51 protein-coding genes, 1 tRNA gene, 1 pseudogene and 2 riboswitches (2 of these 55 only partly in view) are annotated in these 55,268 nt (G+C 62.7%); of the genes and pseudogenes, 31 read left to right on the top strand and 22 right to left on the bottom strand.

Features of this window, described 5'->3' with window-relative positions; all coding sequences use genetic code 11:
• Window positions 1–325 carry the final stretch of an RNA polymerase factor sigma-32 gene (locus ACSQ8R_RS18325; protein ID WP_436254691.1) on the top strand. It extends 539 nt beyond the left edge of the window, so only the last 325 of its 864 coding nucleotides appear in the window; the start codon falls outside the window, past its left edge; its stop codon occupies window positions 323–325.
• 15 nt (window positions 326–340) lie between these two features.
• Here the strand turns inward: ACSQ8R_RS18325 and ACSQ8R_RS18320 are convergent, their stop codons facing one another.
• Window positions 341–1,855 carry a M48 family metalloprotease gene (locus tag ACSQ8R_RS18320; protein WP_436254690.1) on the bottom strand — a complete coding sequence of 505 codons (1,515 nt, stop codon included), beginning with the start codon at window positions 1,853–1,855 and terminating at the stop codon, window positions 341–343.
• Window positions 1,856–2,177: 322 nt separating this feature from the next.
• Here ACSQ8R_RS18320 and ACSQ8R_RS18315 point away from each other — a divergent pair, with 322 nt between their 5' ends.
• Both ACSQ8R_RS18315 and ACSQ8R_RS18310 read left to right on the top strand, forming a co-directional pair.
• Window positions 2,178–2,690, top strand: a complete 513-nt coding sequence (locus tag ACSQ8R_RS18315) for a winged helix-turn-helix transcriptional regulator (protein WP_436254689.1) — start codon at window positions 2,178–2,180, stop codon at window positions 2,688–2,690.
• Window positions 2,687–4,102, top strand: coding sequence for an MATE family efflux transporter (locus ACSQ8R_RS18310; protein ID WP_436254688.1), 1,416 nt, complete (start codon window positions 2,687–2,689; stop codon window positions 4,100–4,102). The genes ACSQ8R_RS18315 and ACSQ8R_RS18310 overlap by 4 nt, the downstream gene beginning before the upstream one ends.
• On the opposite strand, the gene ACSQ8R_RS18305 is transcribed toward ACSQ8R_RS18310, so the two are convergent.
• The 6 genes from ACSQ8R_RS18305 to ACSQ8R_RS18280 form a co-directional block, all read right to left on the bottom strand.
• Window positions 4,103–4,810 carry a thiamine ABC transporter ATP-binding protein gene (locus tag ACSQ8R_RS18305; RefSeq protein ID WP_436254687.1) on the bottom strand — a complete coding sequence of 236 codons (708 nt, stop codon included), beginning with the start codon at window positions 4,808–4,810 and terminating at the stop codon, window positions 4,103–4,105.
• A complete protein-coding gene (gene thiP, locus ACSQ8R_RS18300; RefSeq protein ID WP_436254686.1) occupies window positions 4,803–6,422 on the bottom strand; it encodes a thiamine/thiamine pyrophosphate ABC transporter permease ThiP in 1,620 nt (539 codons plus the stop codon). Before thiP ends, ACSQ8R_RS18305 begins: the two co-directional genes overlap by 8 nt.
• 4 nt (window positions 6,423–6,426) lie before the next feature.
• The gene (gene thiB / locus ACSQ8R_RS18295) at window positions 6,427–7,437 is read right to left on the bottom strand and encodes a thiamine ABC transporter substrate binding subunit (RefSeq protein ID WP_436254685.1); all 1,011 of its coding nucleotides are present in this window, start codon (window positions 7,435–7,437) and stop codon (window positions 6,427–6,429) included.
• Between the two features lie 39 nt (window positions 7,438–7,476).
• A riboswitch (TPP riboswitch) is annotated at window positions 7,477–7,584 on the bottom strand.
• A gap of 81 nt (window positions 7,585–7,665) precedes the next feature.
• Window positions 7,666–8,115, bottom strand: a complete 450-nt coding sequence (locus tag ACSQ8R_RS18290; protein ID WP_436254684.1) for a response regulator — start codon at window positions 8,113–8,115, stop codon at window positions 7,666–7,668.
• A gap of 159 nt (window positions 8,116–8,274) precedes the next feature.
• Entirely contained in the window at window positions 8,275–10,095 is a 1,821-nt protein-coding gene (locus ACSQ8R_RS18285) for an ABC-F family ATP-binding cassette domain-containing protein (RefSeq protein ID WP_436254683.1), read from the bottom strand.
• A gap of 2 nt (window positions 10,096–10,097) precedes the next feature.
• Window positions 10,098–10,757 (bottom strand): thiamine diphosphokinase, encoded by a 660-nt coding sequence (locus ACSQ8R_RS18280; protein ID WP_436254682.1) that lies wholly within the window; start codon window positions 10,755–10,757, stop codon window positions 10,098–10,100.
• Window positions 10,758–10,851: 94 nt separating this feature from the next.
• Here ACSQ8R_RS18280 and ACSQ8R_RS18275 point away from each other — a divergent pair, with 94 nt between their 5' ends.
• The 5 genes from ACSQ8R_RS18275 (at window position 10,852) to ACSQ8R_RS18255 (ending at window position 17,538) form a co-directional block, all read left to right on the top strand.
• Complete coding sequence (locus ACSQ8R_RS18275) at window positions 10,852–11,691, top strand: AAA family ATPase (protein ID WP_436254681.1); 840 nt, start codon at window positions 10,852–10,854, stop codon at window positions 11,689–11,691.
• Window positions 11,692–11,743: 52 nt separating this feature from the next.
• A riboswitch (SAM riboswitch) is annotated at window positions 11,744–11,821 on the top strand.
• A gap of 59 nt (window positions 11,822–11,880) precedes the next feature.
• Window positions 11,881–12,801: a homoserine O-acetyltransferase MetA gene (metA, locus tag ACSQ8R_RS18270; RefSeq protein WP_436254680.1), complete on the top strand. Its 921-nt coding sequence runs from the start codon at window positions 11,881–11,883 to the stop codon at window positions 12,799–12,801.
• 11 nt (window positions 12,802–12,812) lie between these two features.
• The gene (locus ACSQ8R_RS18265; protein ID WP_436254679.1) at window positions 12,813–13,994 is read left to right on the top strand and encodes a vWA domain-containing protein; all 1,182 of its coding nucleotides are present in this window, start codon (window positions 12,813–12,815) and stop codon (window positions 13,992–13,994) included.
• A gap of 96 nt (window positions 13,995–14,090) precedes the next feature.
• On the top strand, window positions 14,091–15,113 hold the full coding sequence (locus ACSQ8R_RS18260) for an aldose epimerase family protein (RefSeq protein ID WP_436254678.1): 1,023 nt from the start codon (window positions 14,091–14,093) through the stop codon (window positions 15,111–15,113).
• Between the two features lie 298 nt (window positions 15,114–15,411).
• Window positions 15,412–17,538 (top strand): methyl-accepting chemotaxis protein, encoded by a 2,127-nt coding sequence (locus ACSQ8R_RS18255; RefSeq protein ID WP_436254677.1) that lies wholly within the window; start codon window positions 15,412–15,414, stop codon window positions 17,536–17,538.
• A 64-nt stretch (window positions 17,539–17,602) separates the two neighbouring features.
• On the opposite strand, the gene ACSQ8R_RS18250 is transcribed toward ACSQ8R_RS18255, so the two are convergent.
• Complete coding sequence (locus tag ACSQ8R_RS18250; RefSeq protein WP_436254676.1) at window positions 17,603–19,408, bottom strand: PAS domain S-box protein; 1,806 nt, start codon at window positions 19,406–19,408, stop codon at window positions 17,603–17,605.
• A 279-nt stretch (window positions 19,409–19,687) separates the two neighbouring features.
• Between ACSQ8R_RS18250 and ACSQ8R_RS18245 the strand changes: the two genes are divergently transcribed.
• Window positions 19,688–20,878, top strand: coding sequence for an IS481 family transposase (locus ACSQ8R_RS18245; protein WP_436254675.1), 1,191 nt, complete (start codon window positions 19,688–19,690; stop codon window positions 20,876–20,878).
• A 43-nt stretch (window positions 20,879–20,921) separates the two neighbouring features.
• On the opposite strand, the gene ACSQ8R_RS18240 is transcribed toward ACSQ8R_RS18245, so the two are convergent.
• The 4 genes from ACSQ8R_RS18240 to ACSQ8R_RS18225 all read right to left on the bottom strand — a co-directional run bounded on the left by ACSQ8R_RS18240 (window position 20,922) and on the right by ACSQ8R_RS18225 (window position 24,471).
• A tRNA-Gly gene (locus ACSQ8R_RS18240) sits at window positions 20,922–20,996 on the bottom strand.
• 192 nt (window positions 20,997–21,188) lie between these two features.
• Window positions 21,189–21,842: an Isoquinoline 1-oxidoreductase subunit gene (locus tag ACSQ8R_RS18235; RefSeq protein ID WP_436254674.1), complete on the bottom strand. Its 654-nt coding sequence runs from the start codon at window positions 21,840–21,842 to the stop codon at window positions 21,189–21,191.
• Window positions 21,843–21,855: 13 nt separating this feature from the next.
• Window positions 21,856–24,009, bottom strand: a complete 2,154-nt coding sequence (locus tag ACSQ8R_RS18230; protein ID WP_436254673.1) for a molybdopterin cofactor-binding domain-containing protein — start codon at window positions 24,007–24,009, stop codon at window positions 21,856–21,858.
• Window positions 24,010–24,012: 3 nt separating this feature from the next.
• Entirely contained in the window at window positions 24,013–24,471 is a 459-nt protein-coding gene (locus tag ACSQ8R_RS18225) for a (2Fe-2S)-binding protein (protein ID WP_436254672.1), read from the bottom strand.
• 294 nt (window positions 24,472–24,765) lie between these two features.
• Between ACSQ8R_RS18225 and ACSQ8R_RS18220 the strand changes: the two genes are divergently transcribed.
• The 4 genes from ACSQ8R_RS18220 (at window position 24,766) to ACSQ8R_RS18205 (ending at window position 27,333) form a co-directional block, all read left to right on the top strand.
• Window positions 24,766–25,275: a prolyl-tRNA synthetase associated domain-containing protein gene (locus ACSQ8R_RS18220; RefSeq protein ID WP_436254671.1), complete on the top strand. Its 510-nt coding sequence runs from the start codon at window positions 24,766–24,768 to the stop codon at window positions 25,273–25,275.
• Between the two features lie 58 nt (window positions 25,276–25,333).
• The gene (gene trxA, locus ACSQ8R_RS18215) at window positions 25,334–26,308 is read left to right on the top strand and encodes a thioredoxin (protein WP_436254670.1); all 975 of its coding nucleotides are present in this window, start codon (window positions 25,334–25,336) and stop codon (window positions 26,306–26,308) included.
• Window positions 26,309–26,455: 147 nt separating this feature from the next.
• Window positions 26,456–27,133, top strand: coding sequence for an LON peptidase substrate-binding domain-containing protein (locus tag ACSQ8R_RS18210; protein WP_436254669.1), 678 nt, complete (start codon window positions 26,456–26,458; stop codon window positions 27,131–27,133).
• An 11-nt stretch (window positions 27,134–27,144) separates the two neighbouring features.
• The gene (locus ACSQ8R_RS18205) at window positions 27,145–27,333 is read left to right on the top strand and encodes a Trm112 family protein (RefSeq protein WP_436254668.1); all 189 of its coding nucleotides are present in this window, start codon (window positions 27,145–27,147) and stop codon (window positions 27,331–27,333) included.
• A gap of 209 nt (window positions 27,334–27,542) precedes the next feature.
• On the opposite strand, the pseudogene ACSQ8R_RS18200 reads toward ACSQ8R_RS18205, so the two are convergent.
• Window positions 27,543–28,760: pseudogene (locus ACSQ8R_RS18200) on the bottom strand (ubiquinone biosynthesis hydroxylase); the annotation flags it as partial.
• Window positions 28,761–28,844: 84 nt separating this feature from the next.
• Between ACSQ8R_RS18200 and tesB the strand changes: the two are divergent.
• The 6 genes from tesB (at window position 28,845) to ACSQ8R_RS18170 (ending at window position 36,335) form a co-directional block, all read left to right on the top strand.
• A complete protein-coding gene (gene tesB / locus ACSQ8R_RS18195; protein ID WP_436254667.1) occupies window positions 28,845–29,729 on the top strand; it encodes an acyl-CoA thioesterase II in 885 nt (294 codons plus the stop codon).
• Window positions 29,730–29,952: 223 nt separating this feature from the next.
• Entirely contained in the window at window positions 29,953–30,291 is a 339-nt protein-coding gene (locus ACSQ8R_RS18190; RefSeq protein ID WP_007773854.1) for a P-II family nitrogen regulator, read from the top strand.
• Window positions 30,292–30,319: 28 nt separating this feature from the next.
• A complete protein-coding gene (locus ACSQ8R_RS18185) occupies window positions 30,320–31,747 on the top strand; it encodes an ammonium transporter (protein WP_436254666.1) in 1,428 nt (475 codons plus the stop codon).
• 242 nt (window positions 31,748–31,989) lie between these two features.
• A complete protein-coding gene (locus tag ACSQ8R_RS18180; RefSeq protein WP_436254665.1) occupies window positions 31,990–34,689 on the top strand; it encodes a DNA translocase FtsK 4TM domain-containing protein in 2,700 nt (899 codons plus the stop codon).
• Between the two features lie 74 nt (window positions 34,690–34,763).
• A complete protein-coding gene (locus ACSQ8R_RS18175; protein ID WP_436254664.1) occupies window positions 34,764–35,420 on the top strand; it encodes an outer membrane lipoprotein carrier protein LolA in 657 nt (218 codons plus the stop codon).
• Between the two features lie 111 nt (window positions 35,421–35,531).
• The gene (locus ACSQ8R_RS18170) at window positions 35,532–36,335 is read left to right on the top strand and encodes an exodeoxyribonuclease III (protein ID WP_436254663.1); all 804 of its coding nucleotides are present in this window, start codon (window positions 35,532–35,534) and stop codon (window positions 36,333–36,335) included.
• Between the two features lie 182 nt (window positions 36,336–36,517).
• Here ACSQ8R_RS18170 and ACSQ8R_RS18165 read toward each other — a convergent pair whose 3' ends face one another.
• Both ACSQ8R_RS18165 and ACSQ8R_RS18160 read right to left on the bottom strand, forming a co-directional pair.
• Complete coding sequence (locus ACSQ8R_RS18165; RefSeq protein WP_436254662.1) at window positions 36,518–36,973, bottom strand: cyclic nucleotide-binding domain-containing protein; 456 nt, start codon at window positions 36,971–36,973, stop codon at window positions 36,518–36,520.
• Window positions 36,974–37,042: 69 nt separating this feature from the next.
• Window positions 37,043–37,726, bottom strand: coding sequence for a response regulator transcription factor (locus ACSQ8R_RS18160; protein WP_113285168.1), 684 nt, complete (start codon window positions 37,724–37,726; stop codon window positions 37,043–37,045).
• 244 nt (window positions 37,727–37,970) lie between these two features.
• Here ACSQ8R_RS18160 and ACSQ8R_RS18155 point away from each other — a divergent pair, with 244 nt between their 5' ends.
• Window positions 37,971–38,522: a L,D-transpeptidase family protein gene (locus tag ACSQ8R_RS18155; protein ID WP_436254661.1), complete on the top strand. Its 552-nt coding sequence runs from the start codon at window positions 37,971–37,973 to the stop codon at window positions 38,520–38,522.
• A 164-nt stretch (window positions 38,523–38,686) separates the two neighbouring features.
• On the opposite strand, the gene leuC is transcribed toward ACSQ8R_RS18155, so the two are convergent.
• Window positions 38,687–40,096 carry a 3-isopropylmalate dehydratase large subunit gene (gene leuC / locus ACSQ8R_RS18150; RefSeq protein ID WP_436254660.1) on the bottom strand — a complete coding sequence of 470 codons (1,410 nt, stop codon included), beginning with the start codon at window positions 40,094–40,096 and terminating at the stop codon, window positions 38,687–38,689.
• A 323-nt stretch (window positions 40,097–40,419) separates the two neighbouring features.
• Here leuC and ppk2 point away from each other — a divergent pair, with 323 nt between their 5' ends.
• Together ppk2 and ACSQ8R_RS18140 are read left to right on the top strand one after the other, a co-directional pair.
• Window positions 40,420–41,334: a polyphosphate kinase 2 gene (ppk2, locus tag ACSQ8R_RS18145; RefSeq protein ID WP_037081831.1), complete on the top strand. Its 915-nt coding sequence runs from the start codon at window positions 40,420–40,422 to the stop codon at window positions 41,332–41,334.
• A gap of 239 nt (window positions 41,335–41,573) precedes the next feature.
• Window positions 41,574–42,086, top strand: a complete 513-nt coding sequence (locus ACSQ8R_RS18140; protein ID WP_436254659.1) for a nuclear transport factor 2 family protein — start codon at window positions 41,574–41,576, stop codon at window positions 42,084–42,086.
• 64 nt (window positions 42,087–42,150) lie between these two features.
• Here the strand turns inward: ACSQ8R_RS18140 and rplS are convergent, their stop codons facing one another.
• Window positions 42,151–42,696 carry a 50S ribosomal protein L19 gene (gene rplS / locus ACSQ8R_RS18135; RefSeq protein WP_037081417.1) on the bottom strand — a complete coding sequence of 182 codons (546 nt, stop codon included), beginning with the start codon at window positions 42,694–42,696 and terminating at the stop codon, window positions 42,151–42,153.
• 264 nt (window positions 42,697–42,960) lie between these two features.
• Here rplS and ACSQ8R_RS18130 point away from each other — a divergent pair, with 264 nt between their 5' ends.
• On the top strand, window positions 42,961–43,707 hold the full coding sequence (locus ACSQ8R_RS18130; RefSeq protein ID WP_436254658.1) for a sulfite exporter TauE/SafE family protein: 747 nt from the start codon (window positions 42,961–42,963) through the stop codon (window positions 43,705–43,707).
• 176 nt (window positions 43,708–43,883) lie between these two features.
• On the opposite strand, the gene trmD is transcribed toward ACSQ8R_RS18130, so the two are convergent.
• From trmD to ffh, 5 genes are all read right to left on the bottom strand, one after another.
• A complete protein-coding gene (gene trmD, locus ACSQ8R_RS18125) occupies window positions 43,884–44,573 on the bottom strand; it encodes a tRNA (guanosine(37)-N1)-methyltransferase TrmD (protein ID WP_436254657.1) in 690 nt (229 codons plus the stop codon).
• Between the two features lie 5 nt (window positions 44,574–44,578).
• Window positions 44,579–45,145, bottom strand: a complete 567-nt coding sequence (rimM, locus tag ACSQ8R_RS18120) for a ribosome maturation factor RimM (RefSeq protein WP_210013197.1) — start codon at window positions 45,143–45,145, stop codon at window positions 44,579–44,581.
• Window positions 45,146–45,264: 119 nt separating this feature from the next.
• A complete protein-coding gene (gene rpsP, locus ACSQ8R_RS18115) occupies window positions 45,265–45,630 on the bottom strand; it encodes a 30S ribosomal protein S16 (protein ID WP_046631809.1) in 366 nt (121 codons plus the stop codon).
• Window positions 45,631–45,708: 78 nt separating this feature from the next.
• Window positions 45,709–46,023: a chorismate mutase gene (locus ACSQ8R_RS18110; RefSeq protein WP_436254656.1), complete on the bottom strand. Its 315-nt coding sequence runs from the start codon at window positions 46,021–46,023 to the stop codon at window positions 45,709–45,711.
• A 14-nt stretch (window positions 46,024–46,037) separates the two neighbouring features.
• Window positions 46,038–47,624 carry a signal recognition particle protein gene (gene ffh, locus ACSQ8R_RS18105; RefSeq protein WP_436254655.1) on the bottom strand — a complete coding sequence of 529 codons (1,587 nt, stop codon included), beginning with the start codon at window positions 47,622–47,624 and terminating at the stop codon, window positions 46,038–46,040.
• Window positions 47,625–47,921: 297 nt separating this feature from the next.
• Here ffh and ACSQ8R_RS18100 point away from each other — a divergent pair, with 297 nt between their 5' ends.
• The 8 genes from ACSQ8R_RS18100 to dapF form a co-directional block, all read left to right on the top strand.
• A complete protein-coding gene (locus ACSQ8R_RS18100; RefSeq protein WP_436254654.1) occupies window positions 47,922–48,164 on the top strand; it encodes a type II toxin-antitoxin system VapB family antitoxin in 243 nt (80 codons plus the stop codon).
• Window positions 48,164–48,601, top strand: coding sequence for a type II toxin-antitoxin system VapC family toxin (locus ACSQ8R_RS18095; protein ID WP_436254653.1), 438 nt, complete (start codon window positions 48,164–48,166; stop codon window positions 48,599–48,601). The genes ACSQ8R_RS18100 and ACSQ8R_RS18095 overlap by 1 nt, the downstream gene beginning before the upstream one ends.
• A 62-nt stretch (window positions 48,602–48,663) precedes the next feature.
• Window positions 48,664–49,746, top strand: a complete 1,083-nt coding sequence (locus ACSQ8R_RS18090; RefSeq protein ID WP_436254652.1) for an MBL fold metallo-hydrolase — start codon at window positions 48,664–48,666, stop codon at window positions 49,744–49,746.
• 240 nt (window positions 49,747–49,986) lie between these two features.
• Window positions 49,987–50,517, top strand: a complete 531-nt coding sequence (locus tag ACSQ8R_RS18085; protein WP_436254651.1) for an RNA polymerase sigma factor — start codon at window positions 49,987–49,989, stop codon at window positions 50,515–50,517.
• Window positions 50,510–51,439 (top strand): FecR family protein, encoded by a 930-nt coding sequence (locus tag ACSQ8R_RS18080; RefSeq protein WP_436254650.1) that lies wholly within the window; start codon window positions 50,510–50,512, stop codon window positions 51,437–51,439. Before ACSQ8R_RS18085 ends, ACSQ8R_RS18080 begins: the two co-directional genes overlap by 8 nt.
• A 137-nt stretch (window positions 51,440–51,576) precedes the next feature.
• Entirely contained in the window at window positions 51,577–54,147 is a 2,571-nt protein-coding gene (locus ACSQ8R_RS18075; protein ID WP_436254649.1) for a TonB-dependent receptor domain-containing protein, read from the top strand.
• Between the two features lie 21 nt (window positions 54,148–54,168).
• Window positions 54,169–54,759, top strand: a complete 591-nt coding sequence (locus tag ACSQ8R_RS18070; protein ID WP_436254648.1) for a biliverdin-producing heme oxygenase — start codon at window positions 54,169–54,171, stop codon at window positions 54,757–54,759.
• 158 nt (window positions 54,760–54,917) lie between these two features.
• A protein-coding gene (dapF, locus tag ACSQ8R_RS18065) for a diaminopimelate epimerase (RefSeq protein ID WP_436254647.1) crosses the window boundary here: on the top strand, window positions 54,918–55,268 show its 5' portion. The gene runs 567 nt beyond the window's last position; the window shows 351 of its 918 coding nt (coding positions 1–351); its start codon is at window positions 54,918–54,920; the stop codon falls past the right edge of the window.

Genomic DNA, 55,268 nt, shown 5'->3' with positions numbered 1-55,268 from the left:
GCCATCGATCGCCGGCGATGCGGATAGCGGCGAACGGCTCGACATGCTTGCCAGCGCCGAGCCGCTGCCGGACGAGCAGGTATCCGGAATGATCGACGGCGAGCGTCGCCTGAAATGGCTGCAGGGCGCGCTGACCAAACTCAACGACCGCGAAAAGAAGATCATTCGCGCCCGCCGTCTGACCGACGATGGTGCGACGCTTGAGGCGCTCGGCGCCGAACTCGGCATTTCCAAGGAGCGGGTGCGGCAGATCGAAAGCCGGGCGATCGAAAAGCTCAAGTCGGCGCTGGTTTCCGCCAATCCGCAGATGGCCGCCGCCTGCTGAGGCGACGGCCCGATCTCATTCGGAAATGATCTTGAACTTCTGGCCCGGGGAGATCGTCGCCCCGGCCGGCAGTGCATTGATCAGCTTGAAAAGATCGAGCTTGCGGTCCGTGCCCATCACGCGCGCCGATAGCGATGCGATGGTGTCGTCCTTGGTCGCCGTGACGATGCGGACTCTCAGCGGCTTCAGCGTCGCGATTTCCTGAGGTGTCATTCGGCGGAAGGTCGAACGTAGAATCTCGGCCGTCGTATCGAGCGCCGGACTGCCCTTCGGCACTGCCGTCAGGAAGCGGAAGATCTGATTATCGACGCGGATGACGGTCACATCGAAATCCCAGCGCTCGGCGGAAGCCCGTGCGGTTGCGGCGGGCATGCCGTTCACCTGGATCTCCCGTACCGTCTCCGGCTGCAGGCCCGCGACCCAGCCGCTCGTCAGATAGTTCGGCAGATTGTCGTTATCCCCCGCGGCAACGCCGTCGAAGCGGATCGCCGTTTCGCCAGGCCCGGTCGCCAGCACCGCTTCCACCTTGTTATCGATGCGGAAGTCCGGCGGCACGTCGAAACGGATGCCGAGGCCGCCATGCAGGAAGGTCTGGCCGCGGACATAGCCCTCCTGCGGGCTGTCGCCATAAAGCAGGCCATCGATGCCAGCGATGTAATAGTCGCGGCCCTTGTCGCCGACAGTGCCTTCCTGGCCGAAATTGCGGGCATGGCGGCGGGCGAGATCGACGCGTTGGGCGGAGTTCGGATGGCTCGACAGGAAGTCGAGGCTCTGGTCGTTATCCGGATCGACCGCCGAATAGCGGGCATAGGCCGCCATGGAATCCAGGAAGCGCGCCGCGGCATAGGGGTCGTAACCCGCTTCGCCGAGCATTCGCACGCCGATCACGTCGGCCTGCAGTTCCTGCTGGCGCGAGAATGCCGCCAGGCGAAGTTTGCCGCGGGCAAGCGCCTGCTTGCCGGCGAGATCGCTGGAGAGGACTTCGGCCACGACGCGGCTCGCAATCACCTCCGCCTCTTCGCGGCGCTGGCGCTCGATGCCGTGGTTGGCGGTGACGTGGCCCATTTCATGCGAAAGCACGGCCGCGACTTCCGATGCGTCGTTGGCGAGCGCCAGGAGGCCGCGTGTCACATAGAGATAGCCGCCCGGCAGCGCAAAAGCATTGATCGCCGGCGAATTCAAAATGGTGATGCGGAAGGACTGGTTGGGATTTTCCGAAACCGCCGTCAGCGCGCCGGCGATGCGGGCGACCAGCCGTTCGGTCTTGGCGTCGCGATATTCGCCGCCGTAGCTGGCGACGATACGCGGATGCTCGCGCGCGCCCATCTGTGCCCGGGGATCGTTCTTCTGCACCTCGTCGACGATCTGCGGCGAGTCGGACGGTGACACATTCGGCGTATAGGCCTGGTCGAAGATCGACTGACAGCCGGAAAGGATCGCACCGCTGAACAGCAGGGCGCCCAGGGCCCGCCGACCGGGCAGGGCACGGACAATCGTCCAGGCAGCCTGGATCGCTGTGTCGCGCCTCATCGTCCTCGTCTTCCGCACCATCATTCCCAAGGTCCGCCATCCAGCTTGGCAGAGGTCCTCTCGATCCAAACCGGCTCCTTCTCTATGTCGCTTAGCGATTTTCGCGTCGCATGCACAGATGCTCTTATTGAAATATGTCCTGCTGGCGCGTTTGCAATGAAAATCCCCGCTGCCTTTCCGCGATGCCATCGCGGCACGTCCAAATTGTGGCGGGCTTTCTGACAGTCCGGCCGCCTCCGTTGCGAAACGTGATCACGCGAATAGTTACTTGCAATTTGCTAGTAGCTTGTGTCACAAGACCGCCGTCGCCTGGAGCAATCCGATGAAACGAGCAGGTCCCACTGACACCGGATGTCCGGTGCTGCGCAGTCTCAAACATGTCGGCGAGGCCTGGAGCATCCTGATCCTGCGCGATGCGCTGGCGGGTGCCACCCGTTTCGACGAATTCCAGCGCAATCTCGGCATCGCTCCGAACATCCTGACCAGCCGGCTGAAGTCGCTCGTCGAATCCGGCCTGCTGGAAAAGCGGCGCTACTGCGAACGTCCTCCGCGCGACGAATATCACCTTACGCAGCGTGGCCGCGATTTCAGGCCCGTGGTGCAGGCGCTGCTTGCCTGGGGCAACCGGCACCTGGCGCCGGAAGGCGAGAGCGTGGTGATCGTCAACACGGAGACGGGCGAGCAGGCCGAGCCGGTGATGATCGACCGCCGCAGCGGCAAGCCGCTGAGCGACCCGATTTTCACCAACGCGGCGGGGCCTGCCGCGAGCGAACGCATGCGCCGACGCTATCCGACGATGAACCAGTTCCCGCAGCATGGAGAGGCCGATCGATGAGCGCCGTTACCACCGAAGCCGTCGAAGCGGCGGCACCCTTCGAAGACGCGGATGTGTCGCCGATCAACCCCCGAACCCGGCAGCTGCTGCAGGGTCCGATCCTGCCGATGCTGATCCGGCTTGCCTGGCCGAATATCCTGATCATGCTCGCCCAGGCCTCGACCGGCCTCATCGAAACCTGGTGGGTCTCGCATATGGGCACCGCCGCGCTTGCCGGCATGGCGCTCGTGTTTCCGGCCGTGATGCTGATGCAGATGATGTCGGCTGGCGGTTTCGGCGGGGCGATCTCGTCGGCTATCGCCCGTGCGCTCGGCAGCGGCCGGCATGACAATGCGGAACTGCTGGCCTGGCACGCCGTCGTCGTCAATGTCGTGCTCGGGCTGTTGTTCTCGGCCATCATGATCGCCTTCGGCCGGCCGATCTATCTCGCGCTCGGCGGCGAGGGACCGGAACTCGAAGCGGCACTCGTCTATTCGAATGTCGTTTTCGGCGGCATGATCTTCGTCTGGCTGATGAACGGGCTGGCAAGCGTCGTGCGTGGCACGGGCAATATGCTGTTCCCGGCGCTGGTCACCTGCGTGGGCGCGGTGCTGCTGGTGCCGGTGTCGCCGCTTCTGATCTTCGGTTTCGGTTCATTCCAGGGTCTTGGCATTGCCGGCGGCGGGCTGGCCCTGGTGCTCTACAGTTTCGGTGGCACCGCGGTTCTCGCCTGGTACATTCTCTCCGGCCGTAACCTGGTGCGTTTCGGCGTCGGCCCGCTCCGCTGGGCGATGTTCCGGGATATCGTCCGTCTCGGGGCGGCCGCGGCGATCAATTCGGTTCTCACCAACGTGACCATCGGCATCGCCACGGCGCTGGTGGCGACTAAGGCGGGGGTCTCGGCGGTTGCCGGTTTCGGCACCGGCGCGCGGCTCGAATATCTGCTGATCCCGGTGATCTTCGGCATCGGCGCGCCGATGGTGGCGCTGGTCGGCACCAATATGGGCGCCGGCCAGAAGGATCGCGCGATCCGCATCGCTTTCACCGGCGCTGCCATCGCCTTCGTCATCACCGAAACGATCGGCCTGATCGCGGCAATCTTCCCGGTTGCCTGGATCTCGCTGTTCAGCGAGGAACATGGCGCGATCGATGCGGGCGTCGCCTATCTGCAGATCGTCGGGCCGGTCTACGGTTTCTTCGGTGCGGGGCTGGCGCTCTATTTCGCCTCGCAAGGTGCGGGACAGTTGCTCTGGCCGCTTGCCTGCGGTTTCCTGAGGCTCGCCATCGCGGGGTTTGGTGGTTGGCTGGCCCTGGAACTCGCCGGCTCCCTGAACGGATTGTTCTTTGCGCTGGCCGCCGGGCTGGTCGCTTACGGCGGGATCCTGTTGCTCGCCATCCGCTCCGGCGCCTGGTTCCGGGCAAAGGCGGCCTGATCAGCCGGAGAGAAATTCGGCGAGTGGCGGAATATCGCGCTGCCCAAGGAATTCCTCGGCCGGTGCCTGCAGCAGGATATGCCCGTGGTCGATGAAGATCGCATGGTCGGCCAATCGGCCGACCTCATCCGGATCGTGGGTGACGATCAGCACCGTGTTGCCCGTCTCGCGATGCAGGTCGATGAGCAGGTTGGCCATCGAAAGCCGCAGGCCGGGGTCGAGCGCCGCGAACGGCTCGTCCATCAGCAGGACCGGTTTTCTGCGAACCAGGGCCCGGGCAAAGGCGGCGCGCTGCCTTTCGCCGCCGGAGAGCGTGCCGGGTGTCCGTTTTTCAAAACCGCCCAGCCCGACACGCTCCAGCGCCTGCGAGATCGCCGTCCGGTCGCTGCCGGACAATTTGAGCGACGGGCTGATGCCGAGCCCGATATTGGTGGCGAGGTCCAGATGGGCGAAGAGATTGTTGTCCTGAAAGATCAGCGAGACCGGTCGCTCCGACGGGTGTTTCTCCATCACGTCCGCGCCGGCGATCAGGATACGGCCGCGGTCGGGCGTCTCGAAGCCGGCAACGAGGTTGAGGAATGTCGATTTTCCGGAGCCGGACGGGCCGGTGATCGCGGTCACGGCGCCGGCAGGGAGCAGGCAATCGAAGCGGAATTCCTTCGTGCCCAGCTTCAGTTCAACCCTGTCCATCGCGACGCCGTCAGTCATGGCTTGCTTCCTTCCGGCCAGCAGTGCCGATCATCGTCAGCCCCAGGCAGATAATGCCTAGGATGAGCGCCAGCCCGTCGGCATCATTGGTGCGATAGCTGGATAGCCGGCTATAGACAAGCCAGGGCAGGGTGGTGAGCTCGCTGGAGCCGAACAGCGCCACCGCGCCGAGGTCGCCGAGCGAGAGCGCCATGGCAAAGGACAGCGCCGTCAGCAGCGGCTTTGCCAGAACCGGCAGATCGATCCTCCGCCAGCGTGAAAAGCCCGAGAGGCCAAGGCCTGCTGCAAGCCTGCCCGTCCGTTTGCGATGTATTTCGACGGCGGGCGACAAAACGCGCATCACGAAAGGAAGCGCCATCAGCATGTTGATGATCGCGACCAGCGCCGGGGCGAAGCGCGCGACGTCGCCGAACGGGCGCAGCATCAGGAACCAGCCGGTTCCGAGCACGACCGGCGGCACGAGCAGCACCAGCGAGGACATTCCGCCCAAGGACAGGGAAAACGCCCTGGCCGTTCCGCCGGGCCGCTTCATGTCTGCGATTGCACCGCGCCCAGCAATGATAGCCAGGGAGGTCAGAACAGCCAGCAGGCCGGCGGAAAGCGCAATGGTGAAACTGGTCCAGGCGGCGCGCAGGAAGGCGGCGCTCTTGACGAGGCTCCAGAGATTGGCCTGGACGCCCGCGCCAAGGATGGATGCGAGCGGCAGGATCAGGAATGTCGTGGCAAGCAGGATAGCGAGAGCATCCCAAAGCCTTGCCGGCAACGTTCGGCCATCGAACCGGCGTGTCGCCCGGCCAGCGGTGACACCAGCGTCGTCAGGGGCTGGAGGAAGCGAGATCGCGATCAGGATCAGCGCCGTGATGACGATCTGCAGCAGCGACAGCGCGATGGCGCGCGGCGGGTCGAAATCGAAGCGCAGGGACTGGTAGATCGCCACTTCGAGCGTCGTTGCGGCCGGCCCTCCGCCGAGCACCAGGACAAGCGTGAAACTCGTGGCGCAGAGCATGAAGATCAGGCCCGTTATGCCGGGAATGACCCGGCGCGCCGCCGGCCACTCGATGAAACGGAAGACGGAAAAGGATTTCATTCCCAGGCTCGACGAAAGCAGCCAGTATTCCGCCGGCAGCCGCTCCAGCGCCGCCAGCAACAGCCGCGCGGCAAGCGGCAGGTTGAAGAACACATGCGCGAGAAGGATGCCGGATAGCCCGTAAATGCTGACCGGCTGCTCGAGGCCCAGTTTCAACAGCAGGCTGTTCATTACCCCTTGCCGGCCCCAGATGCCGATCAGCCCAAGCGCGCCGATCAGCACCGGCAGACCCATCGGCAATGCCATCAGCCGGATGATCCAGATCCGGCCCGGAAAACCTGAACGGCGCGCGAGTGCTAAGGCGACGGGGAGCGCGAAAACCACTGACAGTAGTGTCGAGAGAGCCGCCTGTAACAGGGTGAAGCGCAGAATTCGCCAGGTATAGACGGTGAACAGCCGGCCCTGGCTGCGGCCGGCATCGAAGGACAGAAGTGCGGCGACCGCCATGCCGACGAAGAGGGTGATGCCGGCCAGGCTCAGCAGCCCGCAGATTACTCCCCGTCTCCGCTCGGCCCTCGTCAGCATAGGATCAATTCATGCTCATGGCTGTCAGCCATTCGTCGATCCAGGCCTGACGGTTCCTGGCGACTTCGTCCGAGCCCATGAGGAACGTCTTTGCCGGCTGAACCAGCTTGCCGAAGGCGTCGGGAAGCGGCTCGGACGTCTTGGCCGCCGGCATCATCCAGTTGGTGGTCGGGATGACGTCCTGGAAGGCTGGCGACACCATGAATTTCAGGAACTGTTTCGCCAGATCCCTGTCTTTCCCGCCCTTCAGCAGGCCGGCGACCTCGATCTGGATGTAATGGCCTTCCGAGAAGGAGGCGGCCTGATAGCGGTCGGTCTTTTCCTCGACCATGTGGTAAGCCGGAGAGGTCGTGTAGGAAAACACCATCGGCACTTCGCCCTTGGTGAAGAGACCATAGGCTTCCGACCAGCCGGGCGTGACGGTCAGCACGCGTTTCCTGAGTTTTGCCCAGGCTTCCGGCGCCTTGTCGCCATAGACCGATTTCACCCAGAGCAGCAGGCCGAGGCCGGGTGTCGAGGTGCGCGGGTCCTCTATTGCGATCTTCTGGGCCGGATCGCCGTCCACCAGTTCCTTGAGGCTCTTCGGCGGGTTCTTCATCGCCTGGGTGTCGTAGACGACGGCGAAATGCCCGTAGTCATAGGGAATGAACGTGTCGTCGCTGTAATTGCCCGGCACCTTGGCGGCGGATGCGTCGAGCCCATGCGGCTCGAACAGGCCGGTCGCCTTTGCCTCGGAGATCAGGTTGGTGTCGAGGCCGAGCGCGATATCGGCATCGGTACTCGGGCCTTCGAGTTTCAGGCGGGTGAGAAGCGCGACGCCGTCGGCGACGCCGACGAAATTCAGCTTGCAGGCGCAGGTCTTCTCGAACGCCTCTTTCACCTTGGGACCTGGACCCCAGTCGGAAATGAAGCTCTCGTAGGTGTAGACGGTCAGCGTCTTTTCCTGCGCCTCGACCGGCGCGGAAAGGCAAAGGGCGGCTGCGGCCGAGAATATGGAAAGAATGGTCCTGCGCATCAGCGCCTCCTCGCTTTGTGACAAAGGGGACCAGGCGCTGATGAAGAGCCGTCTAATCCCTCCGCCGGTGTTAACCGGATCAGGTTCCGCGGGTTGGCCAAAGGCCTCTCAGCCGCGTGAAAACGCGCGGCACCCCGTTAGAGCGGATCAGATTTAGCGGCGGCGGGAATGGCTGGCAAGAGGCTGTTTCTTGCTGGCCACGGGCGGATCCCGCAGGATTAAAATTCCTCAGTGGTTCTGGGAAAACACTTTGAGTTCACGCGGAACGACCGCCATCCCGCCGAGACGGTTGGCGACGGCATAGTCGATCGTCTTCTCGACCACATCAGGCATGACCGGTTTGGTGAGGACGCCGAGCGACCCTTTGATGCCGGCTTCCACGTCGTCCGGGTTGCCCGTCATGAACACGACGGTGATGCCATACTGCTCCGCAAGCTCGCGGCCGATCTCCGGACCGGTCCGACCGTCGGAAAGATTGACATCGACGAGGGCAATATCGGCATAGGCAGCGAGCGCCAGGGCGTGTTTGCGGGCATTGGCAAAACCAGCGACTTTCAGGCCCATGGATTCGATCGTCTCTGCCACATCGAGCGCGATCAGAAACTCGTCTTCGACGATCATAACTCTTTGATTCATCGCCTCAGTGGCCAGCCGACGACGCGTAACATTTGTCAGCATTGGATGCCCCCATTCGGTTGATCGGTTCCCGGAAGGCCGATGCGTCCCCGGGACATCTCGACCACTGTTCACACTGAGAACGTCTCGGGACATCATATGTTCCGGTCCGCGACAAATATTTTTTCAGCTAACTACTTGTTAAGCTTAACAAATCGCAAATCAGCCTTCGATTTCCTCACGCAGCATTTCGAGTTCCAGCCATTCCTCTTCCATTTTGCTGATGCTTTGACGCAGCTTTTCCATCTCCGCCGCCAGCTTGTTGAAGGCGGCCGGATCCTTGCTGAAGAGGTTCGGATCGGCCATTTTCTCCTCGCGGGCGGCGATCTCGGCCTGCGCCTTTGCCATTTCCTTCGGCAGGTTTTCGAGCGCGAACTTCTGCTTGAAGGAGAGCTTGCCCTTGCCCCGGGGGGCTTCGGCGGCGGGAACCGCCGCATCGGCTTTTGCCTTGTCCGCCTTTTCCGCGCGACGCCTTTCTTCCTGCGCGCCTTTGCGCTGCGCCAGCATATCGGTGTAGCCGCCGGCATACTCGATCCAGCGGCCGTCCGGTGCGTCGGGATTGGCGGGGGCGATGGTCGAGGTCACGGTCCGGTCGAGGAAGTCTCGGTCGTGGCTGACGAGGATGACGGTGCCGGTGTAGCCGGCGACGATTTCCTGCAGCAGGTCGAGCGTCTCGATGTCGAGGTCGTTGGTCGGTTCGTCCAATATCAAGAGGTTCGAGGGCCTTGCCATGATGCGGGCGAGCATCAGCCGGGCGCGCTCGCCGCCGGAGAGGTTCTTGATCGGTGTCCTGATCTGTTCCGGCTGGAACAAAAAGTCCTTCATGTAGCCCGCGACATGCCGCTGCTCGCCGTTGACCAGCAGCGTCTCGCCACGACCGTCCGTCAGATAATGGGACAGCGTGTCTTCGGGGTTCAGGTCTTCGCGCTTCTGGTCGAGCGTTGCGATTTCCAGATTGGTGCCGAGCTTGACGGTGCCGGTATCGGGCGCCAGCTGGCCGGTCAGCATTTTCAGAAGCGTCGTCTTGCCGGCGCCGTTCGGGCCGACGAGACCGATGCAGTCGCCGCGATGCACGCGGATCGAGAACGGCGCGACGATCGGCCGGTCATAGCTCTTGGTGATGTTTTCCGCCTCGATGACCAGCTTGCCGGATTCGCGGCCTTCGCTGACGCTCGCCTGCACCGTGCCCTGCGGTCCCTTGTGGCCGCGATAATTGCTGCGCATCGTCTGCAGTTCGCCGAGGCGGCGCATGTTGCGCTTGCGACGGGCGGTGACGCCGTAGCGCAGCCAGTGTTCCTCGCGCTCGATCGCCTTGCCGAGCTTGTGCTGTTCCAGCTCTTCCGCCTCCAGCACCTCATCGCGCCAGGCTTCGAACTCGCCGAAACCGCGGTTGAGGCGTCGCGACGTGCCGCGGTCGAGCCAGACGGTGGCATTCGAGACCTTTTCGAGGAAACGCCTGTCGTGGGAGATCACCACCAGCGCGCTTCTGGTCTTGCGCAACTCGTCTTCCAGCCATTCGATGGTCGGCAGGTCGAGATGGTTGGTCGGCTCGTCGAGCATCAGGATGTCCGGCTCGGGCGCCATGACGCGGGCAAGCGCCGCGCGGCGGGACTCGCCGCCGGAGAGCGTGTTCGGGTCTTCCTGGCCGGTGAGGCCCAGATGTTCGAGCAGATAGGTGACGCGATAGGGATCGTCGCCCGGGCCGAGGCCTGCTTCGGCATAGGCCTGCACGGTCGAAAACCCGGCGAAATCCGGTGCCTGTTCGAGATAGCGGATGGTCGAGGATGGATGACGGAATACCTCGCCTGACTGGGGCTCGACCATGCCGGCGGCGATCTTCATCAGGGTCGATTTGCCGGAACCGTTGCGGCCGACGAGGCAGATGCGGTCGCCAGGCTCCACCTGCATGCCGGCGCCGGCGAGCAGCGGCGCACCGCCGAAGCTCAGGAAGATATCGTCGAGTTTCAGAATTGGGGGCGCCAAAGTCAGGCTCCTGTAAAGTCGTAGGGGCGGGCAAGGATCATCGCCCTGCCGCTCTTTAGATGGAATTCCACAGGGCCTTCCGCAACGTTGGAGACGGTGCGCGAGGAGCCGAAGGGAAGCGAGAAGTTGTCGAGCGGATATCGTGCGCCGATGATATCGAGCCCTTCGAGGGCTGAAAAACCGACGACGGAAAAGAGCGAGCCCCGGGGCAGGTCGAGCGTCTTGCCATTGCCGGGGAGGAGAGGGGTTGCCTCTTCGTCGCCGGCGGCGAGCATGACGTCAAGGCCGCTTTCCGCCAGGTTCATCGCATGAAAGAAGTGCTGGAGCGCATGATCGCTGCGCTCGCCGCCCATCGCGCCGGCGAAGATCAGTCGCGTGGCCCCGCGCCGGATCGCCTCGGCAGTGGCGATCTCGCCGTCCGTCTCGTTCTTGGCCGGCGGAAAGGCCTGCCGTTCGACGCCCGGGAACTGCGCGATCAGCGCGGCATCGGAGGAATCGAAATCGCCGACCCAGAGTTCCGGCGTCACACCCAGCGCCACCGCGTGGCGCATGCCGCTGTCGGCCGCGATGAGGCGGCTGCCGGCGACCGCGTCGCGCAGGCGGTCGGTGACGGTCAGATTGCCGCCAAGCAGAATGGTGAAGGTCGAATGGCTCATGCGCATTGCCCATAGCGCAAAGCCGGCACAAAGGGAAAGCTGTTGCACCGCCGGGGATGAGCTTTTAGTTTGCGGCGCGTTGATCGATCAGGATGCCGAAATGCAGTTTCAGGGTACCGCGGACTATATTGCCGACAAGGATCTGATGGTGGCGGTCAACGCCGCGATCCGGCTCGAACGCCCGCTGCTGGTGAAAGGCGAGCCGGGAACGGGCAAGACCGAGCTGGCGCGGCAGGTGGCGGCCGCCCTCGGTCTCGACCTGATCGAGTGGAACATCAAGTCCACCACCAAGGCGCAGCAGGGACTTTACGAATACGACGCCGTATCGCGGCTGCGTGACAGCCAGCTCGGCGACGAGCGCGTTCATGACGTCGCCAACTATATCCGCCGCGGCAAGCTGTGGCAGGCCTTTGCCTCCGACAAGAAGCTGGTGCTGCTGATCGACGAGATCGACAAGGCGGATATCGAATTCCCGAACGATCTCTTGCAGGAACTCGACCGCATGGAATTCCATGTCTACGAGACCGGCGAGATGGTGAAGGCCAAGGTCCGGCCGATCGTCATCATCACCTCCAACAACGAGAAGGAACTGCCGGACGCCTTCCTGCGCCGCTGTTTCTTCCATTATATCCGCTTTCCGGACGTCGACACGCTCGCCCGCATCGTCGAGGTTCATTATCCCGGCATCAAGCAGGCGCTGGTGCGCAATGCGCTGACGCAGTTCTACGAGATCCGCGAAATGCCGGGGCTGAAGAAGAAGCCCTCGACCTCCGAGGCGCTCGACTGGATCCGCCTGCTGGTTTCCGACGATGTCGATCCAACCGACCTGCGCGGCGACGTCAGGAATGCGCTTCCGAAGCTGCATGGCGCGCTGCTCAAGAACGAGCAGGACGTGCATCTGTTCGAGCGAATGGCCTTCATGGCGCGGCGGGAGCGGTAGGCGGTAAATTATGCTCCCATTGACGGAGCCTGTAGCAAGGCGTATTTGAGCATTGTGAATTCGTGGTGATTTGGCCGGCCGGCTTGCAGCCACGTTAAAAAAGTCGCTAAAGGGCCGCGAGAAGATGTCTTCCCACGGACCGGTCGCGATTTTGTCGTTGCCGGTTTTTTATTTTCGTTGGGTAAAGACATGCCGATCAAGATTCCCGATACGCTGCCCGCCTTCAGCACCCTCGTTTCCGAGGGCGTGCGGGTGATGACCGAAACCAACGCGGTGCGGCAGGACATTCGTCCGCTGCAGATCGGGCTTCTCAACCTCATGCCGAACAAGATTAAGACCGAACTGCAGATGGCGCGCCTCGTCGGCGCCTCGCCGCTGCAGGTCGAGTTCTCGCTGGTCCGCATTGGCGGCCACAAGGCCAAGAACACGTCGGAAGATCATCTTCTTTCCTTCTACGAGACCTGGGAAGAGGTAAAGCACCGTAAGTTCGACGGCTTCATCATCACCGGTGCACCGATCGAGACGCTTGCCTTCGAGGACGTCACCTATTGGGACGAAATGAGACAAATCCTCGACTGGACGGCGACCAACGTGCATTCGACCATGAACGTCTGCTGGGGCGCGATGGCGGCGATCTACCATTTCCACGGGGTTCCGAAATACGAGCTCAAGGAAAAGGCGTTCGGCGTTTATCGCCACCGCAACCTCGTGCCGTCCTCGATCTATCTCAACGGCTTTTCGGACGATTTTCAGGTGCCGGTATCGCGCTGGACGGAAGTGCGCCGTCCCGACATCGAACAGCATCCCGACCTCGAAATCCTGATGGAATCCGAGGAAATGGGCATCTGCCTGGTGCACGAGAAGGCCGGCAAGCGGCTCTACATGTTCAACCATGTGGAATACGACTCCACGTCGCTCGCCGACGAATATTTCCGCGACGTCAATGCCGGCGTGCCGATCAAGATGCCGCACAACTACTTCCCGCATAACGACGATACGCTGACGCCCTTGAACCGTTGGCGCAGCCATGCACATCTCCTGTTCGGCAACTGGATCAACGAGATCTACCAGACGACCCCTTATGATCTGGAGAAGATCGGCACCGAATAGGTTTCGACGCGATGTTCATCCCTTTCTTCCTTCACCTGAAAGAAGCCAGGATCCCGGTGACGCTGCGGGAATTCCTGGACCTTCTTGAAGGCATGCAGGAGGGGATCGCGGATTTCGATGTCGAAGCCTTCTATTTCCTCGCCCGCACCGCGCTGGTGAAGGACGAGCGGCATATCGACAGGTTCGACCAGGTCTTTTCGTCCTATTTCCGCGGGCTGGAGGCGATCTCCGGCGAGCCCGGCCTGGATGTCGCCGATATCCCCGAGGAATGGCTGCGCAAGCTCGTCGAGAAGCACTTGACCGACGAGGAGAAAAAACTCGTCGAGGCGCTCGGCGGCTTCGAGAAGCTGATGGAGACGCTGCGGAAGCGACTGGAGGAACAGAAGGGCCGGCATCAGGGCGGCTCGAAATGGATCGGCACCGGCGGCACGTCGCCCTTCGGCGCCTATGGCTACAATCCGGAAGGGGTGCGGATCGGCCAGGACCAGTCCCGCCATCGCCGGGCGGTGAAGGTCTGGGACAAGCGCGAGTTCGCCGATTTCGACGACAAGGTCGAGCTTGGCACCCGCAACATCAAGTTGGCGCTGAAGCGGTTGCGGCGATGGGTGCGGGAAGGGGCGGCCGAGGAATTCGACCTGCCGGGCACGATCCGTTCCACTGCAGAGCATGGTTATCTCGACGTACAGACGCGGCCCGAACGGCGCAATGCGGTCAAGCTGTTGATGTTCTTCGATGTGGGCGGCTCGATGGACGATCACATCCGCGTCGTCGAAGAACTGTTCTCGGCGGCTCGTGCAGAGTTCAGGCATATGGAGCATTTCTACTTCCACAATTGCCTCTACGAAGGCGTGTGGAGGGAGAACCGCCGCCGGGCCGAACGGATGCCGACGCTCGATCTCATCCGCAGCTACGGCGCCGACTACAGAGTGATTTTCGTCGGCGATGCTTCGATGAGCCCCTATGAGATCACCCATACGGGCGGGTCGGTGGAGCACTGGAACCAGGAGCCGGGCGAGGCCTGGATCCGGCGCGTCACCGATCACTTCCATCGCTGCGTCTGGCTCAATCCGGTGCCGCAGGACCATTGGAGCCATACGACCTCGATCGGGGTGATGCGGCGGCTGATGACCGAACGAATGTTTCCGCTGACGCTCGGCGGGCTGGAACAGGCGACCCGTACACTCACCCGCTGAGTTTGCTTTTCCCGGAAGTTTATCGGTCGGCGGCGTTGCGGCCTGCCGTCAAATCGCGCAGTTTGCCGCAAAACCTATTGCTGGAGGAGCAGTCCCATGGCGGATCAGAATTTCGAAGTTTTCGGCACCACGGAAAAGGGCGAAACCGTCTATCGCGTCCGGATTTCCGGCGGCGGGCTGACGGCCAGCGTCATCACCTGGGGGGCTGTCATCCAGGACCTCAGGCTCGAAGGCCACCAGCCGCCGCTCGTGCTCGGCTTGGAACGGTTTGAGGACTACCTGAACCACTCGCCCTATTTCGGCGCGACGCCAGGCCGGTCGTCCAATCGTATCGGCGGCGGCCGCTTCACGCTGGACGGCAAGCCATATCAGCTGGAACTCAACGAGCGGGGCGTCACCCATCTCCATGGCGGCTCGGACGGTATCGGCCGGAGCAACTGGGCGATTGTCGAACATGCTACCGACAAGGTGGTACTGCGGATCACCGATCCCGACGGTCGTGCCGGCTATCCGGGAAACTGCACGGTCACGGCGACTTACCAACTCAAAAAGGACGGCGTCCTTTCCGTCGTTTACGAATCCACCACGGATCAGCCGACGCTCGCCAATATCTGTCAGCATACCTATTTCAATCTCGACGGCCGCGATGATGCGCTCGACCATGACATCATGATCGCTGCCGACCATGTGCTCGTCCTCGACGATAAGCAGGTGCCGACCGGCGAATTGATGGATGTCGCCGGCACGCCTTTCGACCTGCGCGACATGGGGCCGATGAAGCGCTTCGAAGGCAACGCTCAAGTTCTGTTCGATCACAATTTCTGCCTGTCGCCGGAGCGGACGGCCAAGCGTTCCGTGGCTTTGGCGCGCAGCATCCATTCCGGCGTGTCGATGGAAGTTCGCACCACCGAGCCGGGCGTTCAGCTTTATGCCGCCTTCAAGCTGCCGCAGATCCCCGTGCCGGGCCTTGACGGACGCCGCTACGGGCCGTTTGCCGGGTTCTGCCTGGAAACCCAGGTCTGGCCGGATGCCGTCAACCACGCCAATTTCCCGAATGCGGTGCTGCGTCCGGGCGAGGTGTTGCGGCAGGAAACGGACTACGTCTTTTCCAAGCAATGATCGCGGCGGGCCGCGTCTGGCGCGGATCGTGCTCGCTGCTCAAATAATTCCTGCCGTACAAACCCGGCTTGCTTGAGCGCACATGTAAAATTGGTAAGCTGCGGATTCCGCTTGTAATCCAACGGGTTCCGAAGATTTCAGAAGCAAGTTTATCGCTGCCGTTTTACATTGTGGAACGCTGCAGGATTCTGACATTAGTTAAATTTCAACCGATTTCGGCATAGTTTTCTTCAGGATTGGCCTTTCCGCCCGCCGGGCGGCGGCCCTCTGTTTTTGCAGAGCACAATTCGAGGGACATATGAACGAGATCAGCATCAGGAAGCCACTGTCGAGACGGCTTACCTTCTTCGGGTTTGCAGCCGTGCTTTTTGCAAGCGTGGTGATCGGCGGGCTTGCCTGGGAGCGCCAGTCGAACATGACCGAGCAGGCGCTGCAGACGGAGCTCGATAGCGATCTTGCGGTCATCCAGGACGATATGGCCGCCCAGGGGCGTGCCGCTTCCGCACTGGCGCTGACGATCGCATCGCTGCCGGAAACTTCCCCGCTCATCCTCGCCAACGATCGGCAGGGCCTGCTTTCCCGCTACTCCAATATGAAGACCGTGAAGGAAACGAGCGGCCTCGAAATGATCACCTTCAGCACCGCGACGGCCGATGTGGTCGCCCGCGTGCACGATCCGGATGTGTTTGGCGACAATATCAAGGCGCGCCGCAAGATGGTGGCGACCTCGCTCAGCGACAAGAAACTGGTCGTCGGCATCGAGACCGGCCGCACCGCGGTGAGCCTGTTCGCTACCGCGCCGGTGGTCACGGACGGCAAGATCATCGGTGTCGTGGACGTCGGGCTGAAGCTCGTCGATGCCTATTTTTCCCGGCTGACCAAGGAAGTGAACGCCTATGTCACGCTCTACACCAAGGGTGCCGACAAGTTCGACAAGCAGGCTTCCACCTATGGCGGCAATCCGATCCTGAGCGGCCCCGAGCTGCAGGAGGCCTATGACAAGGGCGCCGTGCGGCGTTATGCCGATATCGGCGGCAAGCATTACGCCGTCGAGGCCGTTCCGCTCCTCGATTTTTCCGGAACCAAGGTCGGCGTTCTGGAAATCGCCTCCGACATCACGCCGCTGGTCGCCGCCAGCGAAACGGCGCTGTGGATGACCGCACTCGGCACTGTCGCCGTTTCGATCCTGTCGCTGATCGGCTTCCTGATCTTCGCCCGGTCGCTCGGCGGCACCGTGCGCCGCCTGACCACGACGATGACCAAGCTCGCCGCCGGCGATCTCGGCGCCGAGGTAAGCGGACAGGAGCGCCAGGACGAACTCGGCGCCATGGCGCGTGCCGTTCAGGTCTTCAAGGCCTCGGCCGAGGAGAATGTCCGGCTCGAACAGCAGGCATCGGAGGCCCGCGAGACGCAGGAGCACCAGCGCCAGCGCCAGTCGGCGATCGACAACGCCAAGGGCGAAGATCTGCGCGCCTTCGTGCACGCCATCGAGGAGGGCTTCAACCGGCTTGCCGGCGGCGATCTGACCGTCCGTATGGACCGTGCCGTTGCGGCGGAGTTCGAGCCGATCCGCGCCAAGTTCAATAGCTCGGTCGGCAATCTCGAAGAGGCGATCGGCTCCGTCGTCGGCGCCGTGGGCACGATCCGCGCCGGCCTGCAGGAAATCTCGATCGCCTCCAACGATCTCGCCAAGCGCACCGAACAGCAGGCGGCGAGCCTCGAGGAGACCGTGGCGGCACTCGGCCAGGTGACCTCGGCCGTCAACGACAGCGCCAGCGGCGCAAGCCGCGCCCAGGGCGTCGCGTCGCTTGCCCAGCAGAAGGCACAGCGCGGTGGCGAAATCGTCGCGAGCGCGGTCGCCGCCATGGCTGCCATCGAAGGCTCGGCCGATCAGATCAACCGCATTATCGGCGTGATCGACGACATCGCCTTCCAGACCAACCTGCTTGCACTGAACGCGGGCGTCGAAGCCGCCCGTGCAGGCGAAGCCGGCCGCGGGTTCGCGGTCGTCGCCCAGGAAGTCCGCGGGCTTGCCCAGCGCTCGGCCGATGCCGCAAAGGAGATCAAGGCGTTGATCTCCACCTCGTCGGCGCAGGTCAAGCAGGGCGTCGAGCTCGTCACCGCCTCCGGCAAATCGCTCGACGACATCGTCAGCGAAGTGGCGCAGATGAGCACTTTCGTGAACACGATCACCTCCAGCACCAGCGAGCAGGCGACCAGCCTGCGCGAAGTGGCGGCCTCCGCCGACCAGATGGACAAGGTGACCCAGCAGAACGCCGCGATGGTGGAGGAAACCACCGCCGCCGCCCAGAGCCTGACGCAGGAAACCGACAGCCTCGCCGACATGGTGGCCCGTTTCAAGACGAATGCCGGGGCAGTCTCCCAGAATTATGCTTCCGGCGGCTATCGCTCGCGCGCAGCCTGATCGGGCGATTTTCCCAATCGATGACGCCGCCAGCCGCAAGCTGGCGGCGCTTTCCGTTTTCCGGCTATGTCGGCTGGATCATGCGGCGCAGCTCGCCCTCCAGCAGCGTCATATTCACAGGTTTTCGGATCGTCGTCCGGTTTCTGAAGCTGTGGTGATCATCGAGCTGCTCGTATCCAGTGCAGAACAGGAAGGGCACGCCGTGGATCTGCAGCCATTCCGCAAATGGGTAGACGGGCCTTCCCGCAAGATTGACATCGAGGACGGCGACGTCGGGAAGCTGCGAACCGCCGACCAGGCGCATGGCTTCATCGGCAGTTGCCGCCGGTCCGACCACTTCCCAGCCGCGCGATTCAAGTTCGTTGCAGAGCTCCATGGCGATGAGCGTCTCGTCCTCGACGACAAGTATCCGTCCTGCCGAGCCGGCCTCCGACGGCTTGGGCGCGACCTCCTCGCCAGAAACCGGGGCGCCTGAAATATCGGGACGGTAGACGGATCGGGGCAGTGTCGCGATCAGGCACATGCCGGTTCGGGGCCAACTGATGTCGAGTTTGCCCGCCAATTGGCGAGTGGCGACTTCCATCACCAGGGTGGAGCCGAAGCCCCTGGTTTCCGGCTTCTGCACCACCGGTCCGCCTGTCTCGCTCCAGCGGAGTTCCAGTTCCGAAGACGGAAGGATGCGCCAGGAGACATCCACCCGCCCTTCTGCGACCGACAATGCCCCGTACTTGACCGCGTTGGTGGCAAGCTCATGGATGAGGAGGCTGACCGGCTGCACGGTATTGGGAGTGAGGGTGACGGCGGGGCCGCCGATCATGAGCTGATTGACGCCCTGATAGGCCCGGGTTTCCTCGGTGAGGACCGCGGTGAGGTCTCCGCCCTGCCACCGGTTCTGGGCGAGCAGCGAATGGGCGCGGCTCAGCGCCGAAACGCGACCCCGAACCGCGACGATGAAAGCCTCCTTGGTTTCGGCGCGGGTCAGCGACACGAGGGCCTGCACCACCGCCAGGGCGTTCTTGGCCCGGTGATCGACCTCACGAGCCAGCAACTGGCGGGAATCCTCGTTGGCCTTGCGTTCGGTGATGTCGCGCAAAATCACCGTCGCGAGCTTTCCATCGCCGATCTGTACCTGCGAGATCGACGCTTCCAAAGGGAATTCCTCGCCATTGGCGCGCAGGCCGCTGATTGCCCCCAATGCGCCCATCCGGCGGTTGGTAACGCCCGTCTCCTTGAAGAGGCGGATATGTTTGGCATGCCCATGCCGGAACCGTTCGGGAATGAACCGCTCGATCGGCGAGCCGATCGCATCTTCGCCCGCGACGCCGAACATGCGCTCGGCGGCCGGGTTGAACAGCACGATCCGTTGACCTTCGTCGATGGTGATCAGCGCGTCCATCGCCGATTCCACGATCCCCTCCATGCGCCGCCGGCTTTCCAGCAGAGCATCCTCGGCGGCCTTGCGCTCGGTGATGTCGCGCAGGATCACGGTGGCCAGGCGTTCGCCGCCGATCTCCACCTGCGAGATCGACGCCTCGATCGGAAATTCCTTGCCGTCGGCGCGCAAGCCGCTGATTGCACCGAGCGATCCCATCTGGCGGGTGGTCACACCGGTTTCGGTGAAACGATGAATATGCCCCGCGTGGGTGGGACGATAGCGTTCCGGCATGAAACGGGAGATGTGCTGGCCAAGCGCCTCGTTGGCCGATAGGCCGAACATGCGCTCGGCGGCCGGATTGAACAGGATCACCCGCTGCTCGTCATCGATGGTGATGATTCCGTCCATCGCCGAGGCGACGATACCCTCGAGCCTTTGCATGGTCTCGACAGCGGTTTTCTGACTCAGCTTCTGGTGGTGTGGGCGAGATTCCATGACGGCTTATCTCCAGTTCAACCCCCGAATCACAGCGCAATATCGCCTGGGCGGTTGCAATCAATATGACATCTCGCTCATTTGGTGAATATGCGGAAGCCATTAAATTCATGGAGAAAGGCAGTGGAACGGAGGTCCGCTTCGCATCAGCGGCGAGGCCGCGTGCGTCCTGGCCCGGCTGGCTCCGCCAGATATTGAAGAGTGCCCGGCCTGAGAGATAGGTAACATTTCGTACCGGAGACATGGGTTACACTTTTCGATTTTTATCGGGAGGTGTGGATGCCGTGGAGAGAGACTTCGGTCATGGATGAGCGTCTTCGATTTGTCGCCCGTTTGCTGGAGGGCGAGAGCATGAGCGATGTGTGCCGGTCGTTCGGTATTTCGCGCAAGACCGGCTACAAGATTTTCAATCGCTACAAGGATGAAGGGCTCGAGGCGCTGACGGATCGGTCGCGACGGCCTGTGCGCTACGCCAACCAGCTGCCCGAGCCGGTGGAAGCGATGATCGTGCGGTGCAAGAAGGAGAAGCCGCACTGGGGCGCGCGCAAGATTCGCGAGTTGCTGGTGCGACGGCTGGCCGGCGACATCCACATTCCGGCCAGGAGCACGGTGCATGCGGTTCTGGACCGTTACGGCCTTGTGAGCCAGGCCCGCAAGAGGAACCGCGCGAACAAGGCCGTTGGCACGCAACTGTCGGCAGCGCCTGGTCCGAACGATCTCTGGTGTGCCGATTTCAAGGGCGAGTTCAGGCTAGGTGACGGCAGATACTGTTACCCCCTGACGATCACCGACCAGTTCTCGCGCTATCTTCTCTGCTGCGAGGCCTTCGAATCAACGCGCGAGCGCGGCGTCTTCGATGCCTTCCGGCGGGTCTTTGCCGAACGCGGCCTGCCGGTCGCGATCCGCTCCGACAACGGCCTCCCGTTTGCCAGCCCCAACGGGCTCTACAATCTGTCGAAACTGTCGGTCTGGTGGCTCAGGCTCGGCATTGCGTTTGAGCGCATCCGTCCCGGCCACCCGCAAGAGAACGGCCGCCACGAGCGCATGCACCTGACACTCAAGAAGGAAGCGACGAGGCCACCCGGCCGCAACATCCTGCAGCAGCAGATGCGCTTCGACGCTTTCGTCAATGAATTCAATACTGAACGGCCGCATGAGGCGCTGACCATGAAGGTGCCGGCCGAGCTCTACGCCACATCGCCCAGACCCTACCAAGGCCTGCCTGACATCGACTACCCCTTCCACGATCGCGACGCCATCGTCACCAACTGCGGCCGGCTCTGCATCCATCGCAAGAAGATCAACATATCAACGGTATTGGCAGGCCAAAAGCTCGGGCTCAAGGAAGTCGACGACGGCATTTGGCTCGTCAGCTTCTTGCGTTATGATCTCGGATATATCGATCTGGAACAGAGGACATTGCAAACAATCGACAACCCGTTCGGCACGAGGTTGTTACCTATGTCTTAGGTACGGATTGTTACCTATGTGTCCGGGCCGGACAGAGGAGATTTGGAGCGGGCGAAGGGATTCGAACCCTCGACCCCAACCTTGGCAAGGTTGTGCTCTACCACTGAGCTACACCCGCTCATCAATCAACCGGTCCGTGGTAGTAAGCTCGACCGGAGCGTCGCGGCTCGTTGCCGGCGACGGGCGCTATATGGCCCAGTCCTTTTTCAAATGCAACAGGGAAATGACGATTGGCGCGAAGAAAAATCGGGAGCCCGCCAAACGCCTTGCAAACCGCCGGTTCCGGCCGGAGCCGGCGGCTGCTTCATTGTCAGGAGGCGGGGCAGGCGGCTCCGGACTTCACCCAGGCGCTGATCAGTTCGCCGAATTCGGCCTGCGTGCCCGGCACCGGTTCGCGGCCGGCACCCGGGTTCCAGCCCCAGCCGACCAGTTCGTCATGCGCCATGTGCTCGACGATCTGATCCATGGTCTTGCCGCCGTTGCGGGCAGGGTCCTTGATCTGCTGGCAGATCTGGGCGAGCGATTTGCCGACCCAGGCCATTTCGATCGGGGCGAGATGCCAGGCGGGATTGCCGGGGATGCTCTTGATCGTATCCGCCTGGCCGACGACGGGGGTGTTTTCCGCGCTGTGGCAGGTGGTGCATTGCATGCCGGGCAGGCCCATGCCGCCGTCGCCGCGGAAGACGGGTGGCTGGTGCGGGCGCATGTTGGCACCCTGCAGGGGCCGGTCCGTCGCCGGGTGACAGTTGACGCAGCGCGGGTGCTGGATGACCTTACCCGCCTCCTCGAAGAGCGCCACGGAGCGTTCCCGCTCGTTGGCGATCGACTGGAAGGAGGCGGCGGGCTTCAGTGTTTTGGTGTTTGCCTGGGCATCCTGGGCGACGGAGGCCGGCGACAGCAGCGTGCCGGCTCCCACGAACAGACAGAGGGCAGCAACGCCGGTGATAGCGATTTTCCAATTCATCGGGTTCTGATCCTCAGGCCGAAACGATATTGACGATGGGCAACTGCCGGACCGGTGCTCCGGTCAGGCGCCGCCAGGCATTGGCAACCGCCGGGCCGACGGGCGGCACGCCGGGTTCGCCGACGCCGCTCGGCTTTTCGCTCGACTTGATGATCTCCACCGCCACGTCCGGCATCTCGTTGATGCGGATCGACCGGTAGTCGTGGAAGTTCGACTGCACGATCTTGCCGCCCTTGGCCAAGGTCACCGCGTCGAAGAGGACAGCGCCGAGACCGTAGCCGATGCCGCCTTCCATCTGCGCCTGGATGACGTTCGGATTGACGGCGACGCCGCAATCGACCGCGCACCAGACCTTATGGACGCGCGGAGCGCCTTCCGGCCCGACCGAGACCTCGACGATCTGGCCGACGAAGGTGCCGAAGCTTTCCACCACCGCAACGCCGCGGGCGCGGCCTTCGGGGACCGGCGAGCCCCAGTTCGCCATTTCCGCAGCCTTCTTCAGCACGCCCGCGTGACGCGGTTTTTCGCCAAGCAGCGCAAGGCGTCCCTCGACCGGATCCTTGCCGATCTTCTGGAACAGCTCATCGACGAAGGTCTCGACAGCAAAGCCGGTATGGGTATGGCCGACGGACCGCCACCAGAGCGGCGGGACCGAGAGCTGGACGTTATGGGCGCTGACCTTCAGGTTCGCGATCGTGTAGGGCAGGTTCGAGGCGCCTTCGACCGAGGTCTCGTCGAGATCCGCCTTGCCCATGATCGACTGGCCGACGATTACCTGTTCCCAGGCCGTGATCTGCCCCTGCGCATTAATGGCGCCGCGCATCTTGTGGGCATACATCGGGCGATAATAGCCGCCGCGGATGTCGTCCTCGCGGGTCCACATGTGCTTCAAGGGGCGGCTGCGGTCGGTCGCGGCATAGACGGCTGCCGCTTCCTGTATGTAGGGGGAGCCGAACTGCGCCTTGCGGCCGAAACTGCCGCCGGCGAGCTGGGTGTTGACCCGTACCTTCGCTTCGTCGAGCCCGAGGATCTTGGCGGCGACCGACTGGTCCATGCCCGGGAACTGGGCGCCGTTATAGATATCGACCGATCCGTCATCCGCTTTGATGAAGACGGCGTCGAGTGGCTCCATCGGCGCATGCGCCAGGAAGGGGAAGACGATCTCGGCTTCCACCGTCTGCAGGCCGGGTGCCTTGAAGGCGCTGTCGACATCGCCCTTATTGGCCGCTTCCAGCCCCTTTTCGCCGAAGAGTTTCCGGTAGTCGGCGGAAAGCTCTTCCGAGGAACGGGTCTCGGCCTTGGAGAGATCCCATTCTATGCTCAGCGCATCGCGGCCCTTGAGCGCCGCAAAGGTGTTTTCCGCATAAACCGCGATGCCCGAAGGCACCTGCTTCACATCGACCACGCCTGCGACCTTGCGGGCCTCGGCATCATTGAAGCTCTTCACCGTCGCGCCGAAATGCTCCGGATGGGCGACGACCGCGATCAGCAGGTTGTCGGGCGTGATGTCGAGCGTGAAGATCGCCGTGCCGTTTGTCTTGCCATGGGTGTCGAGTTTCGGCAGTTCGGTGCCGATCAGCACGAAGTCCTTGGGGTCCTTGAGTTTCGGCTCCGCGGGCGGCGTCTGGCGGGCCGCCTTTTCGGCGAACGCGCCGAAGCCGCTTTCCTTGCCGGAGGCGGCGTGTTTGATGCGGCCTTTCTCCACGGTGATCTCGGAGGCCGGCACCTTCCAGTCTTCGGCGGCCGCCGCGACCAGCATGGCGCGGGCCGTGGCGCCCGCCTTGCGCATCTGCTCGTAGGAATTGGCGATGGCGCTCGAACCGCCGGTGCCCTGTATGCCGAACATCAGGTTGGCATAGACCTTGTTGTCGGTCGGCGAATGGACGGCGCGCATCTGGCTCCAGTCGGCATCGAGCTCTTCGGCGACCAGCGTCGCAAGGCCGGTGAACGGTCCCTGGCCGAATTCGATGTGCTTGGCGAGCACCGTCACCGTGTCGTCGGTGCCGATCTTGACGAAGGCGTTCATCGGGGCGAGCGCTGGATCGCCCCCGCCTTGCACGCCGGTCGGTGCGGCGGGGAGCATTTTGGGCGCGATCGCGATGCCGATGACGAGGCCGGAGCCGGCGAGGAAGCCGCGGCGGGTGGCGTTGATATCCTGGATTGTCATGGCTCAGCCCTCCATCGCGCTGGCGGCGTTGTGGATTGCCGCACGGATGCGATGGTAGGTGGCGCATCGACAGATATTGCCGGCCATCGCGCCGTCGATATCGGCATCCGTCGGCTTCGGCACCATCTGCAGCAGGGCGACAGCCGACATGATCTGCCCGGACTGGCAGTAGCCGCATTGCGGTACATCGAGGCCGGTCCAGGCGGTCTTGACCGCGTCGGCCTCGGTGCCGGAAACGCCCTCGATGGTGACGACATCCGAGCCTTCGATCGTGGCGATCGGCGTCACGCAGGAGCGGCGCGGCATGCCGTCGAGATGCACCGTGCAGGCGCCGCACTGGGCGACGCCGCAGCCGTATTTGGTACCGGTAAGTTTTTCGAAATCGCGGATGACCCAGAGAAGCGGTGTGTCGGGGTCGCCGTCGAACGTTCTTTCCTGTCCGTTGAGCGTGAAGGTGACCATAAGAGAGCCTTTCAGGTAGGAAGCCGGGCGCTGCACCGGCACTGAGATTGAGCGGCTGTATCGGCCATGGGCCGGTATCAAGGACGCGGACATCGCGCCGAAATATACTTGAGTTAATCAGAATAGTTTTTGATTATCAGTGGGATGCGGCCAATGTCCGGTCGTCCGCAGATGATAGATGGTCGACCGTCATGCAATATCAAGCGCCTCACGAGATCGTGTGCACTTGCCTTGGCCGCGCAGAACATTGCGGTTATAGTCCGCCCGCCCGCCAACAGAGCCAAATCCATCCGCATGAGCCAGACACAGCCGAAAACCGCCGAGGATCTTTTCCGTTTCCTCGACAGCCTGAACATTCCGCATTCGACCAAGACGCACCCGCCGGTTTTCACCGTGGCGGAATCCGAAAGCCTGCGGGACGAGATCCCCGGCGGCCACACCAAGAACCTGTTCGTGAAGGACAAGAAGGACCAGTATTTCGTCCTGACGGTCGAGGAGCGCGCCACGGTCGACCTGAAGACCGTGCACAAGGCGATCGGAGCGTCCAGCCGCGTCTCGTTCGGACGGCCCGAAATGCTTCTGGAATATCTCGGGGTCGTTCCCGGCTCCGTGACGGTGTTCGGCGCCTTCAACGATACCGGCCGAAATGTTACCTTCGTGCTCGACGAAGACCTGATGAAGCACGACATCATCAACGGCCATCCGCTGTCGAACGATGCCACCACATCGATCGGGCGCGACGATCTCATCCGCTTTCTGGAGGCGACCGGCCACGCGCCGCTTGTCTTGAAAGTAACAGACTGACATACGATCTTTGCAGCCTAGATGGCAAAGATGCGAAAGCGTTCCCGGGAGAACATTCATGAGCGGCAGCAATAACCCCTATGGCGGTTCCTACGGTGGGCAGATGACCGCTTCGGCCAGTTTTGGCGCGGCACCTGCCGCATCGGCTCCTGCAGGGGGTTACGTATCCGACACCAGCACGGCCGGTTTCACCAAGGACGTCCTCGAAGAATCGCGCCGCCAGCCGGTTCTGGTCGATTTCTGGGCGCCGTGGTGCGGCCCCTGCAAGCAGCTGACGCCGGTGCTTGAAAAGGTCGTCAACGAAGGCCAGGGCCGGGTCAAGCTCGTCAAGATGAACATTGACGACCACCCGTCGATCCCGGGCCAGCTCGGCATCCAGTCGATCCCGGCGGTCATCGCCTTCGTCGACGGTCGCCCGGTTGACGGTTTCATGGGCGCGGTGCCGGAAAGCCAGGTTCGCCAGTTCATCGACAAGCTCGCCGGACCTCCCGGCGCCGACCAGGCTGCCGAGATCGAGGCAGCTCTTGGCGAGGCGGAAACCCTGCTTGCCGGTGGTGAAATCCAGGAAGCCGCCCAGCTTTACGGCGCCGTCCTGCAGGCCGATCCGGAAAATGCCAAGGCCGCCGCCGGCATGATGCAGTGCCTGATCGCCATGGGCGAGACGGCCCGCGCCAGCCAGATGCTCGCCTCCCTCCCGGAAGAGCTTGCCAAGGATCCGGCGATCCAGGCGGTCGCCAAGAAGCTCGAACACATCGAGGAGGCCCGCAAGCTGGGCGATCCGGTGGCTCTGGAACGCCAGCTCGACGCCGACCCGGACGACCACGACGCTCGCCTGAAGCTTGCCAAGATCCTCAATGTGCAGGGCGAGCGCGACAAGGCCGCCGAGCACCTGCTGACCATCATGCGCAAGGACCGCACGTTCGACGACGATGGCGCCCGCCGCCAGCTCCTGGCATTCTTCGAAGTCTGGGGACCGAAGGATCCGGCGACGATCGCCGCCCGCCGACGGCTCTCCTCGATCCTGTTTTCGTGAGCCTGGGACTGTTTTCGCAAGCTGGGGCCAATCCCCAAGGATTGGTCTTGCGTTCTTGGGTGGGCGCCCCACATTATTCGTTGCGGCGAATCTTTGGTCTCAGCCGGTGACCGACTGGCCGGTGATCCTCTGGGAGGTGTCGGACCCATGCATGTGGGAAACGCAAGATATCTGAAGCGCGAGGATCTGCCGGAGACTATCCCCGTCTTTCCCCTGACCGGCGCGCTGCTCCTGCCGGGTGGACAATTGCCGCTCAACATCTTCGAGCCGCGCTATCTTGCCATGTTCGATGCGGCGCTCGCCGGTGACCGGCTGATCGGTATCGTGCAGCCGTCGCTGCTCGAATCCGGCGAGGCCGCCGAGGGTCCGCGAGCGCCCCTTTCGACCGTCGGCTGCATCGGCCGCATCACCTCGTTCGCCGAGACGGGTGACGGCCGCTACATCACCTCCATCAGCGGTATCTGCCGCTTCAGGCTCATCGACGAGGTGGGCCACGGCCATCCCTTTCGCAGGTTCAAGATCGCGCCGATGATGACCGACCTCTCGACCGAGGACGACGAGGGCACGGTCGATCGCGCCGAGCTGTTGCGCGTCTTCCGCGCCTATCTCGACGCCAACAAGCTGGAAGCGGACTGGGAAAGCGTAGAGCGCGCCGGCAACCGCACGCTCGTCAACTCGCTGTCGATGATGTCGCCCTTCGGACCGGCCGAGAAACAGGCGCTCCTCGAAGCGCCGGACCTCCGGACCCGTGCCGAAACGCTGATCGCGATCACGGAAATCCTGCTGGCGCGGGATTTCGGCGATTCCGACACCATGCTTCAATAGGCCCCCGGTCGATGGACGAAAAACTCAGCAAGGTCGATCCAAAACTGCTCGAGCTGCTCGTCTGCCCGCTCTCCAAGAGCCGGCTGTCCTTCAACCGGGAGACCAACGAACTCATTTCCCAGAAGGCGCAGCTCGCCTACCCGATCCGCGACGGCATCCCGATCATGCTGATCTCCGAGGCCCGCAAGATTGAGGATTGAGGTTGGCTGGGGGTTGCCCCTCATCCGCCTGCCGGCACCTTCTCCCCGCACGCGGGGCGAAGGACGCTAGACTCACGAACTGCATTTCCCATTTGCGAGCTGCACCCCGCCGGCGTTCATTGCTTGAGCAAACCGGTGCGGCATAACCCCTTCGCCCCGCAAGCGGGGAGAAGGTGCCGGCAGGCGGATGAGGGGCTCCGGTCGCGGACTTAGATTGTTTGCCCCGCCAGCAGCTTCGGCCCGTCCTCGCCGCTCTTGCCGGCCGCCTGGTCGATGAAGAAACTCTTCAGCTTCGGCATCCGCTCGACAATGCCCAACCCGAAGTCGCGGGCAATGCGGATCGGGGTGACGTCGTTGGAGAACAGCCGGTTTAGAACGTCGGTGGTCACCCCCATGCGGAACGTGTCGAACCGCCGCCACGACTGGTAGCGCTCCAGCACGTTGAGCGCGCCGATGTCGAGGCCGAGGCGATCGGCCTCGACCACCGTTTCGGCGAGCGCTGCGACATCCTTGAAGCCGAGATTGAGGCCCTGGCCGGAGATCGGGTGGATACCGTGCGCCGCATCGCCGGCAAGGGCGATGCGCGGCGCGACGAAAGCGCGGGCAAGCGTCAGGCCGAGCGGGAAGGCGCGCTTGCCGCCGACCACCGTCAGTTCCCCGAGCTTGTGACCGAAGCGGCGCTGAAGCTCCTCCTCGAATACCAGATCGTCGGATGCGACCAGCCGGTTGGCTTCCGGCGTCCGCTCGGTCCAGACGAGCGAGGAACGGTTGTTGGTGAGGGGCAGGATGGCAAACGGGCCGGACGGCAGGAAGTGTTCTTCCGCAACGCCCTCGTGCGGCCGTTCGTGCGCGACCGTCGCGACGATGCCCGACTGGCCGTAATCCCAGGTGACGGTCTTGATGCCGGCCATGTCGCGCAGCTTGGAGCGCACGCCGTCGCAGGCGACCAGAAGGCGGGTCTCGACCGTCGAACCATCCGAGAGCGACACCGTGCAGCGGGTGCTGCCCGACTGGAAGCCGGTGGCGGAAAGCCCATGGCGGATGGCGATGCCGAGGCGTTCGGCCGCGCCGCGCAGGGCTCTCACCATCGCGACATTCGGCACCATGTGGGCAAACGGCCTGCCTTCCTCGATTTCGCCGTCGAAGGTCAGGAATACCGGCCGCACCGGGTCGGACGTACGGCTGTCGGTGACGATCATCCGGTTGATCGGCTGGGCATCGACGGCGATCTCGTTCCAGATGCCGATGACGTCCAGCATGCGGGTCGCCGCGGCGATGATCGCCGAGGCCCGCTCGTCCTTTTCCCAGACGCCGGCGGGTGCGGCCTCGATTACCTCGACTTTCAGGTGCGGCGCCGCCTGCTTGACCGCGACCGCGGCGGCGAGACCCACATAACCGCCTCCTACAACCAGCATGTCCAGCATTTGCCTAAACTCCCGTGAGCCTTGAGAATATCATGTCCTGGATATAGATCATCCGAGAGCCGCTTCCTATCACCGGAGTTCGTCATAATGTCGCGCCAGACCGAATCGCCCTCCGCCATGGCACAGCTCATCGCGACGCTCGACCTCGAAAAGCTCGAGGAGAACATCTATCGCGGCACCAGCCCCGATGTCGGCTGGCAGCGGGTTTTTGGCGGGCAGGTGATCGCCCAGGCGCTGATGGCCGCCCAGCGCACCGTTGCGGTGGACCGTTTCGTGCATTCGCTGCATGCCTATTTCATGCGTCCCGGCGATCCTTCGGTGCCGATCCTCTATCAGGTGGAGCGTATCCGCGACGGGTCAAGCTTCACGACCCGGCGGCTCACGGCGGTGCAGCACGGCAAGGCGATCTTCGCCATGTCCGCCTCGTTCCAGGTCGAGGAGGGCGGCTACGACCACCGGATCGACATGCCTTCCGTCACCCAGCCGGAAGATCTGATGGGCGAGAAGGAGTTCAAGGAACTCTTCATGAAAAATGCACCGGAGAACGTGCGTCGCTACTGGAGCCGGGAGCGGCCGATCGAGGTGCGCCCGACCTCGCTTACGCATTATCTCACCAGGGACAAGCTTGAGCCACGGCAGGACATCTGGGTGCGCACCGTCGGCGAAGTGCCGCACGACCGGCATTACCAGGCAGCCGTGCTCGCCTGGCTCTCCGACATGACGCTGCTCGACGCCTCGCTTTATCCGCACGGCACCTCGATCTTCGATCCGACGCTCCAGGCCGCGAGCCTCGACCACGCGATGTGGTTCCACAGGCCTGTCACATTCGACGACTGGCTCCTCTACACGCAGGACAGCCCAAGCGCCTCCGGCGCCCGCGGAATGACCCGCGGCAGCATTTACACCCGTTCTGGCACACTGGTCGCCTCGGTCGCCCAGGAGGGACTGATTCGGAAAAAGGCAAATGATTAATTATTGTGCAATTTTACAATTTTGCACAAGTTTTGGCCGTCTTTGGGCCACCCAAATGCCCGTTTTTTGAGGCCCGCTTTACAAGCCTTTACATTTCAATAACTTATAGGCTGAATCGAAACTGGCACGCCCCTTGAATGTATCTCGCCAGTCGCTGTCATGATCTGACGTCGATGAGGAGAGTCGGCCTTGGCCGAGGACAAACAAAGGATGGGAAAGCCAGATGAAAATCGTGATGGCCATTATCAAGCCGTTCAAGCTGGATGAGGTGCGCGAAGCCCTCACGGCTGTCGGCATCCAGGGCCTGACCGTGACCGAAGTCAAAGGTTACGGGCGCCAAAAGGGGCATACCGAAATCTATCGCGGTACCGAGTATGCCGTAAGTTTTCTGCCAAAACTGAAGATCGAAATCGCAGTCCCCTCCGACCTCGTCGAAAAGGCCGTGGATGCGATCGCTTCGGCCGCCAAGACCGGCCAGATCGGCGATGGCAAGATCTTCGTCTATTCGATCGAGCAGGCCGTGCGCATCCGTACCGGCGAAACCAACACAGAAGCGCTTTAAGCACGGCTGACAGGGGAGTTTTTAAGCTATGCAATTTAACAAGATTTCCACTCTCGGACGCCTGGGTGCCGCCGCCGCGGCACTTCTGGCTCCGGCCGTCGCTTTTGCGCAGACGGCTGCCGCACCGGCGGCTGAGGCTGCAGCCGCAGCTCCGGCGATGACGGTCGACAAGGGCGACACGACCTGGATGCTGATTTCTTCCATCCTCGTCCTTCTGATGATCGTGCCGGGTCTGGCACTGTTCTACGGCGGCCTCGTTCGCGCCAAGAACATGCTTTCGGTTCTGATGCAGGTCATGATGATCGCTGCCGTGGCGATGGTTCTGTGGGTCGCCTACGGCTATTCGCTCGCCTTCACGGACGGCGGCTCGATCAACAGCTTCGTCGGCGGCTTCTCCAAGATGTTCCTGGCCGGCGTCGATACGACGACGATGTCGGAAAGCTTCACCAAGGGTGCGGCCATTCCGGAACTCGCCTTCGTCTGCTTCCAGATGACCTTCGCGGCCATCACGCCTGCGCTGATCGTCGGCGCATTCGCCGAACGCATCAAGTTCTCGGCAGTCATCCTGTTCACCATCCTGTGGCTCACCTTCGTCTATTTCCCGATGGCCCACATGGTCTGGTTCTGGGGCGGCCCGAGCGCCTATGACGGCCCGACCGGCCTGATCTTCGGCTTCGGCGCGATCGACTTCGCAGGCGGCACCGTCGTCCATATCAATGCTGGTATCGCAGGTCTCGTCGGCGCCATCATGGTCGGCAAGCGCACCGGTTTCGGCAAGGACATGATGGCTCCGCATTCGATGACGCTGACCATGGTCGGCGCAGCGCTTCTGTGGGTCGGCTGGTTCGGCTTCAACGCCGGTTCGAACCTCGAAGCCAATGCCTACGCCGCTCTGGCAATGATGAACACCTTCGTCGCGACCGCTGCCGCGATCATTGCCTGGGCCATCGTCGAAACCTTCGCTCGTGGCAAGGCTTCCATGCTGGGCGCCGCTTCGGGTGCCGTTGCAGGTCTCGTGGTGGTCACCCCGGCTGCCGGCTTCGTCGGTCCGATGGGCGCCATCGTCATGGGCCTGATCGTCTCGCCGGTCTGCTACTTCTTCGTCTCCACGGTGAAGAACAAGTTCGGTTACGACGATACGGCTGACGTCTTCGGCGTACACGGCATCGGCGGCATCATCGGTGCGATCCTCACCGGCGTGTTCGTCAACCCGGCTCTCGGCGGTGCAGGCATCGTCGATTATTCGACGGCTGACTTCGCAGCCAGCTATGCCGGCACGGCAACCCAGGTCTGGGCTCAGTTCAAGGGCGTGATCGTCACGTTGCTGTGGTCCGGTATCGGTTCTGCGATCCTCTACAAGATCGTCGATCTCATCGTCGGCCTGCGCGTCACGGTCGAAGCCGAGCGCGAAGGTCTCGACCTCGCCACCCACGGCGAAGCCGCTTACCACTCCTGATCAATGGCTTGCGGCGGCGGGTGACCGTCGCCGCAGCACATCACACCGCGGCTTTTTGTAGCCTGCATGCGCCCGGACCCTGGTCCGGGCTTTTTTATGCATGTTTTCAGGCCTTATCCGCCAGTTTGTGGTTAAAGCGACATTAACCACCGTCGCGCTATTCTCCGCTGGAATTGCGTGAATCAGCCGTCAGGCTGCCGATTCGCGCTTGGAGTTGCGTTCAAGGACGGCGGGCAGACACGATGGGCAGAAGCAGTTCAGCGGCTATGGCAAACCGGTCCACCCGCCTGGTGCTCACCGCCTTCGTGTGGCGGCAGGCGGTGGCGCTTGTGGGTTTCGGCGTCTTCCTCGCACTGGCGCTGGCGGTTGCGGCGCTGGCGACCTGGAACGTAGCCGACCCGAGCTTTTCCTATGCGACCGACAATGCGCCGACCAATATCCTCGGCTTTGCGGGTGCGGCCTTCGCCGATCTGATGATGCAGTTTTTCGGTCTTGCGAGCCTTGTCGCCCTGCTGCCGGTGCTCGCCTTCGCCCTGGCATTGATCGCGGGGCGCAAATACGACCGCGTTCCGGCTCGCCTCGCCGCCTGGGGCGGCGGCACGCTGCTCGCCTCGGCGATGCTCGGCTGCTTTCCGGCGCCGCTCACCTGGCCGATCCCGAACGGCATCGGCGGCGTCATCGGCGACATGATCCTGCGCTTCCCGGCGCTGTTCGTCGGCGCCTATCCGACGGGTACCGTGGCGATGGTGCTCGGCTGCCTCTTCATCATTCCCTGCGCATGGCTGATGTTGTTTGCCTCCGGCCTCGTCGGCGAGGCCTTCGCGGAGGATGTCGAGGACGACGATCAGCCGGTTGCAGCCGCAAAAACCCGTTCCAAGCGCGAGGAGATCGAGGAAGAGGATGACGAGGACGGGTTTGGCGGGTTCCTGGCGTTCGGCGCTATCGCCCACTATTGGTATATCGCCCAGGCCAGATTGCGCCGCCTTGCCGGCATCAAGCCGCGCAGCCGTATGGATTTCGACCAGCCCTACGATTTCAACGAGGACGAGTTCGGGACGCTGAACGAGCCGGTTCGCGCGAGATCGGCCCCCGTGGCCCCCGGCCGTCGCATGGAGCCCTCGCTCGATGGTCCCGCCGAGCGGGTCACCTCGCCGCGCCGGCTGGTGGCCGCTCCGCCGATTTCCAGCCATGACGATGACGACGATTACGACCCGTCGTTCGACCGGGACGACATGCCGCCGCGTCCGGCGGGCATCCTTGCCGATGACGACGAGGACGACGATGCGCCATTCGTCGCCTCGCGCGCACCGCAGACCGTCAACGGCGTCCGTGTCCAGCAGCGCGTGGCGGCTTCGGCCGCGCCGCCGAAGCCGAGCGCCCGTGTTGCCCGCGAAGCCCAGGGCTCGTTCATCGCGCCGGATGGCTTCCAGCTTCCCTCCGTCCATCTGCTGAACGAACCGAAGGCCGTCGCCCGCGACGCCTCGCTGTCCGCTGATGCGCTGGAGCAGAATGCGCGGCTGCTTGAGGGCGTGCTCGAGGATTTCGGCGTCAAGGGCGAGATCATCCATGTCCGCCCCGGTCCGGTCGTCACGCTTTACGAACTCGAGCCGGCGCCGGGCATCAAGTCGTCGCGCGTCATCGGCCTTGCGGACGACATTGCCCGTTCGATGAGCGCGATCGCCGCCCGCGTCGCCGTCGTTCCCGGCCGCAACGCGATCGGCATCGAACTGCCGAACCGCACCCGCGAGACGGTCTACCTGCGCGAAATGATCGGCAGCAAGGATTTCGAAGGCAGCAAGGCGAAGCTCGCCATGGCGCTCGGCAAGACGATCGGCGGCGAGCCCGTCGTCGCAGACCTTGCCAAGATGCCGCATCTGCTGGTCGCCGGTACCACCGGTTCGGGTAAATCGGTCGCCATCAACACCATGATCCTGTCGCTTCTCTACCGCTATACGCCGGAGAAGTGCCGCCTGATCATGATCGATCCGAAAATGCTCGAACTCTCCGTCTACGACGGCATTCCGCACCTGCTGTCGCCCGTGGTCACCGACCCGAAAAAGGCCGTCGTCGCGCTCAAGTGGACCGTCCGCGAGATGGAAGAGCGCTACAAGAAGATGTCGAAGATCGGCGTACGCAATATCGACGGCTTCAACAGTCGCGTCGAGCAGGCGCTCGAAAAGGGCGAGGTCCTGACCCGCACCGTCCAGACCGGCTTCGACCGCCATACCGGCGAGGCGATGTACGAGACGGAGGAATTCGATCTCCAGCCGATCCCCTATATCGTGGTGATCATCGACGAAATGGCCGACCTGATGATGGTCGCCGGCAAGGATATCGAAGGCGCCGTGCAGCGCCTGGCGCAGATGGCACGTGCGGCCGGTATCCATGTGATCATGGCGACGCAGCGTCCCTCGGTCGACGTCATCACCGGTACGATCAAGGCGAACTTCCCGACCCGCATCTCCTTCCAGGTGACCTCGAAGATCGACAGCCGCACGATCCTCGGCGAACAGGGCGCCGAACAGCTGCTCGGCATGGGCGACATGCTCTACATGGCCGGCGGCGGCCGCATCCAGCGTGTCCACGGACCTTTCGTTTCCGATACGGAAGTGGAAGACATCGTCGCCTACTTGAAAACTCAGGGGCAACCCCAATATCTCGATGCGATCACGGCCGACGACGACGAGGATGGCGACGGTGCCGGCCCGGCCGGCATGTCCAACCTCGCGGAGTCGGACGACCCCTACGACCAGGCGGTGGCGATCGTGCTGCGGGACGGCAAGGCGTCGACGTCCTATGTCCAGCGCCGTCTCGGCATCGGCTACAACCGTGCCGCCTCGCTGATCGAGCGGATGGAGCAGGAAGGGCTGATCGGGCCGGCCAACCATGCCGGCAAACGCGAGATCCTGGTGCCGACCGAGGGCGATATCCTCGAACGGTAAGGCTTTCGTGATCGCCAGGGGCCGGCCATCAAGCCGCCGCCTTTGGTGCGGAGGAGTAACGAAAGGAGACCAGAATGGAAAAAGAAAAGACTATCCTTTCAAACATCGCTTCCGGCGCGCTCGGCCGCCGGCAGTTTTCGCTCGGGCTTGCGGGCCTGGCAGCGGCGGCCTTCGCGCCGAACCTCGGCTTTGCCCAGAGTGCGGGCGGGGCGGCGGCGCAGAAGATAGCCGATCATTTCTCCTCGGTGAAAACGATGATGGGCGAATTCGTGCAGTTCGGCCCGCGCGGCGAACAGACCGGCGGAAAATTCTTCATCGAGCGCCCCGGCAAGCTGCGCTTCAACTTCGAGGATCCGTCACCGATCCGCGTCATCGCCGACGGCAAGAACGTCGTTGTCGGCAACATGAAGCTGAAGACCTGGGATATCTATCCGCTCTCCAAGACGCCACTCAGCCTGCTGCTCGCCAGCCGCATCGATCTCGGCAACCAGATGGTCCGCGACGTCAAGGAAGAGTCCGATCTCACCACGATCGTGCTCGGCAACAAGACGGTGTTCGGCGATTCGACTATCACCATGATGTTCGATTCCAAGACCTACGACCTGCGCCAATGGACGATAACCGACGCCCAGAACAAGGATACGTCGGTGATGATCTACAATGTCCAGAACGGCGTGAACCTCGACGAAAAGGTGTTCACCATCCCTTACGAGGACGTCCGCAAGGGCTGACCTCGGCAGGGCCTGAAATGAATAGGGGGCTGCGCTTGGTTGCGCGGCCCTTTTCGCTTCTCAGTGACCCCAAAATTTCCTAAACCTCGCGGGAGAAGCCCGAGGGATATCATGACATTTTCGATCACAACCTGGAATATCAACTCCGTGCGGCTGCGCATGCCGATCGTCCAGCAGTTCCTCGTCCGCCACAAGCCGGACATCCTCTGCCTTCAGGAAATCAAGTGCCAGGAGCCTGAATTCCCGCTGCAGCCGCTGAAGGACCTCGGTTACCAGCACATCATCATCCATGGCCAGAAGGGCTATCACGGCGTCGCCATCGCCTCGAAGGTGCCGCTTCTCGAAGACCATCGCCAGAATTTTTGCAATGTCGGCGATGCCCGGCATATCTCGGCGATCTTCGAGCGCGGCTCGCGGCGCATCCGCCTGCATAATTTCTACGTGCCGGCCGGCGGCGACGAGCCGGACCGGACGATCAACCCGAAATTCGGCCACAAGCTTGATTTCGTCGAGGAGATGAAGGCGCTGAAGGCGGACGGCATGCCGGGCATCTCGTCGATCCTCGTCGGCGATCTCAACATCGCGCCGCTGGAGCACGACGTCTGGTCGCACAAGCAGCTCCTGAAGATCGTCAGCCACACGCCCATCGAGACCGAGGGCATGAAGGAGATCATTGCCAAGGGCGGCTGGCTCGACCTGATGCGCCAATACACGCCGGAGCCGGAAAAGATCTACACCTGGTGGAGCTACCGCGCCAAGGACTGGGAAGCGGCGAATAAGGGCCGACGGCTCGACCATATCTGGTCATCGCCCGACCTCGGGCCGTTCCTCGACCGCATCGACGTGCTGAAGGAAGCCCGAGGATGGAACCAGCCTTCTGACCACGTGCCGGTGACGGCGGTGTTCAAGTTCTGACATCGAAGGGACGCGTCTGCGTCTGCCCCTCACCCTAGCCCTCTCCCCGCTTGCGGGGAGAGGGGACGTGCCCCACGAAACGGATCAACGGGACGGAGAGTGCGGCACATGTCCTTCGCCCCGCGTGCGGGGAGAAGGTGCCGGCAGGCGGATGAGGGGCGGCTACGAGCAGAAAGCCCCAATCAGGCGAACCGATCCTGCATCGCCGCCGCCGCCTTGGCTAGGCTCGCGATATTGTCGCGGATGCGGCTTTCGATCACCCGGCCGACCTGCGGATATTCCTCCAGCAGGCGGTGGAACAGCGCACGGCTGATCTTCAGGGCCTCGGAGTCCTCGATTGCGACGGCCGTGAACTTGCGTTCCACCATGGTGACGAGCGCCAGTTCCGACAGCAGCGTGCCCGGACCGACGGTCGCTTCGACCTTCATCTCGCCGCCCCGGTCCGCCATCAGCAGCTCGAAACGGCCCCTGGCAACTATGAAGGCCGATTCGGCCGGGGATCTTTCCCGGAACAATTGCTGGCCGGTCGTCACCTGCCGCCGCTCGGCGCCGAAGGCGACGAGACGCAGCTGGTCGTCGTTCATGTCCCGGAACAGCGGAACCTGGGAGAGCAGGCGGATATCTTCGGTCAGCGACATGAGGGCTCTAGTTTCTCTGCTTGCCGCAATTCCGGACGGAAAACCGCAGCACACTTTTCCTGGAATTGCTTAGGGTACGATCTTGTAGCCGCCGTTTTCGGTGACCAGGATTTCGGCGCTCGACGGGTCGCGCTCGATCTTCTGCCGAAGGCGGTAGACATGGGTTTCCAGCGTATGCGTGGTGACGCCGGAATTATAACCCCAGACCTCCTCCAGCAGCACGTCGCGGGTCACCACCTTCTGGCCGGCGCGATAGAGGTAGCGGATGATCGCCGCCTCCTTCTCCGTCAGGCGGATCTTCTTGCCGTCCTCGGTTGTCAGCAGCTTCTGGCTCGGCTTGAAGAGATAGGGGCCGACGGTGAAGGTGGCGTCCTCGCTCTGTTCGTACTGGCGAAGCTGGGCGCGGATGCGGGCGAGCAGCACGGCGAACCGGAACGGCTTGGTCACATAGTCGTTGGCGCCGGCTTCCAGCCCGAGAATGGTGTCGGAATCGGTGTCGTGGCCGGTCAGCATGATGATCGGCGCCTTGAAGCCGTTCTTGCGCAGCAGTTTCACCGCCTCGCGGCCGTCCATGTCCGGCAGGCCGACATCCATGATCAACAGGTCGATCTGGGCGCTCTTGGCGGTGTTCAGCGCCTTGGCGGCATTCGCTTCCTGGAGAATTGCGAACTCGTCGTAGAACGACAACTGCTCGACGAGCGTCTCACGCAGATCGTCGTCGTCGTCCACCAGGAGTATCGTGCGCGCTGCCATGCGTTCTTGCCTTTCGTATCGCCGTTTGCGTTCTGACCGTCATTGCAGTCAATCGAAGCGCATTTAGGGCTCCTCGATCTAAATCCCTACAGCATCGACCCAAAAATCGGAATCGATTTTCAGAAAGTACGATGCTTTGATTCAATATGCTAAAGCGTCGTTTGCGCATCCGGAGGATGCGCGGCGCTTTAGTGTGCTATGAATTCAAACGAAATCATATTCAAAGCAAAACCTTGTGAGAGAAATGCAACGTTTTCGCGAGGGAAATCACAAAAAGACGGCAGTGGTCACCGTCCGGACCGCGCCGCGCGACCGCCGGCGGGCGATCGTCTCCTTCGGCGGCATCACCGTGCAGGCGGCACTCGGGCGTTCCGGAACCACGCCGTTCAAGCGGGAAGGCGATGGCGCGACCCCGATCGCGGCGATGCGGCTGCTCCATGGCTATGTGCGCGGGGACCGCGCCAGCCTGCCGCCGACGGCGCTTTTGATCACGCGCATCCGAAAAGACATGTTGTGGTGTGACCAGCCGGATCACCCTTCCTACAATCGTCCCGTCAAAGCGCCTTTTCGGCCAAGCCATGAGGAAATGATGCGGGCCGACGGGCTCTACGACATCTGTCTCGTGCTTGACTGGAACATCACGTCTCGCATCCGCAATCGCGGTTCGGCGATCTTCTTCCACCTCATCAAGCCGGGCTACCAGCCGACCGCCGGCTGCATCGCCGTCAGTTTGCAGGATATGAAGCGGCTGATCCGCTTCATGCGGAAGGGGACGGTGGTGAGGGTGCTCGGGTAGCCTCCGGAAACGAAAATGCCCGGCGCGAAGGCCGGGCATTTTCCGTCATCCTTGGGCTTGTCCCAAGGAGCCAAGCCGTCTCGACCAATCTCGTCGTCGCAGATGCTCGGGACAGGCCCGAGCATGACGGCGAAGACAGAGCGTCTTCAGATCCCCCAAGCGGATTACTTCCACTCGCGGATATCGACGAAATGGCCGGCGATCGCGGCTGCGGCGGCCATGGCCGGCGAGACGAGATGGGTGCGGCCCTTGTAGCCCTGGCGGCCCTCGAAATTGCGGTTCGAGGTGGAGGCGCAGCGCTCGCCCGGCTTCAGGCGGTCGTCGTTCATTGCGAGGCACATCGAGCAGCCCGGCTCGCGCCATTCGAAACCGGCGGCCTTGAAGATCTTGTCGAGACCTTCGGCTTCCGCCTGTTCCTTGACGATGCCGGAGCCCGGCACGACCATGGCCGAGACGGTGGAGGCGACGGTGCGGCCTTCGACCACCTTGGCCGCGGCGCGCAGGTCTTCGATTCGGCCGTTGGTGCAGGAACCGATGAAGACGCGGTCGATGGCGATATCGGTGATCTTGGTGTGCGGCTTCAGGCCCATATAGTCCAGCGCACGCCATTTCGAGGTGCGCTTGGTCTCGTCCTGGATGTCGTCCGGGTTCGGAACCGAACCCTCAACCGAGATCACGTCTTCCGGCGAGGAACCCCAGGAGACGATCGGCGGCAGGTTGGCGGCGTCGAGCACCACGACCTTGTCGAAATGCGCGCCTTCGTCGGTCTGCAGCGTCTTCCAGTAGTCGAGCGCCATGTCCCAGGCCTTGCCCTGCGGGGCGCGCGGCTTGCCCTTGATATATTCGAAGGTCTTTTCGTCGGGAGCGATCAGGCCGGCGCGGGCGCCGCCCTCGATCGTCATGTTGCAGACCGTCATGCGGCCTTCCATGGAGAGCGCGCGGATCGCTTCGCCGGCGAACTCGATGACATGGCCGGTGCCGCCGGCAGTGCCGATTTCGCCGATGATCGCAAGGATGATGTCCTTGGCGGTGACGCCGGGCGGCAGCTGGCCGTCGACGCGAACCAGCATGTTCTTCGCCTTCTTCTGCACCAGCGTCTGGGTGGCGAGCACGTGCTCGACCTCGGACGTGCCGATACCGTGCGCCAAGGCACCGAAGGCGCCGTGCGTCGACGTGTGGCTGTCACCACAGACGATGGTCATGCCCGGCAGAGTAAAGCCCTGTTCCGGACCGACGATGTGGACGATGCCCTGGCGGACGTCTTTTTCGGAATAATATTCGACGCCGAAATCATAGGCGTTCTGGGCAAGCGCTTCCACCTGGATGCGGCTTTCCTCGTTCTTGATGCCTTCGTAGCGGTCGAGGGTCGTCGGCACGTTGTGGTCGACAACGGCGAGCGTCTTTTCCGGCGCGCGGACCTTGCGGCCGGCGATGCGCAGGCCTTCGAACGCCTGCGGCGACGTCACTTCGTGAACGAGGTGACGGTCGATGTAGAGAAGACAGGTGTGGTTTTCATCCTCGGAAACGACGTGGTCGTCCCAGATCTTGTCGTAAAGGGTGCGAGGTGCGCTCATGGCTGCTGTCCGTAAAGCTGACTGAAACAGGAAATGGGTATCCGGCAGCACGGGGCTGCCTCAAGCTGAGGAAGGTCAGCTAAGTCGGTCGCAAAGCGCCCCGGATACCCGCGCGAAAAACCGTGCCGGCAGACGCTTGTGGTCCTGCAGCACGACGATATGGTTCGCGAGGCATCCGAATTTCGATCCCATGGCCGCTGCAATAGCAGTTTCTGCAGAAATCGGCAATCGAATTGCTTCTCAGAAAATCTGTCGCATCTCTGTCATAAAGCTTTCGCGGAAACGTGGTTGATCTCAGTTTCCATAACGGAGGAATGCTCACCATGTCCGAACCGATGCAAGACCAGCTCAGCCGCATCAAGGAGGAGATCGCCGACAGCTTCGATGAAGAGCTGGAAATGCAGATGGAAGAGGACCGGCTCGACGAGCTGGTCGCCGAGGGCATGTCCGAGCCCGCCGAGGCGACGATCGACCGCCGGATCTATTTCCGCGAACTCTTCCGCCTCCAGCACGAGCTCGTCCGGCTGCAGGACTGGGTGCAGTACAAGAAGCTGAAGATGGTCGTGCTGTTCGAAGGTCGTGATTCCGCCGGCAAGGGCGGCGCCATCAAGCGCGTTACCCAACGTCTCAACCCGCGCGTCTGCCGCACGGTCGCCCTTCCCGCGCCGACCGAGCGCGAGCGCAGCCAGTGGTATTTCCAGCGTTACGTGCCGCATCTGCCGACCGCCGGCGAAATGGTGCTGTTCGACCGGTCCTGGTACAACCGCGCCGGCGTCGAGCGCGTCATGGGCTTCTGCACCAAGGACGAGCTGGAGGAGTTCTTCCGCTCGGTGCCGGAATTCGAACGCATGCTGGTCCGTTCCGGTATCATCCTCGTCAAGTACTGGTTCTCGATCACCGACGAGGAGCAGGAATTCCGCTTCAAGATGCGCATCCACGACCCGCTGAAACAGTGGAAGCTGTCGCCGATGGACCTCGAAAGCCGCGTCCACTGGGAAGAATATACCAAGGCCAAGGAGGAAATGCTCCAGCGCACCCACATTCCGGAAGCGCCGTGGTGGGTGGTGCAGGCCGTCGACAAGAAAAAGGCGCGGCTCAACATGATTTCTCATCTTCTCGCCCAGGTGCCTTACGAGACCGTGCCGAAGGAGCAGATCGACCTGCCGGGCCGCGTTCGGAACGACGATTACATCCGTCATCCGGTGCCGGCGGACATGTACGTTCCGGAAGTCTATTGAATTTCCCTGCGTGTGCGCTCCGATCGTCAATAGCAGGTGGATATAGGTGACGATCGAATATCGTCGTCATCATCCTCGGCCGAACGTTGGCGGCGAGACGGGCGATCTCCGTCTGACCGGAGGTTGCCGCCATTGGTTCCCTACGCGGAACCAATGGCGGCAAAACTGCCTCCTTACGCCTCGCTGGCGTTTCTCCTATGACTTTTACAAGCCAGATCAAAACGCTTGGGAGAACGTCGATGATACGAGTCTTGAAACATGCCGCTCTGGGTTTGGTCCTGCTCGGGGCCGCGATGGGCACGCTTACCGCGCCGTTGCGGGCACAGGAACCGGTGATGGCAGCCCCGGACAAAGACGCGCTTTTCACCAGCACGGACCCCAAGCTGCATGCAAACAAGCAGGTTGTCTACGGCATCGTCCGTGACCTGCTGGAAGCCAATCACTGGGACAAGGCCGATCGGTATCTCACTGAACGCTACATCCAGCACAACCCGAATGCCGCGTCGGGGCGCGAGGGGGTGGTGCGCTATTTCATCGACGTCCTGAAGCGGAAGCCGAGCCCCGTTCCCGACAAGATAAAAACACCGGTCGCCTTTGTTACAGCGGAAGGCGATCTGGTGACCGTCGGGACGGTGCGCGAAATGAAAGATCCTCGCGATCCCTCGAAGAGCTATACCACCACCTGGTACGACACATGGCGTATCGTCAACGGCAAGGCGGATGAGCACTGGGATTCGGCCGTCAGGAATTAGACCCGGTATCGCGCAACAAAAAAGGCGGCCCACGGACCGCCTTTTTGCATTCTATATGAAAAGCTTATTCGGCAGAAGCTTCAGCGGCCTTGGCGGCTTCGGCAGCTTCTGCTGCGGCCTTTGCTTCAGCGGCTTCTGCTGCTGCCTTTTCGGCGGCGAGAGCCTGGGCTGCTGCAACCTTCTCGGCTTCGATCCGTGCCTTTTCCTCGGCAACGGCCTGACGCTCGGCGTCGTTCAGCTTGCGGGCGCGAACGCCGGTGTCTTCAACGATACGAGCCGACTTGCCGCGACGATCGCGCAGGTAATAGAGCTTGGCGCGACGGACCTTACCGCGGCGAACGACTTCGACGCTTTCGACCATCGGCGAATAGACCGGGAATACGCGCTCGACGCCTTCGCCGTAGGAGATCTTGCGAACGGTGAAGCTTTCGTTGATGCCGCCGCCGGAACGGGCGATGCAGACGCCTTCATAAGCCTGTACGCGGGTGCGGTTGCCTTCGGTAACCTTCACGTTGACGCGGAGCGTGTCGCCGGCGGAGAATTCCGGAAGCGTGCGCTTGGCTGCAATCTTGGCGGCCTGTTCGGCTTCCAATTCCTGGATGATATTCATCGTCTCAAACCTTTGGTTCTTCTGAAACAGCCAGAGCGCTCAGCGTATATCCCTTTGGTCCAAGCCTTGGGGATTTGCCTTTTCGGCAGAGCGAATTCGCCATTCTTTGTTGCTGGTCGACGGGATATTTCCCATTTCCGGCTGGGCCAATACACGAAAGACTTGGGTTTGTCATCCCGTCGATTGCGATTTTATGACGAAAAGCCTGCTATTGCCGCCTTTCGCGCAAGCCGCTATCTGAGGGCCAGGGATGAGGAAACATCAATGACAATCACAATGATAGCCCTGCTCGCCGCGGCGGGCTTCCTGTCCGGCGCGGTCAACGCGATCGCCGGCGGCGGGACTTTTCTGACCTTCGGGGCGATGACGCTTGCCGGCATTCCGCCGATCCTGGCCAATGCGACGTCATCGATCGTGCAGTTTCCCGGCTATGTCACTTCGACGATCGCCTATTGGGACGAGATTTCCAGCCGCTGGCGCAGCGCGCTCGTGCTTGCGCTGGTTTCGGTCATCGGTGCTTTCGCCGGTGCTTTCCTGCTGTTGTCGCTCGACAATCCGTCCTTTCGCGCGCTCGTGCCGTGGCTGCTGGCGGCCGCCACCGCGGTGTTTGCGGCAGGGCCGTGGCTGAAACCGAAGGCGTCCGCGGAGCGGTCGGCCAACTCCCCCGGCTCGGTCATCGGACAATTCCTGACGGCAATCTATGGCGGCTTCTTCGGCGCCGGCATGGGCATCATGATGCTTGCGGTGCTCGGCGTCACCACCGGCGGCAGCTACCATCATCTCAATGCGCTGAAAAACATGCTGGCGATCCTGATCGCGGCCGTCGCCATCATCGTCTTCGTCGGCGGTGGCGTCATTGCCTGGCCGGAGGCACTGGTGATGATCCCGGCGGGCGCGCTCGGCGGTTATGCGGGCGTCTGGATGGCGCGGCGGGTGCCGCAGGCGGTGCTGCGCTGGTGCGTGGTGGCGGTCGGTGCGGCGCTGACGGTCTATTATTTCGTGACGGGGTGAGTGGCGCTGCGTGGAGCCCCTCCCCCTTGTGGGGAGGGGACTTTGCTCCGAGTAAAAACCCCTCCCGCCTGCCGGGGACGGGTCGCTTGCCCCGCCCCCGGACCCCCACAAGGGGGAGGGTTAAGTGTGCCGTGCCGTCGCGCGTTCCATTGAGGCCCGAATGGTCGATGAGGGAGTTACTTCGCCTTGTTCGGCAGCAAATCCGGACGGCGCGTCCGCGTCAGCCGCTCGGCCTCCTCCAGCCGCCATTTCTCGATCGCGGCATGGTTGCCCGATGTCAGCACGGCCGGGATTTCCCGGCCTTCGAACACCTGCGGCCTTGTATATTGCGGATGTTCGAGCAGCCCGTTCTCGAAGCTTTCATGGGTGCCTGACAGCGCATTGCCCATGACGCCCGGCAGGATGCGCACGACCGCGTCGAGCAAAGTCAGCGCCGCCGGTTCGCCGCCGGACAGGACGTAGTCGCCGATCGATACTTCTTCGAGATCGCGGCCGTCGATCACCCGCTGGTCGATCCCTTCGAACCGGCCGCAGACGATCACCACGCCGCCGCCGGCCGCCAGCTCGCGAACCTTTTGCTGCGTCAGCGGTCTTCCGCGCGGGCTCATCAGCAGGCGCGGGCGGTTGTCATTTCCAGAGACGTGGTCGATCGCCTTGGCAAGGATATCCGGCTTCAGCACCATTCCGGCGCCGCCGCCGGCCGGCGTGTCGTCGACGGTGCGATGCTTGTCCTGTGCAAAATCCCGGATCTGTACCGTCTCGAGCGACCATTGCCCGCGCTCCAGCGCCTTGCCGGCCAGGGACAGGGCCAGATGCCCGGGAAACATTTCCGGGTAGAGCGTCAGGATGGTGGCGCGGAAGGTCATCGCTGCTATTTGCCCTTTTTGGGCAGGCCCGGTGCCGGACCGTCATCTTCCGGATTTTCCGCAAGGCCGGCTGCCTGAGGATCGATGACGATCTTGCCGCCTTCGAGGTCGATCTCCAGCACCGCTGCCTCGGAGAAGGGGATGAGGGCAGGGCGGCGGCCGGGGCCTTTCAGCTCCAAGAGGTCGCCAGCGCCGAAATCGTAGACCGCGCTCACCGTACCGTAGCTCTTGCCTTCCTGATCGACCGCTTCGAGGCCTTCGAGATCGGCATAATAGAATTCGTCTTCCTCGAGTTCGTCGTCCGGCAGGTTGTCGCGTTCGATGAACAGTTCGAGGCCGGCCAGCGCTTCGGCCGCATTGCGGTCGTTGATGCCGCGGAAACGGACGATCGCGACGTTCTTGGCTTCGCGGATTTCGAGGATCTCGAAGATCCGGCCGTCCTCGCTGTGCAGGTTGCCGTAGTCGCCGAGCGCGGTCGGATCGGCCGTGTACGTGCGCACCCGCACCTCGCCTCGGAGACCCTGGGCGGCGCCGATGGTCGCCATCAGAACGGGATTTTCGAGCTTGGTCATGAGGGTCGTGATCTCGGTTGTCGTGCGCTCATTTAAGCTCTGCGCGATCAAAAGCAAACAGCAAAACGGGCAGCGCGTCGCCGCGCCGCCCGTCGTTTAAGAAAGCATGGTCGCGAAGCTTATGCTTCGGCCGCAGCGGCTGCTGCTTCTTCAGCCTTCTGGGCGCGTTCCTTGATGCGTTCCTGGGCCTTCTTGCCCGGCTGGCCCTTGCCCGGGTTGTTCTTGGCTTCGCGCTGGGCAATGCCGGCTTCAGCGAGGAAGCGCAGAACGCGGTCGGTCGGCTGGGCGCCGTTGTCGAGCCAATGCTTGATACGGTCGGCGTTCAGTTCGACGCGCTTGGCATCGTCCTTGGCGAGCATCGGGTTCCAGGAACCGAGCTTTTCGAGGAAGCGGCCATCGCGCGGCGAACGGGCGTCAGCAACGACGACGGTGTAGTACGGACGCTTCTTGGAGCCGCCGCGGGCGAGACGAATTTTCAGGGACATTGCAATTACTCCTAGGTTTTTCTGGGCCGCCGTCGGCGGGCCGGGGTTCTTGTCGTGCCCGCCGTGAGGCGAGCTTATTCATGCCGTCTTCGTGCCGACGCGTTCGGCGGCAATGGCTTCATGATGCCGGATGACTTCCGTGATGACGAAGTTCAGGAACTTCTCGGCGAAATCCGGGTCCAGATGCGCTTCCTTCGCCAGGCGGCGAAGTCGCTCGATCTGGAATTCTTCGCGCGCCGGGTCGGCTGGCGGCAAATCGTACTGGGCTTTGAGGACGCCCACTTCCTTGGTGCAGCGGAAACGCTCCGCCAGCATGTGCACGAGCGCCGCGTCGATGTTGTCGATCGACTGGCGGTAGCTTGCGAGTTTCGCTTTGACCTCGGGGTCAACCATCGGCGTGTCCTCCCTCATTTCTTCTTCGGCAGGCCCGGAAGACCCGGGAAGCCGCCGCCGAGGCCGGGCAGTTTCGCGCCGCCGAGACCCGGCATGCCGCCGCCCGGAAGGCCTCCCCCTGGAAGACCTGGCATCGAGCCCGGCTTGAAGCCCGCGGCTTCGGCCTGCTTCTGCAGCGCTTCGAGCTGTTTCGGATCGAGCTTGGAAAGATCGGGCATGCCGCCCATTCCGCCGCCCATGCCGCCAAGCCCCATCTTCGAGGCAAGGCCGCCCATCATCTGCTTCATCATGCCGCCCTTGCCCTTGCCGCCCATCATTTTCATCATGTCGGCCATCTGGCGGTGCATTTTCAAAAGCTTGTTGATTTCGGCCGCATCCGTGCCGGAACCCGCTGCGATGCGCTTCTTGCGGCTATGCTTGAGCATATCCGGGTTGGCGCGTTCGGCCCTGGTCATCGACTGGATGATGGCGATATGGCGGGCGAATGTCTTGTCGCTCATGCCGGCGGCCGAGAGCTTGTCCTTCATGCCGCTCATGCCGGGCATCAGCCCCATGATGCCGCCCATGCCGCCGAGCGACTGCATCTGCTTCAGCTGTTCGGCCAGGTCGTTGAGGTCGAACTTGCCCTTGGCCATCTTTTCGGCCATGGCGCGCGCCTTGTCGGCGTCGATATTTTCCGCGGCCTTCTCGACCAGCGAGACGATGTCGCCCATGCCGAGAATGCGGTCGGCGATGCGGCGGGGATGGAATTCCTCCATCTCCGTCATCTTTTCGCCGGTGCCGATCAGCTTGATCGGCTTGCCGGTGACGGCGCGCATCGAGAGCGCCGCACCGCCGCGGCCGTCGCCGTCCATGCGGGTCAGAACGAGACCGGTAATGCCGACGCGCTCGTCGAAATTGCGGGCGAGGTTGACGGCGTCCTGGCCGGTCAGCGAGTCGGCGACCAGCAGGATTTCATGCGGGTTGGAGCGGCGCTTGATCTCCGCCATCTCGGCCATCAGCGGCTCGTCGATATGGGTACGGCCGGCGGTGTCGAGGATGACGACGTCATGGCCGCCGAGCTTGGCGGCCTGCACGGCGCGCGCGGCAATCTCGGTCGGCGACTGGCCGGCGATGATCGGCAGCGTATCGACGCCGGTCTGGACGCCCAGCTGGCGGAGCTGTTCCTGGGCGGCCGGACGGCGCGTGTCGAGAGATGCCATCAGCACCTTCTTGCGCTCGCGGTCGGTCAGCCGCTTGGCGATCTTGCCGGTCGTCGTCGTCTTGCCGGAGCCCTGGAGGCCGACCATCATGATCACCACCGGGGCGACCGCATGCAGGTCGATGCCGACCCCTTCCGAGCCGAGCATCTCGATCAGCTCGTCATGGACGATCTTGACGACCATCTGGCCGGGCTTGATCGATTTCAGGACTTCGGCGCCGACGGCCTTTTCGCGCACCTTGTCGGTAAAGGAGCGCACGACTTCCAGCGCCACGTCCGCTTCCAGCAGAGCACGGCGAACCTCGCGCAGAGCGGCGGACACATCCGCCTCGCTCAATGCGCCACGGCCGGTCAGTCCACTCAAGATGGAGCCAAGACGGTCCTGGAGGCTTTCGAACATCGTTTCTTCCTTCTCGCGTTTCGGATCACCGAAACGTCGGGTTCTCATCCGCCAAAAACAAGAGACAAAGCCAAAAAGCACCCGAGGGCGCAACGCGCTGTCGGGTGTTGACCTCCGGGCTCAGTCTATCGGCCCCGGTCGGCGGCTCCAAGTCGTAACTTGTCAGCAGATGGGCGGGCTTAAACAGCAAGCGGGCGGGAAAGTCAAGGCTGGCACCTCAGCCGCGCTTTGGCTTGCAGGGATATTCATTTAGCCTATATTGAATATTCCCGGAATTCTCCATCGAAGAGGATCGGCATGTCCCTTTACATCCGCGACGACAGGGTGGATGAACTGGCAAACGAGGTGATGCGCCGGCTTGGCACGAAGACCAAGACGGAGGCGGTACGCGTGGCGCTGGAGAATGAGCTGAAACGGGCGGGTGAGGAGCTGTCGCTGGAGGAGCGGGTCAGGCGTTTGCAAGATCGTATTGCGGCGCTCGGACCAAAAGATCCGAACTTCGATGAAAAGGCCTTCATGGACGAGATGTGGGAAATCTGATGTTCCTCGATGCGTCCGCGATCGTCGCGATTTTAGGCGGAGAACCGATAGGGGCGTCCTTGCTCGGGAAAATCAAAGGTGCTGAAACCCCGGTTCATTATTCCTCGACAGTGGTGTTTGAGGCAGTCATCGCTTTGGCCCGTCAGAGAAAAATCGCCGCCTATGGCGAGCATGCACCGACGCCGAAATATCTGATCGAAGAGGTGCAGGCGGTTGTCGCTGATTTCTTCCAACAGATTGGTGCTGTCGAGGTCGCGCTTCCATCTGGGCTTCATGACACGGCACTGGCCGCTGCAAAAATTTATGGCCGCTTTGTCGGCCATCCCGCCAAACTGAACTTCGGCGACTGCTTCTCCTATGCCGCCGCCAAAATGCTCCAGGCGCCGCTCCTTTTCGTCGGCAACGATTTTTCCCAGACGGACATCGAGGTCGCATGATCGTGTCCGCCGGTTCTCGATTTGGGTTTTCAGATGCAGCCTGAGGCTGCTAGATAGCCATCATGAACCGTCGAAAATTCCTGAAATGGTCCGGCATCGGTGCGATCTCTGCCCTCGTGGGCGGGTTCGCGGCAAGGGGAGCCATGGCTGCCAACAAGTATTACTCCGGTCCGGTCTCCGATCATTTCGACGGGACGTATTTTTTCAACCCGGGTGGCGAAGAGCCGCGCGGCGGCCTCGACCTCCTGCGCTGGAAGCTCGCAGGCAACAACATCGCCTGGCCGGCAAGTTTTCCGAGCCCGTTTCCACAGGCCGTGCCGGAAACGCGGGTCTCGGGCGACCGGCTGACCGTCACCATGGTCGGGCATGCGGCGATGCTGATCCAGGTGGCCGGCCTCAACATCCTGACCGATCCCGTCTGGGACGACCGCGCCAGCCCGGTGCGCTTCGCCGGTCCGAAGCGGGTCAATCCGCCCGGCATCCGCGTCGGCGACCTGCCGCCGATCGATGTCGTGCTCGTCACCCATAACCACTACGACCACATGGACCTCGAGACCCTCTGGGTGCTGCAGGGCCGCGACAAGCCGCATTTCGTCACGCCGCTCGGCAATGACACACTGATCCGCTCGCGTATCGCCGATGCGAAGATCACGGTGATGGATTGGGGCGGCCGCGAGGATATCGGTCCTGGCGCCGTCCTGCATTGCGAGCCCTGCCATCACTGGTCGGCGCGGGGCGTAAGCGACCGGCGCATGGCGCTCTGGGCTGCCTTCGTTTTCGAAACCTCTGCCGGCAAGATCTACCATATCGGCGATACGGGCTTCCACCAGGGCATCAACTACCGCGCCGCGCGTGAAAAGCACGGGGCTTTCCGGCTCGCCAACCTGCCGTTCGGCGCCTACGAACCGCGCTGGTTCATGCAGGCGCAACACCAGAACCCGGAAGAGGCGGTGGAGGGCATGATCCTTTGCGACGCGGCTTTTGTCGCCGGCCATCATTGGGGAACGTTCAATCTGACCGATGAAGGGATCGAAGAGCCGCTGACGGCGCTTCATGCCGCTCTCGATGCACGCCGCGTTTCCCGGGACCGCTTCAGGCCCATGCGCCCTGGCGAAGTCTTCGAAGTGCCGGCAGTTTCCGTCTGAACACGCCGGATCTGTTGCGAAATCGCGACAGATGGTCTCGAAGCGGCAAAAATTTCAATCTCTGCCGTCGCCAATATCCGGCTGCCCAACCTGCTGATTTCGCATTAAAACATGAGTAACAATCATCTTTTTTGCGATACTCTTTGGATCCATTCCAAATCATTGATGTTGCGCCTCTTTTTAGGCGGCGCTAAACGCGGAGCCATTGGTCGGGCAGGTTTCGGCCTTGGGGTTACGGACTTGGACATCAGCCAAATCGAACGATTGCAGCAGACCGAGGAGGGGAAGCTGCGGCGGTTCTTTCTTCGGCGTCTGCGCAACAGGGAGGATGCGGCGGATGCGACACAGGAAACTTTCTTGCGGCTGCTGACGGCATCGCCGAAGGAGGATCTGCGCAATCCGAGTGCCTATCTTTTCCAGGTCGCCCGGTCCGTCGCCCATGGCATCACCGCCCGGCTGATGCGCGACAGCGCGCTTTTCAGCGCCGAGTTGGACCAGACCCAGGTTGCCGACGAGGCGCCAAGCCCGGAGCGCGTGGTCGCCGCCCGCCAGCAGCTCGGGCTTCTGATCGAGACGATTTCCGCCCTGCCGCCGAAATGCCGGGTCGTGTTCGTGCTCAGCCGGCTCGAAGGGCTTTCCAATGGAGAGATCGCAACCAAGCTCGGAATCTCTCGCAATATGGTTGAAAAGCACATCATCCGTGCACTCATGGCTTGCCGTCAGGCCCGCCTTGCGGCATTGCCTCCGGCCGGGGGAAACGCACATGACTAATGTTTCAGGCAGGGCCATCGAGGACGCCATTGCGGAGGAGGCGGCAGGCTGGGTCGCGCGTCTCGGATCCAGCGACGCGACCGATGCCGACCACCGCCGCTTCGAACTCTGGAAAATGCAGGATCCGGCTCATGCGGCCGCCTTTGAAGAGATGAGCTCTCTGTGGGGCGATCTCGCTGCGGTGCCGGAAACGATCGCCCCGCGCCGGCGCCGGGTGGTCGGCGGCGGCATCGCCGCTCTGCTTCTGATGGGCTGTCTTGGCATCATCGCCAGCGAGACCGGCCTCATCGCCCGGTATCGCTCGGATTTCTACACACCGGTCGGCGTCATCCGGCGCATCGACCTCGACGACGGGTCGGTGGTGACGCTCAATACCGATAGCGCCATCCAGGTGCGATATGGCCAGACCGAGCGCCGGATCGTGGTCCTGCGCGGCGAAGCCTTCTTCGACGTCACCCCGAACCCGGCACGGCCTTTCGTCGTTAGTGGCGACGAAACCCAGGCGATCGCGCTCGGCACCCATTATGCGGTGCGCGTCGGCGCGCGCGACGAGGTGATGGTCGAGGAGGGGCATGTGGCGGTCACTTCCGGCTCCCAGCGCGCGGTGCTCGAAACCGGCGGCACCGCGCATCTCGGCGCCGATGGCCGCCTGGCAACCGGTTCCGGCGATGTCGCCGATCTGACGAGCTGGCGCAGCGGCAAGCTGGTCTTCTCCGGCCGGCCGCTCGGCGAGGTGCTCGACCGGATCGGCCGTTACCAGCATGGCCGCATCGTGGTGCTCGACGACGAGGCGGCGCAGCTGCGGGTCAGCGGCGTCTTTGCCGCAAATGACGTCGATCAGACTTTCGCGGCCCTGCAGGAGAGCCTGCCGATCCGCATCATCCGGCTTTCCGACTGGGTCACGCTGGTCCGTTCGCGCTGAGTACAGGTCCGATCCGAAATATGAGTGCTAAAATCATCTTTTTTCGAAAACCGACGTCAGGAGGTGGAGCCCTCTTTCACTCATAACCACCGGGGCCGCGATGAGAGCGGTCACGAAGTTGAGTGCAGGGGGTTGAAATGAGTTTGAGCGGGCCGCTTTCTTCGCGGCATGTCAGGATCGCGCTTGGCTGCGCATCCTTGCTGGGCGGCATGGTTCCGGCCATCGCACAGCAGCCGGCGCAAGGCGTCCAGTCGCAGCAGGTTGCTGTTTCCATTCTAGCCGGGCCGCTGGAAAACGCCCTTCTCGCGCTCGGCCGCCAGACCGATCTGCGTCTGGTCTATCGCAGCGAAATTACCGCGGGCAAGACTACGGCTGGTGTTACCGGTTCGCTGACGCCATCTGCCGCCCTGTCGCGGCTGCTCTCGGGGACCGGGATCTCCCATCGGATGACCGGAAATACCGTAACGCTCGAGGCCGGCACTTCGGCGGCGGGCATGCCGGACCCGGCAGACGATACGACGCTCAAGCCGATCGTGCTGCGAGATGGCGAGGGCCGGCCGGCGGATGCGCCTTACGAGACGGCGGGCTCGACGAGCTATATATCGTCCGAGCAGATCGAACGGTTCCGCGGCTCAAGCGCCGGCGACGTATTCAAGAACACGCCGGGCGTCATTTCGGCCAACAACCACAATGGCGGCGCCGTCAACGTCAATATCCGCGGCCTGCAGGGGCAGAACCGCGTCCGCGTCGCGATCGACGGAACGCAGCAGACCACCACGACCTGGCGCGGTTACGCCGGCGTCGACGACCGCACCTATATCGATCCCGACCTGATCGGCGGCGTCAGCATCTCCAAAGGCCCGTCGGGCGGCGCTGCCGGCGCCGGCGTCAACGGCGGCGTCGTCGGCATCCGCACGCTCAACGCGAAGGACATCGTCGAGGACGGCAAGCAGTATGGCGGGCGGATCAAGATCGGCGCGCAGGATAATACGACCTCGGATTTCACCATCAATTCTCTCGTCCAGCAGACCGACCAAGCCGAGTTCTTCGACTTCACGAACGGCAATGGAAGCGTTGCGCTGGCAACTGTGCAGGACAATTTCGATCTGGTGATCGCTGCGGCGCGCCGGTACCGCGGCAACTATTTCGCGGGCTCGAAAGGCCCGACCACCTATCGCTACGACAATCGCGATTGGCCCCTCTCCTATACCAAGCCGGACGAGGAAGTGTGGAACACATCGAGCGAATCGACCTCCTTCCTGGCCAAGGGCACGATCCATATCGACGACGACCAGAGTATCGAACTCGGTTACGTTCATTACGAAGCCGAATACGGCGAGGCGATGTCGTCGCTGCTGTTCACACAGCCCGAGACGTTCCGCCAGGCGCCGCTGTCCAATGTGACGACGGATACATTCACCAGCCGCTACCGTTACAATCCGGACGACATGGTTGATCTCAAGGTCAATGCCTGGATGAGTATCGTCGACCAGATGGACATGTCGACCGGTCTCGCCTTCTACCTTCCGCCGTGGGTCACGCCGGTCAACACGCCGCCGGGCGACGATCCGCGCTATGCGATGACCCACACCTATGGCGGAGACATTTCGAACACGAGCAAGTTCGATACGGACTATGGTAGTGTCAGCGCCAACTACGGCGTCTCGTACCTTTTGGAAGACATCGACGCCCGGCCCTACCGGAGCCGCACCTATGCGAACACTCTCGGCGTGCTGATGACCCCGAGCGTCGGTAGCCGTTCGATCGCCAGCGCCTTCACGCAAGCGGAATGGGAAGCGACCGACTGGCTCAAGTTCAACGCCGGTTTGCGTTATGACCACTACTGGCTGAAGGACGACGGCGTGACCCCTGATACCACCGTCCGAAATCGGGATGGCGGCCGCCTCAATCCGTCGATCGGCGCGACGATCGAGCCCCTCGACGGCCTGCAGTTCTACGCCCTCTATGCGGAAGGCGTGCGGCCGCCGACCATGCGCGAGACGATGGGCAGCGACGGCAACGTCAGGCCTACTCCCGATCTCAAGCCTGAAGTCGCCGAGAACTGGGAAATCGGCGTCAACCTCAGCAAGGACGGGCTGATCACCGGCAGCGATTCCGCGAGGCTGAAGCTCTCCTATTTCAACAATAACTACACGGACTACATTTCCCGTGTTTCCACTCAGGGAATGCCTCCCCCGCCTCCAGGCATGCCGAACTATTCCTTCACCTTTGACAACCTGAAAAAAGCGCGTTTCTCGGGCGTGGAGGTTTCCGCCTCCTACGACCTCGGTTTCCTCTTCGCCGAGGGATCGCTGACCTATTACACCAACTATGAATTCTGCCGCACGCTCTCCACATGCTCGGACACGACGGTCAATATGGACTATGCCGCAAACCACATGCCGCCCGAGATCATGAAGCGACTGACGATCGGCACGCGGTTGTTCGAGGACAAGCTGCAAGCCGGTATCCGCATCACCCAGGCAGGCGCGCGCATGTCGCCGGTCACCCAGGGCGCGCGCATGTATACGGGGATGTGGGTGCCCTATACGACCGTCGATGCCTTCGCGACCTACAAGATCACGGAAAACTTGACATTCGACCTCCAGGCCGAAAACTTGACCGATCGTTTCTACATTGATGCCCTTGATGGCTGGAACCCTGCGCCTGGACGGACGATCAGGGCCTCGTTGACCGCCAAATTCTAAAATATTCGAAACGGAAGACATATGCAGATCGAACTTGAAACACCCGCTGCACCGACCCGCATCCAGCGCCTCAAAGCCCTGACCGATGCCACCCATGAGCGCCTCGACAAGCGCATCATGGCGGCCGATCCCTTCGGTAGCCGCGAGCGTTACGCGCTGTTCCTCGCCGTGCAGCATCATTTCCATGCGGATGTCGATCCGCTTTATCTCGATCCGCGGCTGAACCGACTTGTTCCAGATCTTCCGAGCCGCGTGCGGCTTGAAGCGCTGCGGCAGGATATTTTCGATGTGACGGGAAACAAGCCGCCCGTCCTCACAGCCGGCACGGATAGGCTCGGTATCCCGGCCGCACTCGGCTGGCTCTATGTCGCCGAAGGCTCGAACCTCGGCGCCGCCTTCCTATTGAAGGAAGCGGCAAAGCTCGGCCTTTCGGGAGAATTCGGCGCCCGCCACCTCGCCGGCCACCCCGCCGGCCGCGGCCTGCATTGGCGCACCTTCGTCGCGGCTTTCAACGGGTTCGAGATGTCCGAGACGGAGGAAGCGGATATGGCCGAAGGCGCCAAGGCGGCGTTTCGGCGGGTGCATGCGCTGGTGGATGAGTTTTTCGTTTGATGGGGATGCAGGCGACGTATTCCGGCGCCCATTGGCGGTTCCCTTTCGCTGCCTGCCGGCCACTACCGACAGAGCGAAGCCCCCACTGGTAATTCCCCGCCTTTTCCGCCATATACAGCCCGATAAGCGGGCACTTGGCCCTCAACGGATTTGGCGTCATGACGGAACTGGTGGAATTCGCGCGGATGAACGGGCTTGGCAACAAGATCCTGGTCGTCGATATGCGCGGACGCACCGACATGGTGACGCCCGGAGCAGCAATCGCGCTCAATGCCGATCCGGCCACCCAGTTCGACCAGATCATGGCGATCCACGATCCGAAGGCTCAAGGCACCGACGCCTGGATCGACATCCTCAATTCCGACGGCTCGAAGGCGCAGGCCTGCGGCAACGGCACGCGCTGCGTCGTGCAGGCGCTGGCCGCCGAGACCGGCCGCAAGACCTTCACCTTCCAGACCGTCGCCGGCATCCTCAATGCGGTCGAGCACGAGGACGGGACGATTTCGGTC

It is taken from the genome of Neorhizobium sp. LjRoot104, assembly GCF_964253725.1.
In the GTDB taxonomy this organism is placed as follows: domain Bacteria; phylum Pseudomonadota; class Alphaproteobacteria; order Rhizobiales; family Rhizobiaceae; genus Neorhizobium.
This window is presented reverse-complemented; position numbering and strand designations above follow the sequence as displayed.

What these genes read in the sequence shown, in the direction of transcription:
- ACSQ8R_RS18320 (WP_436254690.1), bottom strand. Translation starts at nt 1,855, where the DNA reads ATGAGGCGCGACACAGCGATCCAGGCTGCCTGGACGATTGTCCGTGCC.
- ACSQ8R_RS18315 (WP_436254689.1), top strand. Translation starts at nt 2,178, where the DNA reads ATGAAACGAGCAGGTCCCACTGACACCGGATGTCCGGTGCTGCGCAGT.
- ACSQ8R_RS18310 (WP_436254688.1), top strand. Translation starts at nt 2,687, where the DNA reads ATGAGCGCCGTTACCACCGAAGCCGTCGAAGCGGCGGCACCCTTCGAA.
- ACSQ8R_RS18305 (WP_436254687.1), bottom strand. Translation starts at nt 4,810, where the DNA reads ATGACTGACGGCGTCGCGATGGACAGGGTTGAACTGAAGCTGGGCACG.
- thiP (WP_436254686.1), bottom strand. Translation starts at nt 6,422, where the DNA reads ATGCTGACGAGGGCCGAGCGGAGACGGGGAGTAATCTGCGGGCTGCTG.
- thiB (WP_436254685.1), bottom strand. Translation starts at nt 7,437, where the DNA reads ATGCGCAGGACCATTCTTTCCATATTCTCGGCCGCAGCCGCCCTTTGC.
- ACSQ8R_RS18290 (WP_436254684.1), bottom strand. Translation starts at nt 8,115, where the DNA reads ATGCTGACAAATGTTACGCGTCGTCGGCTGGCCACTGAGGCGATGAAT.
- ACSQ8R_RS18280 (WP_436254682.1), bottom strand. Translation starts at nt 10,757, where the DNA reads ATGCGCATGAGCCATTCGACCTTCACCATTCTGCTTGGCGGCAATCTG.
- ACSQ8R_RS18275 (WP_436254681.1), top strand. Translation starts at nt 10,852, where the DNA reads ATGCAGTTTCAGGGTACCGCGGACTATATTGCCGACAAGGATCTGATG.
- metA (WP_436254680.1), top strand. Translation starts at nt 11,881, where the DNA reads ATGCCGATCAAGATTCCCGATACGCTGCCCGCCTTCAGCACCCTCGTT.
- ACSQ8R_RS18265 (WP_436254679.1), top strand. Translation starts at nt 12,813, where the DNA reads ATGTTCATCCCTTTCTTCCTTCACCTGAAAGAAGCCAGGATCCCGGTG.
- ACSQ8R_RS18260 (WP_436254678.1), top strand. Translation starts at nt 14,091, where the DNA reads ATGGCGGATCAGAATTTCGAAGTTTTCGGCACCACGGAAAAGGGCGAA.
- ACSQ8R_RS18255 (WP_436254677.1), top strand. Translation starts at nt 15,412, where the DNA reads ATGAACGAGATCAGCATCAGGAAGCCACTGTCGAGACGGCTTACCTTC.
- ACSQ8R_RS18250 (WP_436254676.1), bottom strand. Translation starts at nt 19,408, where the DNA reads ATGGAATCTCGCCCACACCACCAGAAGCTGAGTCAGAAAACCGCTGTC.
- ACSQ8R_RS18245 (WP_436254675.1), top strand. Translation starts at nt 19,688, where the DNA reads ATGCCGTGGAGAGAGACTTCGGTCATGGATGAGCGTCTTCGATTTGTC.
- ACSQ8R_RS18235 (WP_436254674.1), bottom strand. Translation starts at nt 21,842, where the DNA reads ATGAATTGGAAAATCGCTATCACCGGCGTTGCTGCCCTCTGTCTGTTC.
- ACSQ8R_RS18230 (WP_436254673.1), bottom strand. Translation starts at nt 24,009, where the DNA reads ATGACAATCCAGGATATCAACGCCACCCGCCGCGGCTTCCTCGCCGGC.
- ACSQ8R_RS18225 (WP_436254672.1), bottom strand. Translation starts at nt 24,471, where the DNA reads ATGGTCACCTTCACGCTCAACGGACAGGAAAGAACGTTCGACGGCGAC.
- ACSQ8R_RS18220 (WP_436254671.1), top strand. Translation starts at nt 24,766, where the DNA reads ATGAGCCAGACACAGCCGAAAACCGCCGAGGATCTTTTCCGTTTCCTC.
- trxA (WP_436254670.1), top strand. Translation starts at nt 25,334, where the DNA reads ATGAGCGGCAGCAATAACCCCTATGGCGGTTCCTACGGTGGGCAGATG.
- ACSQ8R_RS18210 (WP_436254669.1), top strand. Translation starts at nt 26,456, where the DNA reads ATGCATGTGGGAAACGCAAGATATCTGAAGCGCGAGGATCTGCCGGAG.
- ACSQ8R_RS18205 (WP_436254668.1), top strand. Translation starts at nt 27,145, where the DNA reads ATGGACGAAAAACTCAGCAAGGTCGATCCAAAACTGCTCGAGCTGCTC.
- tesB (WP_436254667.1), top strand. Translation starts at nt 28,845, where the DNA reads ATGTCGCGCCAGACCGAATCGCCCTCCGCCATGGCACAGCTCATCGCG.
- ACSQ8R_RS18190 (WP_007773854.1), top strand. Translation starts at nt 29,953, where the DNA reads ATGAAAATCGTGATGGCCATTATCAAGCCGTTCAAGCTGGATGAGGTG.
- ACSQ8R_RS18185 (WP_436254666.1), top strand. Translation starts at nt 30,320, where the DNA reads ATGCAATTTAACAAGATTTCCACTCTCGGACGCCTGGGTGCCGCCGCC.
- ACSQ8R_RS18180 (WP_436254665.1), top strand. Translation starts at nt 31,990, where the DNA reads ATGGGCAGAAGCAGTTCAGCGGCTATGGCAAACCGGTCCACCCGCCTG.
- ACSQ8R_RS18175 (WP_436254664.1), top strand. Translation starts at nt 34,764, where the DNA reads ATGGAAAAAGAAAAGACTATCCTTTCAAACATCGCTTCCGGCGCGCTC.
- ACSQ8R_RS18170 (WP_436254663.1), top strand. Translation starts at nt 35,532, where the DNA reads ATGACATTTTCGATCACAACCTGGAATATCAACTCCGTGCGGCTGCGC.
- ACSQ8R_RS18165 (WP_436254662.1), bottom strand. Translation starts at nt 36,973, where the DNA reads ATGTCGCTGACCGAAGATATCCGCCTGCTCTCCCAGGTTCCGCTGTTC.
- ACSQ8R_RS18160 (WP_113285168.1), bottom strand. Translation starts at nt 37,726, where the DNA reads ATGGCAGCGCGCACGATACTCCTGGTGGACGACGACGACGATCTGCGT.
- ACSQ8R_RS18155 (WP_436254661.1), top strand. Translation starts at nt 37,971, where the DNA reads ATGCAACGTTTTCGCGAGGGAAATCACAAAAAGACGGCAGTGGTCACC.
- leuC (WP_436254660.1), bottom strand. Translation starts at nt 40,096, where the DNA reads ATGAGCGCACCTCGCACCCTTTACGACAAGATCTGGGACGACCACGTC.
- ppk2 (WP_037081831.1), top strand. Translation starts at nt 40,420, where the DNA reads ATGTCCGAACCGATGCAAGACCAGCTCAGCCGCATCAAGGAGGAGATC.
- ACSQ8R_RS18140 (WP_436254659.1), top strand. Translation starts at nt 41,574, where the DNA reads ATGATACGAGTCTTGAAACATGCCGCTCTGGGTTTGGTCCTGCTCGGG.
- rplS (WP_037081417.1), bottom strand. Translation starts at nt 42,696, where the DNA reads ATGAATATCATCCAGGAATTGGAAGCCGAACAGGCCGCCAAGATTGCA.
- ACSQ8R_RS18130 (WP_436254658.1), top strand. Translation starts at nt 42,961, where the DNA reads ATGACAATCACAATGATAGCCCTGCTCGCCGCGGCGGGCTTCCTGTCC.
- trmD (WP_436254657.1), bottom strand. Translation starts at nt 44,573, where the DNA reads ATGACCTTCCGCGCCACCATCCTGACGCTCTACCCGGAAATGTTTCCC.
- rimM (WP_210013197.1), bottom strand. Translation starts at nt 45,145, where the DNA reads ATGACCAAGCTCGAAAATCCCGTTCTGATGGCGACCATCGGCGCCGCC.
- rpsP (WP_046631809.1), bottom strand. Translation starts at nt 45,630, where the DNA reads ATGTCCCTGAAAATTCGTCTCGCCCGCGGCGGCTCCAAGAAGCGTCCG.
- ACSQ8R_RS18110 (WP_436254656.1), bottom strand. Translation starts at nt 46,023, where the DNA reads ATGGTTGACCCCGAGGTCAAAGCGAAACTCGCAAGCTACCGCCAGTCG.
- ffh (WP_436254655.1), bottom strand. Translation starts at nt 47,624, where the DNA reads ATGTTCGAAAGCCTCCAGGACCGTCTTGGCTCCATCTTGAGTGGACTG.
- ACSQ8R_RS18100 (WP_436254654.1), top strand. Translation starts at nt 47,922, where the DNA reads ATGTCCCTTTACATCCGCGACGACAGGGTGGATGAACTGGCAAACGAG.
- ACSQ8R_RS18095 (WP_436254653.1), top strand. Translation starts at nt 48,164, where the DNA reads ATGTTCCTCGATGCGTCCGCGATCGTCGCGATTTTAGGCGGAGAACCG.
- ACSQ8R_RS18090 (WP_436254652.1), top strand. Translation starts at nt 48,664, where the DNA reads ATGAACCGTCGAAAATTCCTGAAATGGTCCGGCATCGGTGCGATCTCT.
- ACSQ8R_RS18080 (WP_436254650.1), top strand. Translation starts at nt 50,510, where the DNA reads ATGACTAATGTTTCAGGCAGGGCCATCGAGGACGCCATTGCGGAGGAG.
- ACSQ8R_RS18075 (WP_436254649.1), top strand. Translation starts at nt 51,577, where the DNA reads ATGAGTTTGAGCGGGCCGCTTTCTTCGCGGCATGTCAGGATCGCGCTT.
- ACSQ8R_RS18070 (WP_436254648.1), top strand. Translation starts at nt 54,169, where the DNA reads ATGCAGATCGAACTTGAAACACCCGCTGCACCGACCCGCATCCAGCGC.